Origin of the sequence: Micromonospora sp. NPDC051227, from assembly GCF_044455385.1 — a bacterium.
In the GTDB taxonomy this organism is placed as follows: Bacteria; Actinomycetota; Actinomycetes; order Mycobacteriales; family Micromonosporaceae; genus Micromonospora.
Genome location: NZ_JBITET010000003.1, coordinates 687,484 through 733,645 on the forward strand (window position 1 = coordinate 687,484; position 46,162 = coordinate 733,645).

Here is a 46,162-nt window from a genome sequence, read left to right on the forward strand (position 1 = left end):
GACTGCCATCGCCGCGCCGCTCTGATTAGGAATAGGAAAGTGTTCCTCGTTGAACGATCCATAGTTGTACATGCCAGCCGGCTGGACTCTGTATCTGCTTCTCATCCAGTCCACCAGGTTTCCCGCAGTGCATCGCTCCTCATAGTGGACCGAAGAGGTAACCTTCGGTCTGTAATGCTCAGATGTTGCCGATCCGGTTAGTCTCTCCTGAATTTCCTGCAAAAGCCGGCTTTTGCCGGCATTGTTTGGGCCAACCAGGACAGTCAATCCTTCCGCTATGGATATGGCTTCTCCGGTCATAAGGGACACTGTCTCGATCTGGATGATCTTGGCCCGCTGGCCGCTGAGAACTGGTCCGTTGTCTTGCCGTGGGTTTCCGTCAATGGTCACTCACCTATGATGCGGCAGCAGCGTCCGCAGGTGCAGTTTGGAGCAGTCGCCACGCCGTGCCAACGAGTTTCGCTCATCGAGTCCGTCGAGAGAGTGCTCATGAACGGTGGCCAGCTGGCTGGGCAGCCGCCTGGGGAAGCAGCGAGGTTGGCGGCCGAGGGTCGAGGCCGGGTAGCTCCAAAGTGTCCCATGAGTGTTAGCAGCAAGGTAGGTAGAGCGTGGGCGCGGGAAATCAGCGGCATCAGGCGGTAGGTCAATGCTGTTTTGCCTGGTCAGAGCCGCATGGGCCTAGGTCTTGAAAACCGGTAAGGCAGCGATGTCTTCGTGGGTTCGAATCCCACACCCTCCGCCCACCTTTGATCCACTCGACTTCCCGGAAGTCGGGTTGTTCGGGCCACGCGGATACCGCGATTTCCTGAATGTCGAGTGAATCTGGGGCCGCTCCCGCGCGCTGCGTGACGGTCACTCCGGCGGGTCGGTGGCCCGCCGCTCCCGGCGGATCGTCTCCTCGGCCAGTCGCTCGACAGCGCGTCGGCGGTCGTCGGCGATGGCTCGCTCGTCCCGGCGGCGGAACGCGGTGACAACGGCCACCACGAAGTCCCGCCAGATGCCGGCCACGATGTCCCCCTGCGGAACGTTGCCCGGACTCAAACGTAACTCCGCGAAACCACAGTCGGTCAGCGCGCGCTTCCGGTCGTCGGGAGGGCCGTGGCGGGGTAAGAAGGGGCTGGTATCTCCGCACATCGGAAGGACTCGTCCCCATGACCCTGGAACGACCGATCGCCCCGGACCCGTACGAGCTGCTGCCGACGGTGCCCTCGTTCACGCTGACGAGTGACGACGTGCAGAACGGCGAGCCGATGGACGCCCGGCACGCGCATGGCAGCACCGGGGGCGACAACGTCTCGCCGCAGCTGACCTGGTCGGGTTTCCCTGCCGAGACGAAGAGCTTCACGGTGACCTGCTACGACCCGGACGCGCCGACCGGCAGCGGTTTCTGGCACTGGGTGCTGGTGAACGTGCCGGTCAACGTCACCCAGTTGCCCACCGGGGTTGGTGGCGCGGCGGGCACCGACCTCGGCGGGGCGTTCTCGGTCCGCAACGACTACGCCGAGCAGGGGTACGGCGGGGCGGCTCCGCCGCCCGGCGACCGCCCGCACCGGTACGTCTTCGCGGTGCACGCCCTGGACGTCGACCGCCTGGACCTGACCCCGGACGCCAGCCCCGCCTACGTCGGCTTCAACCTGACGTTCCACACCCTGGCCCGAGCGGTGATCCGCCCCACCTACCAAATCAAGGAGTAACCCCGCCCCCAGCTCCCGCGATCTTGCACTTACTGTCCCGACATCCCTGACATAGCAGACGTAAGGACGACAGGAAGTGCAAGATCGCCGGGGCCGGGGCCGGGGCCGGGGCCGGGGCCGGGGCCGGGGCCGGGGCCGGGGCCGGGGCCGGGGCCGGGGCCGGGGTCAGGCTGGTACGCGGGCTACGGCGAAGACGGACTGGCCGAAGGGCGGGAGGACGAGCTGCTCGGCGGCCTTGGTGGCGGGCAGGACGAGGGTGTCGTACACCTTGACCATCGGGCCCTCCTTCGGCATCAGCCGGAAGACCTTGGTGGCCATGAAGTAGCCGATCAGCCCGAGCGCGTTGGCGTAGTGCATCTTCTCGATGGTCAGACCGGCGTCGGTCATCGCCGCCCCGAGCGTCTTCTTCGTGTAGCGGCGGACGTGCCCGGTGGCGATGTCGGCCGGGCCCATCGCGAACTGGAACGCGGGCACGATGATGATCACGGCGCCGCCGGGTCGGACCAGGTCGCGCATGCTCTGTAGCGCGCCCACGTGGTCCTCGATGTGCTCCAGGACGTTGTAGGAGACGGCGGCGCTGTAGTCGCCCCGGTCGTTGTGCGGCAGCAGCATCTGCCGGACGTCGATGTTAGGACGGTCGGCGAGGCGCTCCTTGAGCTGCACCAGCCGGTCCGGGTCGGCCTCGGTGGCGGTGAACCGCGGCAGCCGCTCGGACCATTCCAGTGCGTAGTCACCGAGACCGCTGCCGATCTCGATCGGGTCGTCGCCGAGATACGGCACGGCCAGTTCGATGAACCAGCGACGGTGGTTGACAGCGGTTGCCAGGCCTTCCAGCACCTCGGACTGCACGCGCTGATCCCCAGTGATTTCTGCCATGCGTCGATTCCTCACGATATGAACTCGACCCGTGCCTGGACCGACAGTGTGAATCATCCACTGGGACGGCGAAAGAATCGGGGCATCGGGGTGGCCGAATTGTGGTCGGGGGGTGGGTTCGTGATCGGCGGTCGGCGAACCCGGCACATAGTACGGCAGTACCCCGAAACATGTCACGGCGGTGCCATACGCTGACTACCCTATGAATTGTCATGACTACTCCTGAACCGGACGTGCCCACCGACAGCGGCGACCCGGCCGCCGCGCCGTCGGCGGAGGGGGCTTCCGGTGCCGTTCGACCGTCCCGCAGGGGGATGTGGGCCGATCTGGTCGCCGTGCTGAGCTTCGTGGTGCTCGGCTTCTGGGTCACCTGTCGACTCTGGCTGGATCCGGGCAGCGATGTTCGGGACAACCAGTCCGATCAGTCGCAGTTCGAATGGATGATGGCCCACGGTGCGCGAGTAGTCACGCACTTTGCGTATCCGTTCCATTCCAATCAGATGAACGTCCCCGACGGCGTCAATCTGATGGCCAATACGTCCGTATTATCCATTTCATTGCCAATGACGCCGATCACCCTGTTGTTCGGGCCCCGAGCGTCATTTCTGATCTTTCTAACTGCCGGCATGATTGCCACCGCCGCGGCCTGGTATTTCGTGCTCTCCCGGGTCCTGATCGGCAGCCGGGGGCCGGCGTGGCTGGGTGCCGGCTTCTGCGCGTTCGCGCCGGCCATGGTGTCGCACGCCAATGGGCACCCGAACATCGTGTCGCAGTTCGTCGTCCCGTTGATCATTTGGCGCACGCTACGACTCGGTGAACCGGGCCGCTGGCTGCGCAACGGGATCCTCCTCGCGCTGGTCATCGTCTGGCAGGCGTTCCTCAACCTGGAGATCCTGCTGATGACCGCGATCGGGCTCGGCGTGACCGTCGGCGTGCTCGCCCTCGGTCGTGCGGACCTGCGGTCGCGGGCCCGATCCTTCCTGGCCGGGCTGGCCGTCGCCGCCGGGGTCGCCGGGCTCCTGCTCGCGTACCCCCTGTACGTCCAGTTCTTCGGACCGGACGCGTACTCCGGGCTGTCCCGCCTGATCCGCGGCTACTCCAGCGACGTGGCCTCGTTCGTCGCGTACTCCCGGGAATCACTCGCCGGTAGCGCGCGCACCGCCGCGGGCCTCGCCAAGAACCCGACCGAGGAGAACAGCTTCTTCGGTTGGGCGCTGGTGGTGCTGGTGATCGCCCTGGTCTGGTGGCTGCGCCGCTCGATCGTGGTGCTCGCGCTGGCCGCGCTCGGGTTGCTCTTCGCGGTGCTCTCGCTGGGTCGGGAGGTCCGCTTCGACAACCGGGGTACGGGTGTGCCGGGCCCCTGGGCGGCGCTGGAGAACCTGCCCATCCTGCACTCGGTGGTGCCGACACGCTGGGCGTTGGCGATCACCCCGATCATCGGGCTGCTGCTCGCCTACGGCGCCGAACGTGCCCGCGAGTTGGCCGAGGCGCACCCGGCCGCTCGGGGGCAGGTCCGCTTCGTCACCGCCACCGTGCTCACGATGGCCCTGTTGCCGATCGTCCCCACCCCGCTGCCCGTGGCACGCCCCGACCCGGTCCCCACCTTCGTGACCAGTGGGGCCTGGCGGCCGTACGTGACCGGTGGGCGCAGTGTGGTGACCCTGCCGTTGCCGGACACCACCTACGCCGAGCCGCTGCGCTGGTCCGCGGCGACCCGGCTGGACATGCCGCTGGCCCGTGGCTACTTCCTCGGCCCGGACACCCGCCCGAACGCCGATCCGCCGAAGGTCGCGTTGTTCGGTGCGACTCCCCGTCCCACAAGCAGCTTCTTCGCCACCATCCGGCGCACCGGGGCGGTGCCGCCGATCACCCCGCAGAGCCGGGTCCGAGCGGTCGACGACCTGCGCTACTGGCGGGCCGGGATGGTCATCCTCGGGCCACACGAACACGAGGCCGCACTGCGCCGGGGCATGACCGAGCTGACCGGGATCCAACCGGTCTTCACCGGCGGCGTGTGGGTTTGGGACGTCCGGTCGTTGACCGACTGACTTGTGCGGCCCAGCGGCCTAGCGGACGCAGCAGCCCTGGCAGACCTTGGGCCGGGGCAAAGTGAAGGCGAGGCAGCAGGTGCGGCGCTGCACTGTCGGCTCACCGGTCGGCCCCGGCACCAGCTCGATCAGGTCGGCCAGGTCGAGTGCGCCGAGCAGGGTGTCGATGCTCTGCACCGTGGAGCCGGGCAGGGCGTCCGCGGCCCGCAGGATGCCGTGCGCGATGCCGGAGGCGACAGAGCCGAGCAGCGTCCGGGTGCCCACCCGGACCTCGGACTGGATCGCCGTGATGAGCGGCGCCAGGTGAGCGTCGAGCAGGGACGCGCGCAACGCGGCCAGCAGCTCCGCCTCGTCGGCGACGACCCGCACCTCCGGCAGCCCGGCCAGCGCCAGCGGATCGTTCGGCAGCACCGCCACTGTGGTGCCCCGGCGCAGGCCCATGGTGAGCAGCTGCCGATGGTCCTCGAAGTGGATCAGCAGGTCGGCCGGATCGAGCAGTGGCACCCGCCGGGCGGAGGCCCAGCCGAGCACTACCGGCAGCGCGGCCCAGTAGCTGTAGGACTTCCAGGCCAGCGCCGCGCAGGCGTGCGGGGTGCCGCCCCAGCGGACGGCGGCGCCGTTCAGCAGCTCCGGCAGTCGGCTGCCGTCGATCAGGGTGGTGGCGGGCGCCCAGCCGAGCTCGTCGTCGACCAGCAGGCCCCGGGCGAGGCCGGGGAGGTCGTCGGTGCCGAACATGGCCCGGAGCGCCGCGGTGACGGGAGCGAGCGGCGTGGTGGCGGCCTCTCGCCGTGGCATCACCGCTGTCACCTGAGTCGTCCCCTGTCTGTGTGACCGAGGAGTGCGCCCCGGCGGACGAACCAGTGCCGTCCTGAGCTAAGGCTAGCCTAACCAAGCCCTGGGCCGTAAGGGAAGCCTCACCTTGGTCACATCCCTGACGCCCAGGTCACCCCCTATCCGACGGGAGTAGCGCTTTGCGTACTACCCGGAGTCAGTGCTGGGAAACGCCGCCGCACAATCGATGGTCATCGGTGAATTGTCAAGCGGTGTGTCGAGAACATGCCAGTTGCGTGTGTGCTCGCGCACGGAACGTGAAACTTATAGCCCCGGCCACGAGGAAGCTGATGACGACCTCACCCCTCGAACGGGCTGCCGACTCCTTCGCGGCCGAACTCGCCCGGCAACGGACCGGGCGCGGGCTGTCCAAGAAGCAACTGGCCGTCCTGATGGGGTTCGACCCGTCCTACGTGAGCCATGTCGAGGGGCGCCGGCACCGCCCAACCGAGGACTTCGCCCGTCGCGCGGAGGCCGTCCTGGAGGCAAGCGGCGCGATCTGGCAGCGCTTCCGGGAGTACGACGACCTACGGCACGCCCGGTCGGGTCAGCCGCACCGCGAGCCGTACCTGCCAGGACAGTGGCTGCCACCCGGCACCGGCCTGGTCGTGGAACGGGAGCTGGCCACCCTCACCCACGCCGACGACGGCTACCGGTGCGTCATCCACCGTGAGCTGTACAACGCCGGCACCGAGCCGGTCACCCGCTACCTGGTCCGAGTCGCCGTCGACCGCTACCCGAACGACCCCGGCCGCTCGAACCGGCACCATCGGGAGCACCCCCTCACCTTCGCCGAGCTGCGGATACAGGCCCGTCGAGACGACGGCGGCGGAGACCCGGAGCCGATGCACTGGCGAGCCAAGCACGATCGGGACGCGTTCAAGGAGATCTGGCTGCTCTTCGAGAACGGGGAGCGACGCTTCCCCCTCTACCCGGGCGACCGGGCCACCATCGAGTACGCGTACAGCGTCGGACACGAGAAGTGGGGCCCCTGGTTCCAGCGAGCCGTCCGACTGCCCACCCGGCAGCTCGCCGTACGCCTGGACCTGCCGGCGGCCCTCGACCCGCAGGTATGGGGCGTGGAGACCTCGCTCAGCGCGGAGGAGGGCCCGCTGCGGACGGCGCCGCAGCGTCACGACGAAGGCGACCGGGTGATCTACGACTGGCAGACCGACGACCCCCCGTTGAACGCCCGCTACCGGATGCAGTGGCGGTTCCGTGCCCGCCCGGACACCGAACCCGACGTCGGCCCCGGTGGCGCCCGGGTCCGACCCAGCGACCGGATGCGCGGCCTCGGCATCGTGCAACGCGGGGACGACCTGCTCCGTCAGCGGGCCCGCCCGTTCGACCTGCCCGGGGAGGAGCACGTCGCCCGGGACGTGGTCGACCGGCTCACCATGGCCCTGGCCCGGCTCGACGAGCTGCACCCGTTCAGCAAGGGAGTGGGCGTCGCCGCCCCGCAGTTCGGCATCGGCCGCGCGGCGGCCGTGGTGCGGCCCCCCGACCGGTCGGCGGAGCCGGTCGTGCTGCTCAACCCCCGGGTGGTCGACGCCGACCCGGAGACCGACGAGCAGTACGAGGGCTGCCTCTCCTTCTTCGACCACCGGGGTCTGGTGCCCCGGCCGCTGCGCCTGGACGTGGAACACGCCCAGTGGGACGGCAGCCGGATAATCACGTCGTTCGAATTCGGTATGGCCCGGCTGGTCGCACACGAGATCGACCACCTGGAGGGCCGGCTCTACGTCGACCGGATGGCACCCGGCGTGCCGTTGGTGCCGGTGGAGGAGTACCGGGAGTCGGGGCACCCCTGGCGCTACTGACCAGGAAGGGACCGGGGCGCGTGCCCCAGGGGGCAGGGGCACGCGCCCCGGTGTGGGGGGAGGAACGTCTAGAGGTCACCGAAGGTGTCGTAGCGGATGTGCGGCGGCGGCACGTTGTCCGCGGCGAGCACCCGCAGGGTGGACCGGACCATCCGGGCGGCACCGGAGACGAAGCAGTCGTGCGTGGTCCACGGGCCGTACCGGGCCACGACCTCCGGGATCTCGCCCTGCTCGCCGTCGAAGTCCGGATCCTCACTGCACGCCGCGGTGACCGACAACCATGGGTGCACGGCCACCAACTCCTGCAACCCGTCCAGGCCGTACAGGTCGGCCGCCTGCCGTGCGCCGTAGAAGACGTGCACCCACCGGGTCCGGTTGAAGGTGGCCAACTCCTCCACCAGCGCCTTGATCGGCGCCAGCCCGACGCCGCCAGCCACGCAGAGGATGTCCCGTTCCGAGGCGCGGTCCAGGGTCATCGACCCCATCGGCGCCGCCAGGCGGAGCAGGTCACCGGGCCGTACCCGCCGCACCAGGGCGCCGGACACCCAGCCGGCCCCCGGAGACCGCACGTGGAACTCCAGCACGTTGTCGTCGTTCGGGGCGTTCGCCACCGAGTAGTTGCGCCACACCCGGGGGTGGTAGCGCGGCACCTCCAGGCTCACGTACTGCCCCGCCTGCCAACGCAGCGGATGCTGCAACGCCCGGCAGGTCAGCACGGCGGTGTCCGGGCCGTACCGCTCGTGGGTCAGCACCTCGGCGTGCCAGAACGGCGGGTCGTCGTCCGAGGCGGCGCCGGCCACCATCAGGGCGGCGATCGCCGCGTACGCCTCCCGCCACGCCTGGTCGTACTCCAGGTTCCAGCCGTCGCCGGCGGTGCTGCGCAGTGCGTCCAGCAGTGCGACGCCCATCGTGGCGTAGTGCCGCTCGTCGACGTGGTACTTGCGATGGTCGCGGCCCAGCGCCCGGAGGAACTCGTCGAAGCTCTCCGGGTCGTCGACAGTGTGGATCGCCGTGATGATCGCTTCGAGTAGGCGGTCGCCCTGGCCGGTCATCTGCACCGGGAAGAGTTGCCGCAGGGCGGGGTCGAGCAGGAACAGCCGAGCGTAGAAGTGACCGCTCAGCCGGACCCGGTCGTCCTCGACCAGGGTCCAGCTCTCCTTCAGCAACCGCGCGAGGTTGTCCACGGACGCTCCTTCTCCAGACGGCAACGGATCGGGCGCCCATAGAATCTCCACGGAGAGTGTCGACCGGTCGCACAGAATGTGCGATCGGCTCATGGTGGCCGGTCGGCCGTGTCCCGGTTGCCGTACGTCGGGCAGAGTGGTGCGGTGACCGTTGAGCTGACCCGCCCGGTGTCCCGCCGACTGCTGGGCACCGAGACGCTGCTGGTCCTCGGCCTCTCCCTCGGCCAGTCCGCGATCTACGCGGCGGTCTCGATCATCGCGAAGTTGACCGCCGACGGTCCGCTCTCCAAGCAGACCGCCTCGCTGAACACCTCGGCGTCGGCCCGCCCCTGGCTGGACCTCACGTACCAGCTGCTCGGCATCGTGTTCGCGCTGCTGCCGGTGCTGCTCGCCGTGCACCTGCTCAGCCGTGACCCCGGCGACCCGGCGCGGACCCTCGGCCTGGACGCCCGGCGGCCCGGTCAGGACGTGGCGCGCGGCGCCGGCCTGGCGGCGCTGATCGGCCTACCCGGGCTGGCGCTGTTCTGGGTGGCGGCCCACCTGGGCCTCAACGCAACGCTGGTGCCGGCCGCGCTGCCGGACGTCTGGTGGACGGTTCCGGTGTTGATCCTCGCAGCCGTGCAGAACGCCGTGCTGGAAGAGGTGATCGTGGTCGTTTACCTGGTCACCCGGCTGCGCCAGCTCCAGTGGCGGCTGGCCGCGATCATCGCGGCCAGCGCGCTGCTGCGCGGCTCGTACCACCTGTACCAGGGCTTCGGCGCGTTCGTCGGCAACGCGATCATGGGCGTCGTGTTCAGCCTCTTCTACCTGCGCACACGGCGGGTGATGCCGCTGATCATCGCGCACACCCTGCTCGACGTGTTCGCCTTCGTCGGCTACGCGCTGCTGCCCCGGGAATGGTTCGACTGGCTCTGACCCGTCAGCGCCGGTCGGGTCGGTAGACGGCCACCGCTCGGGCCGCGAGCCGGTCGGCCGCCGCCGAGTCACCCAACGCCGCCGCGAGCACCGCCGCCCCCGGCAGTAACCGGGCCACCAGCCGCAACGCCACCCAACCACCGGCCTGGGCCGTGAGCGGCGCGGCCAGCCGCCAAGCCGCCTCCGCCGCCCGCGGCCACGCCCCCTCGATCGGGTCACCCGCCGCCTCGGCGGCGGCCAGGGCCGCCGCCGCGCTCGCCCGATCCGGGTGCACCTGGGTCAGCACCAGCAGGTCGACGGCCCGGTCGGGATGCGTCGGATCCTCGCCGTACGCCGCGGCCAGGTGCAGCACCAGCTCCGAGTGCGTCCACAGCACCGCCGCCAACTCGGCCAGCGGCGCGAAGAAGCCGGCCAGCGCGGCGGTGGCCCCACCCGCACCCGCCGAGCGGACGAACCGCCGGGCTGCCAACCGGGCCAGGCCGTCCGCCGAGGCGTCCGGATAACGGGCGCGCAACCCAGCGGCCCACCCGGCCGCGCCGGGCCCGAACGCCCGCACCGCGGCCAGAGCCAACAGCTCCGGTGCGAAGCCAGGGTGGTCGAGCACGCGCGCGGCGACCGCGCGCAGCTCCGATTCCGGGGTACGCGGCAGAGCCGGCTCAGCCTGTTGCACGACGGGTGCTGCCGGTGGCACCTGCCGCTCGGCGGGGGCGGGCTCTGTCGGCGGGGTGCTCCTGGTCGGCGTGGTGCTCTTTCGTGGGGTGGCCGCGCGCTTGGTCGTCTTTGCGGCTTTGGCCGGGGCCGTTGGCGTGATGGTGCTCGCCTCGCCGGTGGTGTTCGCGGCTGTGGTGCTCTGCGCTTCGGAGGTGCTCGCGGCCTTGGTGGGTTTTGCGGCGCGCTTGCGGGGTGCCGGCGTGGCCGGGGTCACCTCGGCGGGCGTGTCGGCCGCCTGCCGAGAGGCAGCCCTGCGAACAGGGGCGGTCCGAGCCTTCGGCGGTGTCGATGCGAGGCCGGTTGCTGGGCTCGGTTGGTCGCCGGTCGGCTGCTCCGCGTGCTCCGGCTGCTCCGCGCTGGTGTCGGTGGTCAGTTCGGCCGATGCGCGCCGAGGCTGTCGAGGCAGGGGGCGATCCGGCTCCGGTGGTTGGAAGAGCACCGCCGGGGCGGCCTTGGCCCGTCGAGGACGCTGGGTCGCCGGGGTGGCTGCCGGCGGTGCCGACGCCTCAGGCTCCACCACCTCGGCGGGCTCCTCGGCCACGATGGGCGGCCGGAAGGTGGCCCGTGGGGAGCGCCGACGCGCTCGTTCAGCAGGCTCTCGACGGGTCGACTCGCTGGGCGGCTGCTCCTGCATATCGATGGAGCGTAGTCCCGATCACGCCGGCGCACAGCGTGGAAACACGGTGGGCGGGCGGGTCGCGTGGGCGTACCCCGGAAGTCGTTTTGCTCCCGGTGGGTGGCGACCTGTATCCTCGGGCGCGGTGGTCTGAGGATCACCAGGGAGACTTCGCCTAGTCTGGTCTATGGCGCCGCACTGCTAATGCGGTTGGGGTCTTAAAGCCCCTCCCGGGTTCGAATCCCGGAGTCTCCGCGCGAAAGCCGGGTGTGTACACTGGCTGAGCACAAGCGCCCGTAGCTCAATGGATAGAGCATCTGACTACGGATCAGAAGGTTAGGGGTTCGAGTCCCTTCGGGCGCACACACTGAGCAGGGAAAATGCCTTCCGGACATCGACCGGAGGGCATTTTCGCGTGCCACTTGGGTGGCACAGCTGACGCTGGTTTTAGTTGATCGTCACGGAGAGTCGCCTACGGGTCCCTCTGGTGAAGGCTTGGCCTGTCGTCCGGCCCTCCAGGTCTGCGCCCTGGTCTTACGGCGACACGCGGCCCATTCTCATCCGTTAGCACTCGACATGGCCTGGCTGGACGCTGTGTCCGGCACGCGGAGCCCTTCGGCCCAACGCCCGATCCCGCCCGGTGGGGTGGCGGGACTAACCTAGGTCAACTTGGCAGTACGACAGGTGGGGACCGAAGCTACGTGATCACCGGTGAGCTGAAGAGCAAGATCGACCGCATCTGGGATGCCTTCTGGTCGGGTGGGATTTCGAACCCGTTGGAGGTGATCGAGCAGATCACCTACCTGCTCTTCATCAAGCGCCTGGACGAGATGGAGTCGCGCGAGAGCAAGAAGGCGGAGCGCTTCCCGAACGCCCCCGTCACGCTGAGGTTCCAGCCGGACCAGCAGGAACTCCGCTGGTCCGAGTTCAAGGACCGGGACCCGGAGACGATGTTCAAGATCGTCGCACATCAGGTGTTTCCGTTCTTGCGGACGCTCGGTGGGGACGGGTCGACGTACTCGCATCACATGCAGGATGCCCGGTTCACCATCCCCAACCCGGCGCTGCTCGCCCGCGTGGTCGACATGCTCGACCACATCCCGATGGAGGATCGGGACACCAAGGGCGACCTCTACGAGTACATGCTCAGCAAGATCGCCACCGCCGGGCACAACGGACAGTTCCGTACGTCACGGCACGTCATCGAGCTGATGGTCGAGATGATGGCGCCGACACCGACCGACGAGATCTGCGATCCCGCATGCGGAACCGCGGGCTTCCTTGTCGAAGCTGGCGAGTACGTCCGCCGAACCCATCCGAACGCGTTGGTCGACCCGGTGCAGCGGAAGCACTTCCACGAGAGCATGTTTCACGGCTTCGACTTCGACAGCACGATGCTGCGGATCGGCAGCATGAACATGTTGCTGCACGGCGTGGAGAACCCAGACATCCGTTACCGCGACTCGCTGGCGGAGAACGTGAGTAGGGAATCGGAGAAGTACTCGCTGATCCTGGCCAACCCGCCGTTCGCCGGCAGCCTCGACTACGAGAGCACGTCCAAGGATCTTCAGCGGGTTGTCAAGACCAAGAAGACCGAGCTGCTCTTCCTCGCCCTCTTCCTCCGGCTGCTCAAACCAGGCGGCCGGGCGGCCGTCATCGTGCCGGAGGGCGTCCTCTTCGGATCGAGCAAGGCGCACAAGGAGCTGCGTCGGATGCTGGTCGAGGACCAGAAGCTCGACGGGGTGGTGAAGCTGCCAAGCGGCACCTTCAAGCCCTACTCGGGCGTCTCCACGGCGATTCTGCTCTTCACCAAGACAAACAGCGGCGGCACCGACAACGTGTGGTTCTACGAGGTGACCGCTGACGGCTGGAGCCTCGACGACAAGCGGACTCCGCTGCTGCCGGCCGAAAAGCTCGGGCCGGTGCCGGACGTGGCGCTGGCCGAGGACGAGCATTCCAGGAACAACCTTCCGGACGCCTTGGCGCGGTGGTTCCGGCGGGACGGCGACGAGTTGCAGCGGGCGCGGACCGAGCAAAGTTTCTGCGTGCCCAAGACCGACATCGTCGAGCAGGGCTACGACCTCAGCCTCAACCGCTACAAGGAGGTCGTCCACGAGGAGGTCGAGCACCAGGCCCCGTTGAAAATCCTGGAAGACCTGGAACGCCTCGAAGCCGAGATCCAGCAGGGCATGTCCGGCCTGAAGGGGATGCTCGCGTGAACAAAGTTCTTCGCAGATTGGACGACGTATGCACCGTGACGATGGGGCAGGCACCGCCGGGGGATGCGTACAACAATGACGGTGAAGGTTGGCCACTGATCGCGGGCGCGGGTGACTTCGCGAACGGTCGCCCTGCCGCGAAGAAGCACACCAGGGAGGCCACCAAGACCTCCGCAACCGGCGACATCATTCTTGGTATCAGGGCGTCCATCGGCGAGAAGGTGCTGTCCGACGGCGAGTACTGCCTGGGACGGGGCGTCGCCGGCTTGCGGCCTTCAACGGAGCTGGACGGTGGGTTCCTGTGGCATTGGCTTACCGTCGCTGCACCAGACCTGGCTGCAAAAGGCCGCGGAGCCACATTCAAGCAGGTCAACAGGCAGGACATCGGCGAGCTGCTGATTTCGGTTCCGGATCTGGAGGAGCAGCGGAGGATTACGGAGGTGCTGGATCGGGTGGACGAGCTGCGCGCCAAGCGCCGCCAATCCCTCGCCCACCTCAACGACCTCACCCAGTCCATCTTCCTCGACCTGATTCAGAGCCGAAAATCCAACGCAGACGACTGGAACGACTCGCTCCATCTAGCCGACGTGGCAGACGTTTCTTCGGGGATCACGAAAGGACGTAAATCTCCCACCGCAGCCCTTCGATCGGTTCCCTACCTCGCGGTGCTGAACGTGCAGGACAAGCGCCTAGACCTCTCGACTGTGAAGCAAATTGAAGCAACCGAAGCAGAGATCGACCGGTATCGGCTCCGCCAGGGCGACCTTCTACTCACGGAGGGCGGGGACCCAGACAAGCTTGGCCGCGGATCGATCTGGAATGGTGAGCTGCCGGAGGCAATTCACCAAAACCATATCTTCCGAGTGCGTGTAACGCGACCAGAGATGGTGAACCCCGTCTACCTCAGCTGGCTTGTATCGTCCAATGAAGGGAAGCGGTACTTTCTGCGGTCAGCCAAGCAGACGACAGGCATAGCTTCAATCAACATGGCCCAGCTCCGTCGGTTCCCCCTCCTGTTGCCGCCCATCGGTGTGCAGCGAGAGTTCATCAGCCGCGTCGAGGCGGTGGAACAACTCAAGGCACCGTACCGGCGGAGCTTAGTGGAGTTGGATGCGCTGTTCGCGTCGTTGCAGGATCGGGCCTTCCGGGGGTTGCTCTGACGTGAGACGATCGAGGGCTGCTGTCGACTGTGGGGAGATGGCGCTCAATGAGCAATTTCGCGTTCCTGCGGGCTGAGTGGCCCGTACTGTTTGGCGAGGCCCTGCGGGCGGAGCGGCTGGCTGTCGCCGACCCGCGGGCTTCGTGCTTCTACGCCCGGCGCACGCTCGAACTCGCCCTCACCTGGCTCTTTGAGGCTGACAGCACGCTCACCAGGCCGTACAAGGACGATCTGTCGGCCATGATCCACGAGCCGTCGCTGCGCAACTTGGTGGGCAACAGCCTCCAGGTCAAGATGAATATCATCCGCAAGCAGGGCAACAAAGCCGTGCACGAGAGCGCCCCGGTGACACCGAGCGAGGCCGTGCCGGTCCTCCGCGAGCTATTCCACATCACGTACTGGATCGCCCGGCACTACATCCGTGACCAGGCGAAGGTCCCGCCGAGCGCGCTCGCCTTCAACCCGGACCTGATCCCCCGGCCGGTCCCCTCGCAGGTCCGGCAACAGACCCAGTCCGATCTCAAGGCACTCGCCGAGAAGCTCGCCACCCAGGACGCGGCGCTGGCCGCCGAGCGCGAAAAGTCCGCCACCCTTGACGCCGAGTTGGCGAAGCTGCGCGCCGAGATCGCCGCCGCGAAGGCCGCCAACGAGGCCCGCCCCGACGACCACGATTACGACGAGGCGCAGACCCGCGACCTCTACATCGACCTCATGCTGCGGGAGGCTGGCTGGCGGCTCGACCGCCCGGAGGACCGAGAGTTCGAGGTCACCGGCATGCCTAACACCACGGGCACCGGGTACGTCGACTACGTCCTGTGGGGTGACGACGGCAAGCCGCTCGCGGTGGTCGAGGCCAAGCGCACCCGGCGGGACGCCACCATTGGCAAGCAGCAGGCCAAGCTGTACGCCGACTGCCTGGAGCAGCGGTACGGCCAGCGCCCGGTCGTCTTTTACACCAACGGCTATGAGACCTGGCTGTGGGACGACACCGCCTATCCTCCGCGCCCGGTGCTGGGCTTCTACACGAAGGACGAGCTCCGGCTCCTGATCCAACGCCGCGAGACCAGCGAGCCGCTTGCGGGGATGCCCATCAAGCGGGAGATCGTCGAGCGGTATTACCAGCACCGGGCGATCCGGGCCATCGGCGAGGCGTTCGAGACGCGACGGCAGCGGGAGGCCCTGGTCGTCATGGCCACCGGCGCCGGCAAAACCCGTACGGTGATCGCCCTGGTCGACCTGCTGATGCGTGCCAACTGGGTCAAGCGGGTGCTCTTCCTCGCCGACCGCAACGCGCTGGTCAACCAGGCGGTCAACGCATTCAAGGCGCACCTGCCTGAGGTGGCCACTGTCAACCTCGTCACCGAAAAGAACACCGAGGGCCGGGTGTACGTCTCGACGTACCCCACCATGATGGGCCTGATCAACGAGACCGCGAGCGGCGAGAGACGTTTCGGCCCCGGCTACTTCGACCTGGTCATCATCGACGAGGCGCACCGCTCGGTCTACCAGAAGTACCGGGCAATCTTCTCCTGGTTCGACAGCCTCCTGGTCGGGCTCACCGCGACCCCGCGCAACGAGATCGACCGCAACACCTACAGCCTGTTTAACCTCGAAGACGGCGTACCCACCGACCACTACGACCTCGACGACGCGGTCAACGAGGGCTATCTCGTCCCGCCGCGGGCGGTTTCCGTACCGCTGAAGTTCCAGCGCGACGGCATCCGCTATGACGACCTCACCGAGGAGGAGAAGGACGCCTGGGACGCCCTCGACTGGGGTGACGACGGGCCGCCGGACAGCGTCGACCCGGACGCGGTCAACAAATGGCTGTTCAACGCCGACACCGTGGATAAGGTCTTGGAGACGGTGATGACCCACGGCCACCACGTCGCGGGCGGCGACCGGATCGGCAAGACCATCATCTTCGCCAAGAACAACGCTCACGCCGACTTTATCCAGAAGCGGTTCGACCTCGCGTACCCGATGCACCGCGGCCACCTCGCCCGGGTCATCACCCACAAGACCGAGTACGCCCAGAGCCTCATCGACGACTTCTCGGAGAAAGAGAAGAACCCGCACATCGCGATCTCGGTGGACATGCTCGACACCGGCATCGACGTGCCCGAGGTCGTCAACCTGGTCTTCTTCAAGATCGTGCGGTCGAAGTCGAAGTTCTGGCAAATGATCGGCCGCGGCACCCGACTCTGCAAGGACCTCTACGGTCCCGGCCAGGACAAGCAAAACTTCTACATCTTCGACTTCTGCCAGAACTTCGAGTACTTCAACCACAACCCGAAGGCGGCAGAGGGCAAACTGGGCGAGTCGCTGACTGAGCGGCTGTTCAAGGCCCAGCTCGAACTCATCTACCGCCTCGACCAGCGCCTTCCCTTCGAAGCCGGCCTTGAGGCGGAGACCGACGGAACGCAGAGCGAGGCGGCGCTGCGCTGGGACCTCGTCCGCAACCTTCACCGCCGGGTGGAGAACATCCACCTCGACAACTTCGTCGTCCGCCCGAAGCGGCGCTTGGTGGAGTACTACGTCGACTTCGAGCACTGGCACCGCCTTACCCCCGAGGCCGTCGACGAAATCGGCGGCAACCTCGCCGGCCTGCCCACCGCCGTCAAGGACGAGGACGAGGCCGCCAAGCGGTTCGACCTGATGGTGCTGCGCCTGCAACTCGGCCAACTCGACGTGGAACCCGCCTACGACCGGCTCCGTCGCCAGGTGCAAGACATTGCCTCCACGCTGCTGGAGCAGACCAGTATCCCGGCGGTCCGCGAGCAGCAGCAGCTCCTCGACGAGGTGGCCGGCGACGAGTGGTGGCCGGACGTCACCCTGCCGATGCTGGAATTGATGCGCCGCCGTATCCGCGGGCTGGTCAAGCTGATCGAAAGGTCCAAGAGGGCCATCGTCTACACCGACTTCACCGACGAACTGGGCGAGATCTCCGTTGTCACGCTGAACGACATCAAGGTCGGCACGGACTTCGAGCGGTTCCGCGCCAAGGTCCGGGTGTACCTACGCGCCCACGAGGACCACTTGGCGTTGCAGAAGCTGCGCCGCAACAAGCAGCTCTCCCCGAGTGACCTCGACGAGTTGGAGCGGATGCTCGCGGCTAGCGGCGGCGGCGCCGACGACATCGACGAGGCCCGCCGTTCGGCGCACGGGCTCGGCTTGTTCATCCGCTCGTTGGTCGGACTCGACAGGGAGGCCGCCACCGAGGCGTTCGGCGAGTTCTTGACTAGCCGCACGTTGAGCGCGAACCAGATCAACTTCGTGAACCTGATCATCGTCCACCTGACTCAGAACGGCGTCATGGAGCCCGAGCGGCTCTACGACTCGCCGTTCAGCGACATTGCACCGCACGGGCCGGACTCGATCTTCCCGTCGGCCGATGTCGACCGCCTTATCACGATCCTCAACTCCGTCCGAGACACCGCCGCCCCTGCGGCCGAGGTCGCCTAGCCAACACGGCAAAACCCAGCTCAACCAGCGGCAGTTGCGAAAGCATGGTGGCTATCGACACACTCGCATGTATGCGTGCCACTCAGGTGGCACCGTGGGGGAGGGAGCTGTCGTCTAGCGTCACTTTCCGTCGACACTGCTACATAACAAACCAGGGCAAACTTGCATACATGCAGGTCAGGGGAGCTCTTTCGTGCCGACTACGGATCAGAAGGTTAGGGGTTCGAGTCCCTTCGGGCGCACAGCAGATGAGGGGTCGTTTCGGGAAACCGAGACGGCCCTTTTTCACGCGGTACAGCAGCAAGGCCGAGCCCTGTGTTCTGACCGAAAATTGCGAGCCGTCCGCCAACGGCATCAAGGCCGGGAAGCGGCGGTCCGGCCGCGCCCGAGCGGCGCTGACGAGCGGTGCCTACGTCGAGCGACAACGGAGATGCTCGACGGCGCGGAATGAGCCTGGCGTCTGGCATCTCCGTCAAGCCTGATGGTCATGCGTCATCGTCATGTCCCGCAGGCATCGCGCTGGTTTCGGCCGGCTTGTTGGTGCTTGACGTGGGCCAGATCAGCGGCAAGAATTTACAGGAATCGCTGTTAGCGTTAACAATCCGTCCCAGTGCTGCGACGGCATCGTCATGCCGATGTGGCAGCGGTCGCGACGGCCTGACTCCTCGGTCAGCACTACCACTGCAGGGGAGAAATCTATGCGAACGAGGGCAAGATGGCTCGCGGCAACCGCCGCACTCGGTGTTGTCCTCGCCGGGGTGCTGACCTCGATCGGCCCGGCCAACGCGGAATCCAACGGCGGGGTGCGGGTGATGCCTCTCGGCGACTCCATCACCGAGGGCACCCAGGTGCCTGGCGGGTACCGCATCGGGCTCTGGCAGCGCCTCGTCAACGGTCGATACACGGTGGACTTCGTCGGGTCGCAGTTCAACGGGCCAGCCAGCCTGGGTGACCACGACCACCAGGGACATCCCGGTTGGCGCATCGACCAGATCGACGCGAACATCGTCGGCTGGCTGAACACCCAGCGGCCGCAGACCGTCCTGCTGCACATCGGGACCAACGACATCCTGCAGAACTACAACGTGAGCACCGCGCCGAACCGGCTCTCCACCCTGATCGACCGAATCACCACCACGGCTCCCACCGCGGAGGTGTTCGTCGCGCAGATCATCCCGCTCTCCAACAGCAACCAGGAGGCGGCCGCACGAACCTTCAACGCGGCGATCCCCGGCATAGTGCAGAGCAAGGTGAACGCCGGCAAGCGGGTGCGCCTGGTCGACATGCACAGCGCTCTCACCACCGCCGACCTGATCGACGGCGTGCACCCCACGTCCGGCGGCTACGACAAGATGGCTGCCCGCTGGTACAGCGCGTTGCAGTCGGTGCCCGGCAGCATCGGCAACCCGGGCAGCGGCACCGGGCAGACCTCTGCGATCGTGGGTGCCCTGTCGGGTCGCTGCGTCGACGTCCCCGGCTCTTCCACCACCAACGGCACCCAGGTGCAGTTGTGGGACTGTCACGGCCGCACCAATCAGCAGTGGACCTACACGAGCAGCAAGACGCTGACCGTGTACGGCAACAAGTGCCTTGACGCAGCCGGCTACGGCACCTCCCCGGGCACTTTGGTCACCATCTACGACTGCCACGGCGGAACGAACCAGCAGTGGAACGTCAACGCCAACGGCACCATCACCGGCGTGCAGTCCGGCCTCTGCCTGGACCCGTACAACGTGGGCACCGGCAACGGGACGAAGCTCGTCCTCTGGACCTGCACCGGCCAGACCAACCAGCAGTGGAGCCGCCGATAGCTCGTACGGTCGCGGCGGGTGGTCGGATCGCAGGTGATCCGACCACCGGCACCTCCGCCAGGTGAATGGTCGTTCAAATCGGGCGTGATTTTGATCGTTCTACGCATGCTGTCCGTGCAGGAGACGAGTGGGCGTAGATGCGCCTGCCTGAAACGGAGGAATCGCATGCTCAGCACGTTTCACTCGCGGGTCCGAGCGGTTGCCGTCGTCGGTATGGCCGGTGTTGTGGCGGCGGTCGGCGCGGTGACCCAGCACGCGTCCGCTGCCGAGGTGGCCGCGCCAACTGCTGTGGGCGCCGACGCACGCCGGGTCGACATTCCGCGCATCGCCTCGACAATCAAGCCACCGGCGGGATCGCGCCCCGTTGGTGCGTACGTCGTCACTCGCGGAACGCAGACCTACACATGTGCTGGCGGCGTGTTCACCGGCGCATCGGTGCCGGAGGCCCAGTTGATCGGCACCGGCGGCCGGGTCCATCACTTCAAGGGCCCGAGCTGGCAGTCCGAGCGGGACGGCTCATTGATCACGGCGAAGAAGACCGCGGAGAGCCCACGGGCGGGGACCATCCCCGAGCTGCTGCTGACGGTGGACACCCGTGCCGGCTCCGGCATTCTCAGCAACGTCGCCTACATCAGCCGTCTGCTGACGTCGGGTGGCGTCGCCCCGGCCGGCGCCTGCACCGACGGCGCGACGGTGGCCGTGCCGTACGGCGCTGTCTATGTCTTCTGGGCCTCCAAGCGGTGATGAACCCGGAGATCGCCCACCGACCGTTCCTCGGGGTCAAGGTCGATTCGGAGGGTGCGCGGCGCTGGTGGGAGCCGACTGCCGGCCAAGGCAAGTTTGTTCGCGATGTACCGAGAGGGCAAGGACGACAAGGGGCGCCCTTGACTCGCACGGGCGGTCGTTGGCTGACCGTCGCCGCGCCGGCGCTCCTGCCGGTCGACCCGTCAAGCTGAGTTCACCGGCGCCACCAGCAAGCCGCCGGCAATGGGCAGCCGTCGATGTTAACGCGCTCGCGAGGCCTCCTCAAGGGCTCGGCGGTGGTCCTCGCCTGGGATCTTGGGCGATGCCTGCGGGAATGCGGTTCAAGAGGTTTCGCCCCAAGATCCGCGGCCCGGCAGTGGCAGATGTTCCCAGCACATTACGTCTTGACGAACGGCATGTTATCGCTCACAGTCGATGCCTAAGGACGACGACACCTCGGCTTTCCGGGCAAGCCCTGCCTCGTCGATCTCGAATCAGGCGTGCGCTACAGCTCGCCGGCGTCTTGTTAACGCTAACTCTCTGACGCCTGCGCGCTCGGCCACGCGTCGCGGCACGCCCATTCTCGGGCAGGCCGTTCGGCTCTTGGTCACTGGAGGAGGATCATGTCTGCCCTCGATAGGTCTCCGTCGATCGCAACGCCGTCGCGGCGGCGTTGGTGGTTGCCCCGCATCCTCGCCGCCAGCGCGGCGGCGTTGATGGTCGGTGGTGCTGCCGTAGCGGTGGTGTCGTCTCCCGCCGCTGCGGCGTCGGTCGACACGAACGCGTGGTACGTGTTGGTCAATCGCAACAGCGGCAAGGCCCTGGACGTCTACAACCTGGCCACGAATGACGGTGCCCGGATCACCCAGTGGGCCCGCAACAACGGCAACCAGCAGCAGTGGCAGTTCGTCGACTCGGGTGGTGGCTACTACCGGGTGAAGTCGCGGCTGTCCGGCAAGGTGCTGGACGTCTCGGGCTTCTCGACCGCCAACGGTGGCAGCATCGTGCAGTGGAGTGACCTCAACGGCACCAACCAGCAGTTCCGGCTGGCCGACTCGGACAGCGGCTACGTCCGGTTGATCAACCGGAACAGCAACAAGGTGATGGAGGTGCAGGGCGCCTCGACCGCCGACGGCGGCAACATCGTGCAGTACGACGACTGGAACGGCACGAACCAGCAGTGGCAGTTCGTCCGCGTCGGCGGTGGTACCGACCCCACCACGCCGCCGCCGACGACTCCGCCGCCGGGCGGCACCTGCGACCTCCCTTCGACGTACCGGTGGTCCTCCACCGGGGTGTTGGCGAACCCGAGGTCGGGCTGGGTGTCGCTGAAGGACTTCACCGTCGCCCCCTACAACGGCCAGCAACTGGTCTACGCCACCACGCACGACTTCGGGTCCAGCTGGGGTTCGATGAACTTCGGCCTCTTCTCGAACTACTCGCAGATGGGTTCGGCCAGCCAGAACGCGATGACCTCCGGCACCGTCGCGCCGTCGCTGTTCTACTTCGCGCCGAAGAACATCTGGGTGCTCGCCTACCAGTGGGGTGGACCGGCGTTCTCCTACCGGACCTCGACCAACCCGACCAACCCGAACGGCTGGTCGTCGCCGCAGACGCTGTTCACCGGAAGCATCACCGGCTCCGGTACCGGTCCGATCGATCAGGCTCTCATCGGTGACGGTACGAACATGTACCTGTTCTTCGCCGGTGACAACGGCAAGATCTACCGGGCCAGCATGCCGATCGGGAACTTCCCGGGCAACTTCGGCAGCAGCTACACGACCATCATGAGCGACACCACCAACAACCTGTTCGAGGCCCCGCAGGTCTACAAGCTGCAGGGTCTGAACAAGTACCTCATGATCGTCGAGGCGATCGGTTCGACGGGCCGCTACTTCCGTTCGTTCACGGCGACCAGCCTGAACGGTTCGTGGACGCCGCAGGCCGCGTCCCAGAGCAACCCGTTCGCGGGCAAGGTCAACAGCGGCGCGACCTGGACCAACGACATCAGCCACGGTGAGCTGCTGCGCACCAACGCCGACCAGACGATGACCGTGGACGCCTGCAACCTGCAACTGCTCTACCAGGGTCGTTCCCCGAGCTCCGACGGCGTCGACTACGGCCTGCTGCCGTACCGGCCGGGTCTGCTGACCCTGCAGCGCTGACCCGATTTGATCAAGCTCGACTGACCCGGAACGGGCGGGCTCGGCGTCACGCCGAGCCCGCCCGGCTCATGTCAACGCTGCGACAGGCCCAGGCCCAGGCTCACTGGATCGGGGTACCGGTGACACAGGTCAGCACCCGGCCCTGACCACGGGTGGCGCTCGATGTGGTCGTGGCGAAACCGTGGGTTTCGAGCAGTAGGTCGGTCGCGGTGAGGTTCGCGGTGGCGTTGGCTTCGGTGGGTCGCTCGCCGAAGACGTAGAGCCGCCCTCCCGGCGCCAGCAGGCTGCGTATCCGAGCGATCTGCTGCGCCGCATCGCCCAACCAGAAGAGGCTGACGTTCACCGCGAAGATCTTGGTGAAATGGCCGGTCGGAAGGTCGGCCGACTCGAACCCTGCTCGCCGGATCTCGGCTCTACCGGCGTCGATGTGGCTCAGGTTCCGTTCGGTCGCGAGCCGCACCATCGTCGCGGCCCGGTCGACGGCGACGATCCGACCGGTGGTGAGTTGGTCGGCGACCAGGGAGACGGCAGTTCCCCGACCGCAGCCGATTTCCAGCACCTGGTCGTCGGGCGCGACAGCCATGATCTGCACCGCCCAGCGCTGCCGATGGGCGGGCGTCACCCGAAGAGGTTCGTTCGCCGAGGGCGTCGTGCCAGCGCTGGACGAAGCCGCATCGCGGCTCGAAAGAGTGGACCTCACGACGTCACCCGCCGGTGCCTTCTCTGCTCACACCCCTGATTCCACCCTCTCAGCGGAGTCGGTGCACCGTGTCCTCGGTCACCGCGTCGGATCGACAGGCGCGACAGCGATCAGTGCCCGGGCACCGGGGTGACGTCCCGAGGGCGTTCGTCGGGGTCGGGACGTGCTTCGGTGCACCGGCGTTCGCCATGGCCAGCACCGATGGCCTGCGGCACGGCCATCGCGTTCCCTCGGCTGGGTGAGGGGCCGGGAGAGCAGCGCGATCAGAAGGTAATTGTTTTATGGAACGATCACCAAAGAATGCGCCGCCGGTTACAGCGCCGCTGTGGGTGATTTAGGGCCGAAATTAGAGGATCGGCTCGCTGAAGCCCGCCTGCCGAGGAGGTGTCGCAACCTGCGGAAGCGCCACCTGTGAGTGTCGTTACTTTGTCGAACGTTCCAGAAAAGGCTAGCGTTCCGTCTCACGAAGAGCCCTGCGGGCCCCGTGGCGGCTCACCAGTCGAAGTGGATGTGAGACGAGATGTCTGGACGGTTGGAAGCAAAGGTGCTGGTCGTGACCGGCGGTACGCAGGGCATGGGCCTGGCGTTCGCCCAGCGGGCGGCCACGGAAGGGGCCCGCGTCGTCATCGGTGCCCGGGACAAGGCCCGGGGCGAGGAGGTCGCCGCGCAGATCAGGAACGCGGGCGGCAGCGCCCTCTTCGTGCCCACCGACGTGACGGTCGAGGAGGACATGGCGCGGCTCGTCGACGCCGCGGTGACGGAGTACGGGCGGCTGGACGGCGCGTTCAACAACGCCGGCGGTGGCCCGATGGCCAGCGTGCGCGAGACCGACAGCGACAACTGGCACCGGTCGCTCGCCCTCAACCTGACGAGCGTCTTCTACGGCCTCAAGTACGAACTCCCGGCGATCATCGCCTCCGGCGGTGGCGCGATCGTCAACAACGCCTCGGTCTCCGGCGTGAAGGGCGACGGGACCCAGGCCGCCTACAACGCGGCGAAGCACGGGGTCATCGGTCTGACGCGCTCGGCGGCACTGGACGTGGCGCGCACCGGTGTGCGGGTCAATGCCCTGGTCACCGGCCTGATCGACACCCCACTCTGGCAGGGCGTGGTCAGCCAGGCCCCGGAGATCGCGGAGCGCTACCTGTCGGCGCAGCCGACCGGACGAGCCGGCACCTCCGACGAGGTCGCCGCGCTCACCGCGTTCCTGCTCGGCGACGAGGCCACCTTCATCAGCGGCGCGTCCATCGCCATCGACGGGGCCTTCACCGCCTGAGGCGCCGAGACACCGAGACACCGAGGCGCCGAGACGCCGAGGTCCGGTCCGGGGCGGCGGCTCCAGCAGCCGCCCCGAACCGGGCATGCGTCACGCGATCCGATAGGCCCGCTGGATCGTCTGCGTGACCGTGTTGCCGGCGGTGTCGGTGGCGGTCAGTCGCAGCGAGACGAATCCGGCCCGTCGTGGATGACTGATCAGCGCGACGTTTCGGATCACCGGCGAGGCGACCCAGGTCCGGCCGTCGTCGAACGACGCGGACACGGCGAGCGTCCGGTTGGGCGCGGCCTTCGAGCCGGCCTGCCGGTCCAGCGCCACCGGGATCGTCATGATCCGGCCGGCCCGTGCCGTGTTGGTGTCGTCGAGCATGGGCGTCGGGCGAGCCGTGGTCAGAGGCAACCGCTCCGGCGACGTGGTGTGCGCCGAGGTGAAGGTCCAGGCCACCGAGACCGACGTCGACAGGGTGTCCGGTGCGCCTCGGGTGGCGGTCGCCTCCAGCCGGTAGGTGGCCTTCCCGGCAGGCACCGCGAACTCGGCCCACGGGCTGTCCGAGGTGCCGATCTCCTTACCGTCGCGCAGCAGCCGGAACCGCACCGGCTGGTCGTCGCGGCTGGCGGGGCGGCCGGTCGCGTCGCCGAACAGGGGCACCGACGCGATCGAGATGGTGTCGCCGTCGCGGCCCACGTACCCCAGGGGTGACAGGGTCGGCGCCTGGGTCACGGTGGGTCCGAAGGGCGCGGCGTTCCAGGTCTGGGTGTACGTACGCCCCGACCTGAAGGTCGAGTCCTGCGTCGTGAGGTTGTCCCCCTCGACGAACGTGGAGGTCCAGACGATGCCGCCGTCGGTGTTGTAGTACTCGGTGCCCTTGAACGGCAGGTCGACAGGCGTGCGCGACCCGATCGGGCCCGCGCCTCCGGGCGCGGACGCGCGGTGGAACCGGGTGGCCGTCGCCGTCGTGGACTGGCTGCGGTAGGTCGTCGTGACCGTGGCGAGGTTCTTCGACGACAGCTTCCTGGTCAGGCCGGTGAACATGTCGCCCTTGCCGACGTACGCCAGGTCGTAGGTGTAGGGGCTGTTCCGGAAGGTGCCGTCCCTGCCCGGCCGGGCGAGCCCGACGCCCAGCGTCGCGGTGAACTCGGGCGCCGCGACGGCGGGTCCGAGTCGGCCGAAGAAGACGTCAGTGAAGGACACTCCGCTGAGCTGGACGCCCGGGTAGCGCAGGCCGTCGTCCCAGTTGGCGCTCACGTTGATCGAGATTGGCGCGGCGTCGTGCTGCGGCACTGTCAACGCGACAGGCTTGGCGGTGCGGGCGTCGACCGCCTCGGTGACCGGGCCGCGTACGTCCAGGACCGGCTGCGCGAGCAGGGTCGACACGGCACCCTCGTTGATGGTGCTGTACAACGCGTACCGACCCTTGGGCAGCCGCAGGACGCCGCCGCCCGGTGTCGCGGGGAGGGTGCTGAACTCGCCGGTGGCCAGGTTCGCCGCCACTGTCGTGTACTCGGTGGCCGGCTCGCCGTCGCGTCCGGTGTGGTTGAGCCGTACGTCGTAGCTCTCGATCTCACGGTTCAACACGAAGGGCGTCCGTACCCGCAGGTCGCCGGCGCCGGTCGCGGTCAGCGCGCCCTGGTAGACGCCGTCCGGGGCGTCCACCCGGGTGTCCACAGTGATCGTCGCCTCGGCGCGGCCACCGGCCGGCACCACCAGCGTGGCCGGGCTGACGGTGAGCATGCCCGCCGGGGCCGGAGCGATGGCCAGTGTCACTGTGACCGGCGCGGTGCCCGTGTTGCGGTAGCCGACGACCTGGGTGATCGGGCTGTCGTCGGCGTGCGGCCAGCGCTGCACCGGAAAGTCGATGGCGGCGATGTCGGTGGCGACCGGCTGGGCGACAGCGCGGGCGATGTCCACCCGGCCGGCGCCCTGCTCGTAGATGGTGTCCTGGCCGGTCGGCTTGGCCGAGTCCATCAGGGCGGCCTTGAGTTGCGGGCCGGTCCAGTCCGGGTGCTGGCCGGCGAGAATCGCGGCGGTCCCGGCCACGTGCGGGGTCGCCATCGACGTACCCGACATGGTGGCGTAGTCGCCGCCGGGAGCGGCGGCCACGATGTCGACGCCCGGCGCGCTGATCTCAGGCTTGATGTGGTTGTCGCCGACGCGCGGACCCCGGCTGGAGAAGTAGGCCCGCTGGTCGTCGGCGTCCACGGCGGCGACGGCGAGAGCGTCGTCGGCGGAGGCTGGCGACGAGACCGACTTCGGCTTCCCCTCGTTGCCGGCCGCGACCACGAAGAGGGTGCCGTACTGGTGACTCAGCTCCTGGACCGCGGTCTCGAGCGGGTCGAGGCCGAGTGCGTCGTCGCCGCCCACGCTCAGGTTGACCACCCGGGTCTGCGGCGCGAGCCACTGCATGCCGGTGATGATGTCCGAGTCCTGGCATTCGGTGGTGGCGCAGACCTTGCCGACGAGCAGCTTCGCCCCCGGCGCGACCCCGCGATACCTGCCGCCGGAGGCGGCGCCGCTACCGACGATCGTCGATGCCACGTGGGTGCCGTGGCCGACCGAGTCGCTCGGGTCGTTGCCGCCGGTGAAGTCCCGGACCTCGGTGAGGTGGCCGGCGAAGTCGGGGTGGCCGGCGTCGATCCCGGTGTCCAGCACGCCGACGGTGACGCCGGTGCCGTCGAAACCGGCCTGCCACGCCGCCGGGGCACCGATCTGCGGCACGCTGCGATCGAGGGAGACCGTGCGCTTGCCGTCCAGCCAGATGTGGGTGACCCCGGCGGTGAGAGTGCGCGCGGACGGCGTACCGCGGGTGAGCGACGCCCAGAGCGTCACCCGGTCGTCCCGGTCCGCCCGGACCGCGAGCGCGTGCGCGGCCGGGAGGTCGGCCCGCACCCGACCGGCACCCCCGGTGGTCGCGGTCCGTGCCCGCGCCGCCATGTTCTCGGGGTACGCGACCAGCAGCGGTAATTCGGCTGCCCGGTCGTCGTAGCCGAACTCGCCGAGCGTGGTGAGGTCGAACAGGCGTCGGTCCAGCCGCCCGTCCCGCACCAGCGGCATCGCGTCCACCGGGATGACGTACTGGTGACCGTCTTCTCGACTGCTCACGAACCGCATGGCGGCCCGACCCGGCCCGCGCTGGATCTGCGGGCGACCCGCCGCGTCCAGCGACACCCGGTCCCCGGTGATCAGGGTGAAGGTGCCGGGGGCCGTGGCCGTCGGCTTCTCCTGCGCATTCGCCGGTTGGGCGGTCAGGCCCGCCGCCACCAGCGCGGTCGCGAGTACGCCGGCTGTCAGGGCGCGTCGTTGCCGTCGTCGCACATCGTCCTCTCCGCCACGGGCATCTCCCGGGTCGGCACGATGACGCCTGACCAGGTCGTTAGGTTGATCACTGCGGTGTGACGGAGGCCACAATCGCGCCCCGCGCCGACGTGACCGGTCCACCCTGGCGAGTTCCATGCGGCGGTGACCAGGGGACGAGGCATGGGAGGGCACCGGTCGGATGCGTGACGCCGAAGAGTTCGACGCCCTCTACGCGGCCTGTGCGGGTCGGGTCGTGGGTCACGTGTACGCGCTCACCGGCAACCGCGCCGAGGCGGAGGACGCCGTCGCCGAGGCGTTCATGCGGGCCTGGCAACGATGGGCGACGGTGCGGGAGACGGACAGTCCGGAGGCGTGGGTCCGCCGGGTGGCCTCCCGGATCGCGGTGAGCAGCTGGCGCAAGGCGTTCAACCGGGTACGCGCACACCGTCGGGCTGCCGTCGATCAGGGTGTGCCCGGGCTGAACGAGGACCACGTCGCGCTGTTGCAGGCGCTGCAACGGTTGAGCGCCAACGAGCGGCGGGCGGTCGTGCTGCACCATCTCAACGACCTCAGCGTCGCGGAGGTGGCAGCCGAGATGCAGGCCCCCGTCGGAACCGTGAAGACGTACCTCGCCCGTGGTCGGAGAGCGATGGCCGGGTTGCTGACCGATGCGCACCAGGAGGAGACCTCCCATGGCTGATCCGCGCGACGATCTCACCGCGATCGTGGACGAGGTCCGGCGAGTCACCATCCTGCCGGGGGCAGAGACGTTGCGGCACCGCAGCGACCGGCGTCGGCGGCGTCGGGCCGCCGTCGGCGCAACGGGGCTGGCCGTGGTGGCCCTCGCCGCTGGCACCGTCCTGGTGCAGGTGCGGAACAACGTCGAGGCGCCCGGTGTCGGTCCGGCCACCCCGGTCGCACCGCCAGTGGTCCCGTCCGCGACCGCCTCGGCGGGACCGCAGGAGCTCCTCGGCGGCCGGCGGCAGGTCCAGATCGTGCTGCCCGGCATGCGCGGGGCCACTCTGGCGATCGACCGCGACGGCGATCAGGTGCGGGCCACCACCGAGCAGGGCATCGACGATCGGGCGCTGTGGGTGCTGCGCCCCGAGGGCGACAGGTACCGGATCCTCCTGGCGTCCGGTGCCGACGCGATCTGCATGACCGTCGTGCACGACGCCGCGCCGGGCAGCGTACGCGGCCGGGCGTGTGCTGCCGCCGCCTCGACGCAGCTCTTCCGGATCGATCAGGTGCCTGACGGCAGCTACTCGATCTTCCAGGGCAAGCGCTACGTCCAGGTGGTGGACGGCACCAACGCCCTGGTCCCCGACCTGCCCGAGGGCCTGACCACCACGTACGAGTTCCTGGACCGCGGGCCGAGGTGAGCGGCCGCGACGGCGGGCCACGATCGTGCCGGGGGTGCTCGGCGCGGACGTGATGCCGGTCGTCGAGCCGGACGCCGGCGTCGAAAGGTTTCGCCAAGTGGGGCCGAAACTTTCGGTAAAACATTGACACCCTGCGATGGGCAGGCTCAGGCTTGACGTGGCTGGCAATCGTGATCATCGATCTCGCTTCGTCCCTTCCTGTAACCACCACCTCGGAAGGAGACCTATAGTGACCATCCCCTCGGGCCGTTCCAGGACCCGATTCTCGGTCGTAGTGCTGGCGCTGGCAGCGCTCACGGTCGCCGGATCGGTATCGGTAGTGACACGTACGACGAACGCTCAAGCCGCCGTAGGCACGCTGGCCGCGGCAGTGGAGGACGAGGGCGTCGACTGCGCCGTGCCCGGTCTGCCTGACCTGGGCTCGCTGCCGACCAACGCCAAGCTTCCCGATCCCTTCAAGAAACTGAACGGGACGACCATCACCGCCAGGTCCGACTGGCGCTGCCGGCGGGCGGAGATCAAGGAGCTTGCCGAGAAGTTCGTCTTCGGCGAAAAGCCTGCCAAGCCCGCGACGGTCACGGGGACGGTGTCCAACAGCAGCATCACCGTCAACGTGGCACACAACGGCAGGAGTTCCACCTTCTCGGCGCGGGTCGAGCTGCCCAGCGGCACCGGTCCCTTCCCGGCCGTCGTGGTGGTCGGCGGGTTCGGCGCGGACACGGCCACCATCAAGGCCGCCGGCGCTGCCGTGATCAGTTACGACCCATTGGCAGTCGGCCGCGAGGGCACTCCCCGGAACAACAAGCAGGGCGCCTTCTACAGCATCTACGGCTCATCGAGCAGCACCGGGCTGCTCGCCGCCTGGAGCTGGGGCGTCAGCCGGATCATCGACGTCATCGAGCAGTCCGACGGCAGGATCCTCAAGGCGGACGCGATGGGCGTCACGGGTTGCTCCCGTTACGGCAAGGGCGCCTTCGCGATCGGTGTGTTCGACCAGCGCATCGCCCTGACCATGCCGATCGAGTCGGGCAGCGCGGGCGTCCCCATCTTCCGGGGCATCCCGGGTGAGGGCGCGCAGAGCCTGAGCAGCGCGTACGGGGAGCAACCCTGGCTGGGTGACGCGTTCGGGTCCTTCACCGGCAGCCCGAACCGGCTCCCGGTGGACACCCACGAGATGGTCGCCATGGTGGCACCGCGCGGACTGTTCATCATGGACAACCCGCACATCGCCAACCTCGGCCCCCGGTCGGCGAGCGTCGCGGCCCTGGGTGGCGCCGAGGTCTACAAGGCACTCGGCGCCGGCGACAACATCACCTACTGGTCCGACGTGCAGGACGGCAGCCACTGCGCCAACCGCCCCGAGTGGCGTACCCCGTTGCAGAACAACATCCGCAAGTTCCTGCTGAAGACGGGCAACGAGCCGGGCGTGATCCGGATTTCCAGCAGGGCGCTCGGCCGGTTGGCCGACTGGCGGGACTGGCCGACCCCGGTCCTGGCTGACGGCCCGACCACGCCGCCGCCGACCACGCCGCCGCCGACCACGCCGCCGCCGACCACGCCGCCGCCGACCACGCCGCCGCCGACCACGCCGCCGCCGACCACGCCGCCTCCGACCGGTGGTGGCTGCGCGGCGACGGTGTCGGTCAACCAGTGGACGGGCGGTTTCGTCGCCACGGTGCGGGTGAGCGCTGGCACCGCGCCGGTCAACGGTTGGACGGTCACCATGACTCTGCCGTCGGGTGCCAGCATCACCAGCATCTGGAGCGCCAACCGGAGCGGCAGCACCGGGACCGTTCAGTTCACCAATGTCGCCTACAACGGCGCCATCGCGGCCGGGCAGTCGACCGAGTTCGGTTACCAGGGCAGCGGCACCGGTGCGGGGATGACTCCCACCTGTTCCGCCGGGTGACCCGCGGGCCCGGTGCGGAGGTGCACAGCCTCCGCGCCGGGTCGCGCGGCTGCGCGGGGGAGCCCGAGCGTCAGAGCCAGACCACGAGCCCGGTCAGGTCGTTGAGGACGGCGGCCACGCCCGCCCGGATGGCCGCCGCGCACCGGTCCGCGGTGAACGAGTTCGGGTCGTACGTCGAGGACATCCCGAGCCCCTCGCCACGGAACGACGCGCCGTCCCAGTCGACAGCGGTGACGTTGTGGGTGGGCTCGGCGAGTTCCGCACCGACCACGAGGAACTTCTCGTCCAGGTGGTTCGGGGTGACCAGCGCGAGCCCGTCGATGAGGTCGTTGCCCGCGCTGACGATGAGGTCCGGGCCCATCTCCATCGCCTTGGCGATGCTGGGAACGGTGTCGTGCGCATTGCCGACGACGATCGTCCTCAGGTCGACGTGCTCGTCGTCGGCCCACTCCTTCACCGCCGTCACGAGGGCCTTGGTCGGGTTGTCCGCACCGCTGGACAACAGAACGACCCGGTAGTCCTTCGGCGGGTGGACGCCGGCCCACGAGCCGGGCTGCGGGGTGATGGTCGCCTCCGGCGCGGGCTTCGTGGAGGGGTCGACGAACCCGGGGCCGAGAGTGCCGATGGCGCTGGGCGCCGGACGTGGCTCGGACCAGTCGTCGCTGGAGTTGCAGGCGGTGACCAGCGCGGCGGTCGCGGCCAGCATGGCAACGGCCCGAAGCGGGGGGCGCAAGGTGATCGTCCTCCGGGTGGTGGCGGAAAGTGCGCGTACTTCTTCGTATTCCTATCTCAATTCCGGTCACCGGTGATCGGTGGGTGGTCGTTCGGGGAAGTTGTTCTCCGGCGGTTCGTCGGTGCGCGGGTTGGTGTTCACCCACGGCATGCAACGTGCACTGGCCAACCGAGGGAGCCGAATGTCAGGCCGTATCCGCCGTACCGTTATCGTCGCCGCTGTCGGGTTCGCCGCAGCGGTGGTTCCGTTTCTGGGAGCCGAACCGGCGTCCGCGCACGGCTTCTCGTCGACCGTGTACGCGAAAATTGCAGCGGGAGATGAGGGTCACATTCGAACCGAGGTGGAGCTCGAATACGACCTCCTCGTCGTGTCCGCCGCGGATGCCGGCGACGACGACCCGCTCTTCCAGGCGGGAACCGCCGCGTTCGAGGCGGGCGACACCGCCGCCCAGGCCGCCGCCCTGAAGGGTCACGCGTCGGCGGTTCTCGGGTACGTCTCCGACCGGTTCTCGGTGGGTTCCCGGGGTGCGGCCTGCCGGCCGACCCAGGTGGGTGACGCGACGATCGGCGAGCGCGAGGGTGTGCCGTACGCGGACCTGCTGCTCGACTGGACCTGCCCGGAGCGGGTCGACGAGCACGTGGTGCGCAGCGGCCTCTTCCCTGATGGTGAGGGTTACGTCAAGGGTACGAAGACGATCGTCACCTACGAGATCGACGGCCGTTCGGGCAGCGCGGCGCTCGACGCCGCCAACCCGTCCTTCTCGACCGCGCAGGCGTGGTACGAGCGGTTCGGCGAGTTCTTCCTCCTGGGCGCCGAGCATCTGTTGACCGGGATCGACCACATCCTGTTCCTGCTGGCGCTCATCGCCGGGTCTCGGCGGCTTCGGGAGATCGTGCTCGCGGCCACCAGCTTCACCCTCGCGCACTCGGTGACGTTCATGCTCGCCGCGCTCGGCCTGGTCGAGGTGCCGGGGGTGATCGTGGAGCCGATCATCGCGTTGTCGATCGCCGTCGTCGCCGGTTGGCACCTGTGGGGGATCTGGCGGCGTGGTGAGCACGCGGCCGACCTGGAGACGGCCGGGCGCGGCCACTTCAGCCTGGATCGGGCCGGCTGGATCCGCCTCGGCGTGGTGTTCTGCTTCGGCCTTGTGCACGGCCTCGGCTTCGCGGGCGCGCTGGGTATCGACGAGGCGTGGTCGTGGACCCTGCTGTGGTCGCTGCTGGTGTTCAACGTCGGCATCGAGGTCGTTCAGTTGACGATTATCGCTGCCGTCTTCCCGCTGCTGTTCGTGCTGCGCCGTCGTGCGCCGAAAGCCGGCCTCTGGGCGACCGGGGCTGTTTCCGCAGCCGTGTCCATTATGGGGTTGATCTGGTTTGTGCAGCGCATTTCTGGTTCATGAGTAGGGCTAAGTAGTTCGTGAAGTGCAGTCTTTCGCAAGATCACGTTCATGACCGGTTCATCGGGCGGCGAAAGCGTGGAATTGCTTCCCCAGCGTCGGGTGAAGGCACAATCCATTTCTCTATTTGAAAAGGGAACAATGTCGATGACATTGAGCACCTCGACACGGGCCTCCGCGCTCGTGCGGCGGCGCCTGGTCGCCGGGGTCGCAGCCGGGTTCCTCGGTCTGGGCGCGGCCCTCGGCAGTGGCCTGATGGCCACCGCGAGCGCGGCCGAATCCACCACGATCACCGGTGTGGTCCTCGGCGTCGGCGCCAACGAGACCCAGCGCATCGTGAGCTGGTACTCCTCCGCCGACACCGCGCAGAAGATCCAGCTCGCCCCGACCGCCGAGATCGTCAACGGCGAGTTCCCGGCCGGCGCGGTCAGCTTCGACGCCGTTGGTGCGGCGAACACCTCCACCACCGGCTTCAACCGGCACGCCACGATCAGCAACCTGCGTGAGAAGACGGCGTACTCGTACCGGGTCGGCGCCGAGGGCAGCTGGTCCCCGGCGTACGCCTTCAAGACGCAGGACTTCGAGGGCGACTACGACTTCCTGTTCTTCGGCGACCCGCAGATCGGCTCCTCCGGTGACCGGCTGAAGGACCAGGCCGGCTGGGAGGACACCCTGAAGGTCGCCACCGCGGCCAACCCGAACGCCGAGCTGCTGGTCTCCGCCGGCGACCACGTCGAGAGCGCCAACGACGAGGGTCAGTGGACCTCGTTCCTGGCCCCCGAGCAGCTGCGTCAGATCCCCCTCGTCGCCACCATCGGTAACCACGACGTCGGCGGGAAGTCCTACGAGCAGCACCACTTCACCCCGAACACCGACCGCTCGTCTGCGTACTACAACGGGGACCAGGCGACCCGGTCCGGCGGCGACTACTGGTTCATCCACAAGGATGTGCTGTTCATCGACCTGAACAGCAACAGCTACGCCAACCCGGCGGACGGCTCCGCCGGCGGCGACGCGGCGCACGTCGCGTACGTCACCGACGTCATCAACAAGCACGGCTCCGAGGCCAAGTGGAAGGTGCTGGTCTACCACCACTCCATCTACTCGCCGGCCAGCCACGCGACCGACACCGACAACAAGCAGCGGCGGGAAGACTTCACCACCGCGTTCTCCAACCTCGGCGTCGACATGGTCCTGCAGGGCCACGACCACAGCTACACCCGCAGCTACTCCATCAAGAACGGCCAGAAGGAGAACCCGGCTGAGAAGCCGGGTGCTGCCGACGTGTTCCCCGGCCCGGGCGGCGTCATCTACGTGACGGCCAACTCGGCCTCCGGCTCGAAGTACTACGACATCAAGAAGCCGGACGCCACCGGCACCGGCATCCGTGGCAACGGCCCGGACCCGCTGGACCCGAACAAGTACTGGTACAACTCCGTGCAGAACCAGGAGCACGTGCGCAGCTACGTCAAGGTGCAGGTTCGCGGCGACAAGCTGGTTCTCGCGAACGTTCGCAGCGGCACCTGCGCGGCGCCGAACGCGGCCGTCGAGAAGGGCCTCTCCTGCGTCAACACGCCGGACGGTCAGCCGGTCGGCTCGATCGTCGACAACGTGACAGTGCACCCGTTCCACGGTGACGGCCAGGCCATCCAGGTCAACGTGCCGAACCCGGCTCCGGGCGAGTTCGGCTGGACGATCGACGGCTACAACGGTCTGGTCGACCTGGGTACCGCGCAGGAGCGCAACGGCACCTACTTCCAGGCCAACGGCAAGATCAACCCGATCCTCGTGTCGGACAGCCGCCGGTCGCTCGCCCCGTGGTCGATCTCGGCCAACGTCGGCGACTTCTCCGACGCCGACAAGAAGTTCTCCGGCTCCTACCTCGGTTGGAACCCGTACGTGCTCGACGCCGGCGCGGGCGCCGAAGCCGGTGCCCCGGTCCTGTCGTCCCTCGACGACCAGGGCAAGGGCCTCTCGGTCTCCAGCGGGCTCGCCGCGGCCGCGCAGGGTCACCCGCGTGGTGGCGCCAAGCTCGGCGCTGACCTGGACCTGAAGATCCCGGACAGCATCGCGAAGGGCAGCTACCGCACCACCCTCACGATCACCGCACTGAGCAGCTGACCGGGCTGTTCCATCCGGCGGGGTAGGCACCTTCGGGGCCTACCCCGCCACCGGTTCACCCACTACCAAGATCACCACAAGGACTTGAGATGCAACCGTCCGTAACTCGCTGGAAGACCACGACCGCCGCACGCCTCCGTACGACCGCACTGTCCCTGCTCGCCGTCGTCGCGGCCGTCGGTGTCGGTGCCGGTCCCGCCCTGGCGGCGGACGGTAACGTCGCCTGGACGGTCCGGACGGCCTCCAACGGCTACGGCGAGGCCCGGTCCAGCTACAGCTACAACGTCAATCCGGGCGGTGCCGTCGAGGACGCCATGGTCGTGGCCAACCGCGGCCCGGCACCGCTGACCCTCTCCGTGTACGCCGCCGACGGCTTCACCACCGACGCCGGCCAGCTCGACCTGCTCACCAAGGACAAGACGTCGATCGCGATCGGCGCCTGGGTGAAGCCGAACGCCGGCAGCGTCGTGATCCAGCCCGGAAAGACCGCCCAGGTTCCCTTCAAGGTCAGCGTTCCGGAGAACGCCACGCCAGGGGACTACGTCGGTGGCATCCTCACCACGCTGACCCAGGCCAATCAGGCTGAGGGGATCAACGTCGACCGGCGCCTCGGTATCCGGATCAAGTTGCGGGTGGGCGGCGAGCTGAAGCCGAACCTCGCGATCGAGAACCTGCACGTCACGTACGCCGGACCGACCAACCCGTTCAGCAAGGGTGACGCAACCATCTCCTACAAGGTCCACAACGTCGGCAACGCGGCCCTGTCCGGTAAGCAGGCGGTCACCGTCTCGGGCCCGTTCGGCCTGCTGCGGGTGCGGGCCGAGGATGTCGCCGCGCCGCCGGAGCTGCTTCCGGGTGAGAGCTGGGACGTGACGGTGTCCGTACACGGGGTGGCTCCCGCCATCTCGCTGGCCGCGACCGCGACAGTGACACCCCTGCTCACCGATGCCTCCGGCTCCACCACCTCGCTCAAGCCGGTCCAGGTCACCGCGCACGGCTGGGCCCTGCCCTGGATGCTGGTGCTGGTGCTCGTCGTGCTGATCGCCGTGCTCGTCGGGGCGTTCCTCTACCGACGCCGCAACCGGGCGCGGAGCAAGGCACGCGAGGAGGCCCGCGTACGCGACGCCGTCGAGCAGGCGCTTCGTGGCCCGGAGCCACAGACCTCCTGATCGCGGCTCCAGTCAACTCGGCTGGCTTCGGCCGGCGGCGGTTCTCGCCCGCTGGGTCAGGCCGATCGCGAACGCGATCACGGCGACCACCAGCACCGCCGCCGGCACGGATGCCCAGGCCGGGGCCGTACGCAGCACCACAGTGCCGAGCACGGCGCCGACCACCAGCCCCGCCAGCCGGCCGACACCACCCACGTCGGCGAAGCGGTGCGGGTCGACGACGCGACGCCGGACCAACTCGGTCAGCGAGCCGGTCAGGTAGGTGGTCGACGCACCCCGTACCCCGGCGGCCACGGTGATCACGCTCTGGATGCCGCTCGACACGGCCGCCATCGCCAGCAGCACGAGCCCGAAGCCGTACCCGGGACGTGCCGAGCAGGCCATCCAGCCCACCGTGAAGCCGAGCAGCAGCACCGCCTCGGCCGACGTCACCACAGCGGTACGGCGGTTCCAACCCGGCGGGGTGTGGCGCAACGGCACCGTGGCAGCGGCCACGCCCACCGCGTACCCGCCGACCGCCACCACCGCCCCGGCGAGCGAGCGGGTGTCGGCAGTGGCGAGCGCGTGGCCGAAGTGCACCAGGTTGCCGGTGATCACGCTGGCGAAGTAGCCGTTGAGCTTGATCAGACAGATCACGTCGAGGCAGCCGGAGGCCGTGGCCAGTGCCACCAGGAGCCAGGCCGTGGCCCGCGTCGACGGAGCGTGCACGATGCCCCTTCCGTCGGTCCCTGGGGCCAGCGCGACGCGCCCGGTCCACCACGTCGAACGCGCCCGCCCTCGCGCCCGGCGCGGTACGCGGACATTCCCGTGCCCGCCCCGGCTACGCCCGGCGAGGCACACCGAGCGCGGGCGTTCGCCCTTGTGGGTGAACGACCCTCGGCTCCGGGCCGCGCCCGTTCCCGAGCCGGCATGCTGCGACGGTGACGCCGGCACGGAGAGGGAATCCACATGGTTGACGGGGATGTGCCAGAGCGGATGCAGGCCGCGGCCTTCGACGAGTTCGGCGGACCGGAGGTGATCACCCTGCGGAAGCTGCCGATCCCGCAGGTCGCCGACGACGAGGTGCTGATCAAGGTCCTGAGCGCCGGTGTCGGGGTGTGGGACGCGTACGAGCGCGAGGGTGTGCTGGTGCCGGAGGGCTCGGCGCTCCCGATCGTGCCCGGCTCCGACGGCGCCGGAACCGTCATCGCGGCCGGCAGCAAGGTGACCAGCCTGGCGGTGGGCGACCTGGTCTACGTCTCCGCCACCACGCGGCCGAAGGGCGGCTTCTACGCCGAGTACGCGTCGGTCAAGGCGGAGTACACCGCGAAGGTGCCCGACGGTGTGCCCGCCGAGCACGCCGGTGCCATGCCCACCGACGCGCTGACCGCGCTGGCCGGGCTCGACACGATCAGCCTGTCGGCTGGCGCCTGGTTGCTGATCTTCGGTGCGAGCGGCGGTCAGGGCCACCTGGCCGTGCAGTTGGCGAAGCGGCAGGGGCTGAACGTGATCGCCGTGGCGTCCGGGGCGGACGGCGTCGCGCTGGTGACCCGGCTCGGCGCCGACGTGTCCCTCGACGGCCACGGCGACATGGCCGACGTGCTGGCCCGGATCCGGGACGCGGCGCCGGGCGGGGTGAACGCCATCCTGGCGATGGCCGGTGGCGCGACGTTGGACCGGCTCACCGAGGCGCTAACCGACGGCGGGGTGGTCGCGTTCGCCCACGGGGTGCGGCCGGAGCCGCAGGAACGGCCGGGCGTCATGGTCCGCGCGTACGACGGCGAATCGAGCCCTCGACAGTTGCAGCGCCTCAACGAACTCATCGAGGCCGGGCCGTTCGTGGTGCACGTCGCGGAGAAGTTCCCGCTGGGCAAGGTGCGGGACGCGCACCAGCGCCTACAGGCGTCCTACGCCGGCAAGCTCCTGCTGACAGTCGCCTGAGACGTCAGGGCGTGCGCTGTTGCGGCACGCGTACCGAAGCCATGCCGGCCGCCGTCGCGGCCTGGATGCCCAGGTCGGTGTCCTCGAAGACCAGGCAGGACTCCGGGGGTACGCCGAGCTGCTCCGCCGCGAGCAGGAACGCCTCCGGGTCGGGCTTGGCCCGGGTGTAGTCGTCGGCGCAGACCAGCACGTCGAACCGGTCCAACAGGCCGAGCGCCTCCAGGGAGGCGGTGACCGACGCGCGGGTGCTGCCGGAGACGACGGCGAACGGGACCCGCCGGTGCGCGTCGTGGATGTGCGCCAGCACCTCGGGCACGGCGGCGAGCTGCGGTAGCAACTCCTGGTAGTAGCTCTCCCGGCGCTCGACGACGGCCGCCACCGGCATGGCCAGACCCTGCTGCTCGTTCAGCGCGACGATGATGTCGGCGGTGGGCCGCCCACCCCAGGCGTAGAAGAGGTCCTCGGGGAACTCGCATCCCCACTCCTCAAGGGCCCGCTGCCAGGCCAGGTAGTGCAGCGGCATCGAGTCGACGATGGTGCCGTCGCAGTCGAACAGGTACGCGGCGAACGGCCCGGGAGGCAGAGGCAGACTCACCCGGGAAGGGTACAGCTCACTCGGTCGTGACGGCTCCCAGCTGGCTGAGCAGGTACGCGCGCTCCGGTTCGGTGCCGACCAGCGTCAACGCGCTGCGGTACGCGGCTGCGGCCTCGTCGTACCGGCCGAGCCGGCGCAGCAGGTCGGCCCGCGCCGCCGGATAGGGGTGGTGGCCGCGCAGCCGAGGCTCGTCGGCCAAATCGTCGAGCAGCGCGAGCCCCGCCGCCGGCCCGTCCCGCATGGCGACCGCGGCGGCCCGGTTGAGCGCCACGATCGGTGAGGGCACCAGGCCGAGCAGCACGTCGTAGAGGGCCACCACCTGCGGCCAGTCGGTGCTGGCCACGTCGGCGGCCTCGTCGTGCAGCGCGGCGATCGCGGCCTGCACGCCGTACGGGCCGGGCGCTCGGCCGGTCAGCGCGACCACCACCAGGCCGCGCCCCTCCTCGATCATGGGACGGTCCCAGCGTCCACGGTCCTGGTCTTCAAGAAGGATCATGGCGCCGCCCGGCCCGGTACGCGCGTCCCGTCGGGCGTGGACCAGCAGCATCAGGCCGAGCAGCCCGGCGACCTCCCGCTCGGCCGGCAGCAGCCGACGCAGGATCCGGCCCAGCCGGATGGCCTCCTCGGCCAGGTCGATCCGTTGCAGATCCGGGCCGGAGCTGGCTGCGTATCCCTCGGTGAAGACCGAGTAGACGGCCTGGAGCACAGTGGGCAGACGACCGGGCAGCTCGTCGGGTCCCGGCACCCGGAACGGGATGCGTGCGTCGCGGATCTTGCGTTTGGCGCGGACGATTCGTTGGGCCATGGTGGCGGGCGGCACCAGGAAGGCCCGTGCGACCTCGGTGGTCGTGAGGCCGGCCAGGAACCGCAGGGTGAGCGCGCCACGATCCTGCGCGGCCAGCGCCGGGTGCGCACAGGTGAAGAAGAGCGCCAACCGGTCGTCGGGCAGGTCGCGGTCCGCGTCGGCGGGCGGCGCGTGGTCGGCCCGGTCGGCCTCCGCTTGCAGTACGGCGAGCCGGGTCGCCAGCACCCGGTCCCGACGCAGCCGGTCCACGGCCCGACGCCGAGCCGTGGTGAGCAGCCAGGCGCCCGGCCGGCTCGGAACGCCGTCGGTCGGCCAGTGCGTCAGCGCCGCCTCGATGGCCTCGGAAGTGACCTCCTCGGCCAGGTCGAGGTCGCCGAAGCGGCGCACCAGCGAGGCGAGCAGCCGGCCGCGTTCCTCGCGGAACACCGCCTCCACCGACGACCCGACGGCTGCCCCCTCACCCCGCATGGTCAGACCTGCACGTCGATCTCGAAGATCGGACGGACCTGGACCGATCCGGTGCCGATGGCTCCGGGGCTGCGGGCCGCCCAGTCCAGCGCGGCGTCGAGGTCCGGCACGTCGATGACGTCGTACCCGCCGAGCAGCTCGCGGGTCTCGGCGAACGGCCCGTCGGTGATCGTGCGCTCGCCGTCCGGCCCGACCTGCACCGTGGTGCAGGTGGTCAGGTCCTGCAAGGGGTGCCCGGAGACCCAGACCCCGGCGTCCTTCATCTCCCGGTCGTAGCGGATCCAGTCCTCGAAGCTGCACCCGTTGTCGACGACCTCCCCGTCAACCATGGGGCTCATGAACAGCAGCATGTACTTCACGTTTCGGCTCCTCTCGGTGCGGCGGGTCGCCGTACAGCATGACGACGAACGCGGGCCGGGAATATCGACACGGCGCGGCAGATCTTTCTGGTCGGGCTGCACCGAAGGCGCGGCGCTGCTCAGGACAGGTCCGGCTGTGCCAACGCGGGTCGTTCGTCGCGTCGGTCCAGCCGTCGCTCGAACCAGGTCACCCCGATCAGGAGAGCGGTCAGCAGGGTGAGCGCGGCCAGTGCCGGCAGGGATCGGCCGATCGGCAGCAGGGCCAGCGGCAGCAGCGCGGCGATGACCTGCGTCGGGTACACCGCGCCAACGGTCAGCCGGCGGAAGACCAACCTGCTGAGCAGGTAGAGGGCGGCACCGCCGTACAGCGCGACCGCGGCCTCCCAGCCCAACCGGCCGGGGTGCGCCGACTCCTCGGTGAGCTGGGCGATCACCTCCTCGATGCCGAGCGCGACGTAGATGGCGCCGATGATCAACGCGGAGTGCCCGAGGCCGTACGCGTCGCCGGCAACGCTGGCCCGTCGCTCACCCGGCACATTGCTGATCGCCTCCCGGGCGGCGGCCGCCAGCCGATCGAAGTAGAGCCACCACAGGCACACCGTGCAGGTAAGGCCGAGCAGTGCGGCCAGTAGGGCGGAGCCGACCGGTGCCATCGCCCTCGGACCTGCGCCGGCAGAGATCAGGGACTCACCCAGCGCGATGATGAGCACCAGGCCGAACCGCTCGCTGAAGTGGTCCACGCTGCGCAGTTGCCACGGCCGGAAGGTGGACGCGATTCGGGCGCCGCCGATGTTCAGCAGAAACGCGACCGTCCAGAGCGCCGTCTGGGCCGCACCGCCGAGCAGGGCACCGATGATCAGCGGGACCCAGCCCAGCACCACCGGCACGGTGAAGAACCGCAGCGTCGAGCGCAGTGGCGGGTTCGTCGCGCTCGCCCAGAAGAGGATCACCAGCTGCACGGCCCGGCCGACCACATAGGCCAGGGCGAGAGTCAACGGCGCGTCGAACAGTTTCGGGCTCTGCTGCCAGGCGTCCGGCAACACCAGCGCGGCCACGAAGATCGCCGCCATCGCGACCAGGGTGACCGCGCGGACCGGGCCGACGTCCGGCCGGACCAGGTTTCCCACCCAGATGTACGGCGACCAGGAGTACAGCAGCAGGAGCAGCAGGAGGAGTCCCTGAGCCAGGGTGAGCGCGCTGGCCGACCCCGCCATGAACGTGATGACCCGGGTGAGCGCGAAGACGAAGACCAGATCGAAGAAAATCTCGAACATCGTGGTCCGGTGCGTCAGCCCCGCCGGCACCGGACGAATGTCGAGAATCCTCCTCACCCTCGCATTCTGCGCCCTAGGGGTCGACGGTTCATCCGGTCTACTCGCCCGGCGTCGCTCCGAAGAGCAGGAAGAACCGCTCGGCCGCTCCGATGTCGCCGTGCACCTCGATCTCGCCCGTCGAGACCGCGGACCGCAGCGGTGTGCCGCCGAACATCAGGTCCCGCATTGCTCTGACCGTGCCGGTGACCGTGACGTCGACCTCGCCTGACCGGCCACGGACCACGCTGATTTCATTCGGAGACACCCCCACCTCGAAGGCGTCGGTGCCCACCTGCAACCGGAGTCGAGCGGTCACCGGCGCGCTGGTCGGTGGCCGGTAGAGGGCCTTGAGCAACAGCATGAACGCGTCAGTGCTCATCTCGACGTCCGGCTCCGCGGGCAGGCCGGCGCCCCACCGCGACAGCTCGATCAGTGTCGGCTCCAGTTGCTGACCGCGTTCGGTCAGCTCGTACGCGTGCACGCTGGCCGGCGGCCCGAGATGCACCCGCCGGACGATGCCGGACTGCTCCAGCTCCCGCAGTCGCTGGCTGAGCACGTTCTGGCTGGCCTTCGGCAGGCCGGCCCGCAGATCGCCGAAACGCTTCGGACCGAACACCAGCTCTCGGACGATCAACAGAGCCCAGCGCTCGCCGACGATGTCCATCGTGCGCGCCGCCCCGCAGGCGTCCTGGTAAGTCCGCTGAGTCACATCGCCATCGTAGTCGGCGTCCACCGACCAGTGCTAATGTCGGACCATCTAGTCCTAGCTTAGGAGTAAGTAATGGATGCACTGCTCGCCAAGGTGATCGAGCGTCACGGCGGCCTCGATCGCTGGAACACCGCGTCGACCCTCACCACTCGGCTCACCTACGGCGGCCCGTTCTGGGCGTTCAAGGGCCGACCCGACTTCGACAGCACCGAACTGGTCGAGGCCGACCTGCACCGGGAACGGATCCGCCACGTCCAGGAGGGCACCGGCCAGGTCACCGAGTACGACCGCGACACCGACCGGGTCACCGTCACCGCGGCCGACGGCAGCCTGATCGACGAGCTGGCGAACCCCCGGGCCAGCTTTGCCGGCTACACCCAGGAGAGCCAGTGGACGCTCGCCCAGGCGGCCTACTTCCGTGGCTACGCCACCTGGCACTACCTCGTCGAACCGTTCCTGTTCACCTGGCCGGGCGTCGAGGCGCACGAGGTCGAGCCGTGGACGGAGGACGGCGAGTCGTGGCGCGTACTGCGCGTCACGTTCCCCGAGAGCGTGCACACCCACACCGACACCCAGCTGTACTACTTCGACGACGGCGGGCTGCTACGGCGCATGGACTACCAGCCGGTGGTCAACGGCTCCTCCCCGGTCGCGCACTACGTCAGCGGAGACACCGAGGTCGACGGGCTGGTCGTGCCCACGCGACGCCGGATCCACATCCGCCAGGAGGACCGGACCCCGGATCTCTCCTGGACGCCGATCACCCTGGACCTGGCGGACGTCCGGATCCGCTGAGACCTCGACGGTGTCGCAGCGGACCCGGCGTCACGCCGCCGGACGGACGCCCCGGCCTTCAGGTCGAGGCGTCCGTCCGGCGGCGGCTCCGCTCAGCCCGCCGCCGCACCTGCTGGTACGCGCCGGTCAGCCCCATCGCCCGGCGCACCTCGAGCACCGTCTGGCGTACCTCCTGGCGGGTCCGCTCCGTGCCCTCGACGATCAGTCGGTCGACCAGGCCCCGGTCGGCTTCGATCTCGGCCCGGCGCTGCCGGATCGGCGCCAGGAACCCCTCCAGCGCGACGATCAGTCGTTCCTTGACCTCCACGTCACCCACCCGCCCGGCCCGGTATCGCCGGGCCAGGTCGGTCACCTCGTCGCGGTCCGGGTTGAAGACCTCGTGGTACGCGAAGACCGGGTTGCCTTCCACCGTGCCCGGCACGTCGGCCCGCACCCGGTTCGGGTCGGTGTACATGCCGAGCACCTTGCGACGCACCGTCGCCGCGTCGTCAGAGAGCGCGATCGCGTTGCCCCGGCTCTTGCTCATCTTGGCGGCGCCGTCGATCCCCACCAGGCTCGGTGTGTCCGCCGGGATCAACTCGGGCACCGGGAAGACCGGGCCGTACAGGTGGTTGAACCGCCGGGCGGTCTCCCTGGTCACCTCGACGTGTGCGGCGTTGTCCCGGCCGACCGGAACCACCTCCCCCTTCACGCAGAGGATGTCCGCGGCCTGGAGCACCGGATAACCCAGCAGCCCGTACGGCATCTCCTCCTTGCCGGCGTCGCGGGCCATGTCCTTGAGCGAGGGCACGCGTTCCAGCCGAGGGACGGTCACCAGGTTCTGGAGGAGAGTGTTGAGGTCGCCGACCTCGGGGAGGGCCGACTGGAGGTAGAACGTGGCCCGGTCCGGGTCGACGCCGGCGGCGAGGATGTCGGTCACCATCTCGCGGGCGTTGCCGGAGACCTGGTCGATGTCCTCCCGGCGGTTGCGGGTGGTGAGCATGTGCAGGTCGGCGATGATGAAGAAGCTCTCGTAGCGCCGGTGCAGCCGTACCCGGTTGGCGATGCTGCCGACGTAGTGGCCGAGGTGCAGGCGGCCGGTGGGCCGGTCGCCGGTGAGCATTCGTGCGACGGACATGGTGGTGCCTCTCGTATCCGAAGGTGGGTCACGCGTGGGCGCGCGCCGAGCAGGGCTGGCTCAGCCCTGCTCGGTCAGCGGGATCGACTCAGCGAGTCGCCCGCCATCGCGCGCCGGCGCGAAACCGCAGACCACCGGCACGGAGGACGTTCAGAAGTTGCTCACGGCCATCGCCGGAGCTGGTCGGGATCCCGGGCACGGCACCGAGGAAGCGGCCGTCGACCAGGTCGACCGCCTCGGATGCGCAGTTGCCCGTCCGGACCACGGCCTCAGATTACCCGCGGGATGGCACCGGGAGGGGGGAGGTAGCTGTCGGCGTAGTAGGCGCCGACGCGCTCCCGGTACTCCTGGTCGGCCGAGTCCGGATCGAACGGTGGCGCGTCCTTGATCTGCTGACGGGTCCGGTCGACGTACACGACGCGTTCCTGGTGATCCACGCGGTCGACCGTTCCGGCCGGCAGCAGCACCTTCTGGCCGAAGATCCACGGCCCGGTGTCCACCACCAGGTGCCCAGCGTCGGCCTCGTCGCTCGTCTCGTCGATGGTGCCGATGCGCCCATCGCTCGCCTGTACCTGATATCCCACCAGGTCGACGGGGGTGCCCGGCCCGGGGGCATCCGGGCCGTCGTGCCCACCTTCCTGACCCTCCGGAGGGGTGACCGAGGGGGTGGTCTGGGAAAACCCGCCGGCCAAGGCGGACGGATCACGCCAGGCCCAGGGGTTGAAAATCGAGGGTTGCATGGGGCACCTCCAAGGGGCGGTCCTCAGCTGTCCCCCTTCGCAGTGCCCATCCTGCTGACGCCGGAAACAGCTGCGCTCCGTACGGCGGTGCTGCTGCCCAGGTGTGGCAGGGCGTTCGGGTCCGCGTCGCCGGCCCGCTGAACAGGTGCGCTGGCATACTCGGCTGCCATGGTGCTGTCGCGAGGGTGGAGTCTCTTCCTGGTCGGAGTCGGCGTCTGGACCTGGGTGATCTGGCCGAGGTTCGCGGTGGCCATCTGGCAGGACCCGCGGTCCTGGGCGTCCGGCACGGTGGCCGATGGCGCAGCCACCAGCTTCCTGTGGGTGCACGCGCTGCTGATCGCCGCGTCGCTGGCAATCGGCACCACCGCCGGCGTCCTCGGCGTCCGGGCCTGGCTCGCCGCCCGGCGGCGGCAGCCGTCCTGATTGCCGCCGCTCCTGGGGATCAGACCGGTCGGCGCCCGAACCGCTGTCAGCCGCCGATCCGGTGCTGCCGGGTGGGCCAGACCGAGCCCGGTTGTTGCCGGACAGGCCTGACCTGGGGAAACCGTTCGGACGGGCGAATGTGACGCGCGCCGCTACCCGTGGATTTGACGATCAAACCCGCAGACGCGTAACTTTCTCTCTGCCAGCGCGGAACGGGGCAAACGGGACGAAGGTCCTGGAGCACCGAAACGGGATGGCAACCGGGTCAAGCAGGGGTTCGCTCCTGCAGGACGCGGACCGGGCGGGGCTTGCCGGATTGGCCGCGAGGCGGATTTGGTGCGGCGAAGCCGACCGGGTAAGGTTCACGACTGGCAGGGAACCGGGCGAGACTGTGGGAGACCGCAGCGGCCGGCCTGTCGAATCCGACGACCTGACGCAGCGGTTTGCTGCTGCGTGAGTGCGCCGGCGCTGATCCGTACGAAGCATGACAGACCGGGACACACGGTTTGACACGGCGAAGACGGTGAGGTAACGTAGTAAAAGTGCCCGGCGCGAGAGCGGCGGGGACGCGGTACGAAAAGCCCCGGTTGGGGTTCCACTGAGTGTGGGGCTTCTGGTCGGTGTGTGGTTGTTCTTTGAGAACTCAACAGGGTGCTTGTAAAGCCAGTGCCAATTATGAT

37 protein-coding genes and 2 tRNA genes (1 of these 39 cut by a window edge) are annotated in these 46,162 nt (G+C 68.8%); 22 read left to right on the forward strand and 17 right to left on the reverse strand.

Translation table 11 applies throughout. The features are described 5' to 3' along the window. Positions 1–390: the start of an ATP-dependent nuclease gene (locus tag ACIA47_RS11235; protein WP_396707258.1), read on the reverse strand. 1,461 nt of this gene lie to the left of the window's left edge; only the first 390 of its 1,851 coding nucleotides appear in the window; it begins with the start codon at positions 388–390; its stop codon lies off the left edge, out of view. A 462-nt stretch (positions 391–852) separates the two neighbouring features. Beyond that, positions 853–1,041, reverse strand: coding sequence for a hypothetical protein (locus ACIA47_RS11240; protein ID WP_396707260.1), 189 nt, complete (start codon positions 1,039–1,041; stop codon positions 853–855). Positions 1,042–1,151: 110 nt separating this feature from the next. Here ACIA47_RS11240 and ACIA47_RS11245 point away from each other — a divergent pair, with 110 nt between their 5' ends. Next, complete coding sequence (locus ACIA47_RS11245; RefSeq protein WP_203119075.1) at positions 1,152–1,694, forward strand: YbhB/YbcL family Raf kinase inhibitor-like protein; 543 nt, start codon at positions 1,152–1,154, stop codon at positions 1,692–1,694. Between the two features lie 165 nt (positions 1,695–1,859). Here ACIA47_RS11245 and ACIA47_RS11250 read toward each other — a convergent pair whose 3' ends face one another. Next, positions 1,860–2,570 carry a class I SAM-dependent methyltransferase gene (locus ACIA47_RS11250; RefSeq protein WP_091396944.1) on the reverse strand — a complete coding sequence of 237 codons (711 nt, stop codon included), beginning with the start codon at positions 2,568–2,570 and terminating at the stop codon, positions 1,860–1,862. Positions 2,571–2,782: 212 nt separating this feature from the next. Between ACIA47_RS11250 and ACIA47_RS11255 the strand changes: the two genes are divergently transcribed. Beyond that, complete coding sequence (locus ACIA47_RS11255) at positions 2,783–4,618, forward strand: hypothetical protein (RefSeq protein ID WP_396707262.1); 1,836 nt, start codon at positions 2,783–2,785, stop codon at positions 4,616–4,618. Positions 4,619–4,636: 18 nt separating this feature from the next. Here ACIA47_RS11255 and ACIA47_RS11260 read toward each other — a convergent pair whose 3' ends face one another. Next, positions 4,637–5,413 (reverse strand): hypothetical protein, encoded by a 777-nt coding sequence (locus ACIA47_RS11260; protein WP_396707264.1) that lies wholly within the window; start codon positions 5,411–5,413, stop codon positions 4,637–4,639. 326 nt (positions 5,414–5,739) lie between these two features. On the opposite strand from ACIA47_RS11260, the gene ACIA47_RS11265 reads away from it, so the two are divergent. Then, entirely contained in the window at positions 5,740–7,269 is a 1,530-nt protein-coding gene (locus ACIA47_RS11265) for a peptide deformylase (RefSeq protein WP_396707266.1), read from the forward strand. A gap of 68 nt (positions 7,270–7,337) precedes the next feature. On the opposite strand, the gene ACIA47_RS11270 is transcribed toward ACIA47_RS11265, so the two are convergent. Next, positions 7,338–8,453 (reverse strand): globin domain-containing protein, encoded by a 1,116-nt coding sequence (locus ACIA47_RS11270; protein WP_396707268.1) that lies wholly within the window; start codon positions 8,451–8,453, stop codon positions 7,338–7,340. A 144-nt stretch (positions 8,454–8,597) separates the two neighbouring features. Here ACIA47_RS11270 and ACIA47_RS11275 point away from each other — a divergent pair, with 144 nt between their 5' ends. Next, on the forward strand, positions 8,598–9,368 hold the full coding sequence (locus tag ACIA47_RS11275) for a CPBP family intramembrane glutamic endopeptidase (RefSeq protein WP_396707270.1): 771 nt from the start codon (positions 8,598–8,600) through the stop codon (positions 9,366–9,368). Between the two features lie 4 nt (positions 9,369–9,372). Here ACIA47_RS11275 and ACIA47_RS11280 read toward each other — a convergent pair whose 3' ends face one another. Beyond that, positions 9,373–10,713, reverse strand: coding sequence for a hypothetical protein (locus ACIA47_RS11280; RefSeq protein ID WP_396707272.1), 1,341 nt, complete (start codon positions 10,711–10,713; stop codon positions 9,373–9,375). A 146-nt stretch (positions 10,714–10,859) separates the two neighbouring features. Here ACIA47_RS11280 and ACIA47_RS11285 point away from each other — a divergent pair. The 8 genes from ACIA47_RS11285 (at position 10,860) to ACIA47_RS11320 (ending at position 22,258) form a co-directional block, all read left to right on the forward strand. Further along, positions 10,860–10,950: transfer RNA gene (locus ACIA47_RS11285), tRNA-Ser, on the forward strand. Between the two features lie 35 nt (positions 10,951–10,985). Continuing rightward, positions 10,986–11,058 (forward strand) — tRNA-Arg (locus ACIA47_RS11290). Between the two features lie 338 nt (positions 11,059–11,396). Beyond that, a complete protein-coding gene (locus ACIA47_RS11295) occupies positions 11,397–12,914 on the forward strand; it encodes an N-6 DNA methylase (protein ID WP_396707274.1) in 1,518 nt (505 codons plus the stop codon). Further along, positions 12,911–14,074, forward strand: coding sequence for a restriction endonuclease subunit S (locus tag ACIA47_RS11300; RefSeq protein ID WP_396707276.1), 1,164 nt, complete (start codon positions 12,911–12,913; stop codon positions 14,072–14,074). The genes ACIA47_RS11295 and ACIA47_RS11300 overlap by 4 nt, the downstream gene beginning before the upstream one ends. 47 nt (positions 14,075–14,121) lie before the next feature. After that, a complete protein-coding gene (locus ACIA47_RS11305) occupies positions 14,122–17,538 on the forward strand; it encodes a DEAD/DEAH box helicase family protein (RefSeq protein ID WP_396707278.1) in 3,417 nt (1,138 codons plus the stop codon). A gap of 698 nt (positions 17,539–18,236) precedes the next feature. Continuing rightward, positions 18,237–19,349, forward strand: a complete 1,113-nt coding sequence (locus tag ACIA47_RS11310; protein ID WP_396707280.1) for a ricin-type beta-trefoil lectin domain protein — start codon at positions 18,237–18,239, stop codon at positions 19,347–19,349. A gap of 18 nt (positions 19,350–19,367) precedes the next feature. Beyond that, complete coding sequence (locus ACIA47_RS11315) at positions 19,368–20,093, forward strand: DUF3455 domain-containing protein (protein WP_396707282.1); 726 nt, start codon at positions 19,368–19,370, stop codon at positions 20,091–20,093. 623 nt (positions 20,094–20,716) lie between these two features. Next, a complete protein-coding gene (locus tag ACIA47_RS11320; protein WP_203120696.1) occupies positions 20,717–22,258 on the forward strand; it encodes a non-reducing end alpha-L-arabinofuranosidase family hydrolase in 1,542 nt (513 codons plus the stop codon). Between the two features lie 100 nt (positions 22,259–22,358). Here the strand turns inward: ACIA47_RS11320 and ACIA47_RS11325 are convergent, their stop codons facing one another. Then, positions 22,359–22,880, reverse strand: a complete 522-nt coding sequence (locus tag ACIA47_RS11325) for a class I SAM-dependent methyltransferase (protein WP_396707284.1) — start codon at positions 22,878–22,880, stop codon at positions 22,359–22,361. 631 nt (positions 22,881–23,511) lie between these two features. Here ACIA47_RS11325 and ACIA47_RS11330 point away from each other — a divergent pair. After that, complete coding sequence (locus ACIA47_RS11330; RefSeq protein ID WP_396707286.1) at positions 23,512–24,234, forward strand: SDR family NAD(P)-dependent oxidoreductase; 723 nt, start codon at positions 23,512–23,514, stop codon at positions 24,232–24,234. A 90-nt stretch (positions 24,235–24,324) separates the two neighbouring features. On the opposite strand, the gene ACIA47_RS11335 is transcribed toward ACIA47_RS11330, so the two are convergent. Beyond that, a complete protein-coding gene (locus ACIA47_RS11335; protein ID WP_396707288.1) occupies positions 24,325–27,546 on the reverse strand; it encodes a S8 family peptidase in 3,222 nt (1,073 codons plus the stop codon). 181 nt (positions 27,547–27,727) lie between these two features. On the opposite strand from ACIA47_RS11335, the gene ACIA47_RS11340 reads away from it, so the two are divergent. From ACIA47_RS11340 to ACIA47_RS11350, 3 genes are all read left to right on the forward strand, one after another. Next, on the forward strand, positions 27,728–28,228 hold the full coding sequence (locus tag ACIA47_RS11340; protein WP_091396991.1) for a sigma-70 family RNA polymerase sigma factor: 501 nt from the start codon (positions 27,728–27,730) through the stop codon (positions 28,226–28,228). Beyond that, a complete protein-coding gene (locus ACIA47_RS11345) occupies positions 28,221–28,910 on the forward strand; it encodes a hypothetical protein (RefSeq protein ID WP_396707291.1) in 690 nt (229 codons plus the stop codon). The genes ACIA47_RS11340 and ACIA47_RS11345 overlap by 8 nt, the downstream gene beginning before the upstream one ends. A gap of 319 nt (positions 28,911–29,229) precedes the next feature. Further along, complete coding sequence (locus ACIA47_RS11350) at positions 29,230–30,819, forward strand: cellulose binding domain-containing protein (RefSeq protein ID WP_396707293.1); 1,590 nt, start codon at positions 29,230–29,232, stop codon at positions 30,817–30,819. Positions 30,820–30,889: 70 nt separating this feature from the next. Here the strand turns inward: ACIA47_RS11350 and ACIA47_RS11355 are convergent, their stop codons facing one another. Next, positions 30,890–31,552 (reverse strand): hypothetical protein, encoded by a 663-nt coding sequence (locus ACIA47_RS11355; RefSeq protein WP_396707295.1) that lies wholly within the window; start codon positions 31,550–31,552, stop codon positions 30,890–30,892. Between the two features lie 340 nt (positions 31,553–31,892). Between ACIA47_RS11355 and ACIA47_RS11360 the strand changes: the two genes are divergently transcribed. The 3 genes from ACIA47_RS11360 (at position 31,893) to ACIA47_RS11370 (ending at position 36,238) form a co-directional block, all read left to right on the forward strand. Then, entirely contained in the window at positions 31,893–32,951 is a 1,059-nt protein-coding gene (locus tag ACIA47_RS11360; protein WP_396707297.1) for a HupE/UreJ family protein, read from the forward strand. 144 nt (positions 32,952–33,095) lie between these two features. Beyond that, positions 33,096–35,069, forward strand: coding sequence for a metallophosphoesterase family protein (locus ACIA47_RS11365; RefSeq protein ID WP_203120689.1), 1,974 nt, complete (start codon positions 33,096–33,098; stop codon positions 35,067–35,069). A gap of 89 nt (positions 35,070–35,158) precedes the next feature. Then, on the forward strand, positions 35,159–36,238 hold the full coding sequence (locus ACIA47_RS11370; protein ID WP_203120688.1) for a WxL protein peptidoglycan domain-containing protein: 1,080 nt from the start codon (positions 35,159–35,161) through the stop codon (positions 36,236–36,238). Between the two features lie 12 nt (positions 36,239–36,250). Here ACIA47_RS11370 and ACIA47_RS11375 read toward each other — a convergent pair whose 3' ends face one another. Continuing rightward, a complete protein-coding gene (locus tag ACIA47_RS11375; protein WP_396707300.1) occupies positions 36,251–36,946 on the reverse strand; it encodes a YoaK family protein in 696 nt (231 codons plus the stop codon). Between the two features lie 240 nt (positions 36,947–37,186). On the opposite strand from ACIA47_RS11375, the gene ACIA47_RS11380 reads away from it, so the two are divergent. Further along, the gene (locus ACIA47_RS11380; RefSeq protein WP_396707302.1) at positions 37,187–38,158 is read left to right on the forward strand and encodes a zinc-binding alcohol dehydrogenase family protein; all 972 of its coding nucleotides are present in this window, start codon (positions 37,187–37,189) and stop codon (positions 38,156–38,158) included. A 4-nt stretch (positions 38,159–38,162) separates the two neighbouring features. Here the strand turns inward: ACIA47_RS11380 and ACIA47_RS11385 are convergent, their stop codons facing one another. The 5 genes from ACIA47_RS11385 to ACIA47_RS11405 all read right to left on the reverse strand — a co-directional run bounded on the left by ACIA47_RS11385 (position 38,163) and on the right by ACIA47_RS11405 (position 42,407). Continuing rightward, complete coding sequence (locus ACIA47_RS11385) at positions 38,163–38,753, reverse strand: HAD family phosphatase (RefSeq protein ID WP_112585927.1); 591 nt, start codon at positions 38,751–38,753, stop codon at positions 38,163–38,165. Positions 38,754–38,769: 16 nt separating this feature from the next. Next, entirely contained in the window at positions 38,770–40,026 is a 1,257-nt protein-coding gene (locus ACIA47_RS11390) for an RNA polymerase sigma factor (protein ID WP_396707304.1), read from the reverse strand. A gap of 2 nt (positions 40,027–40,028) precedes the next feature. Next, positions 40,029–40,376, reverse strand: coding sequence for a YciI family protein (locus tag ACIA47_RS11395; protein ID WP_203120704.1), 348 nt, complete (start codon positions 40,374–40,376; stop codon positions 40,029–40,031). Positions 40,377–40,504: 128 nt separating this feature from the next. Continuing rightward, entirely contained in the window at positions 40,505–41,716 is a 1,212-nt protein-coding gene (locus ACIA47_RS11400) for a low temperature requirement protein A (protein WP_396707306.1), read from the reverse strand. A gap of 40 nt (positions 41,717–41,756) precedes the next feature. Further along, complete coding sequence (locus ACIA47_RS11405) at positions 41,757–42,407, reverse strand: winged helix-turn-helix transcriptional regulator (protein ID WP_396707308.1); 651 nt, start codon at positions 42,405–42,407, stop codon at positions 41,757–41,759. 72 nt (positions 42,408–42,479) lie between these two features. Here ACIA47_RS11405 and ACIA47_RS11410 point away from each other — a divergent pair, with 72 nt between their 5' ends. Further along, positions 42,480–43,202 carry a hypothetical protein gene (locus tag ACIA47_RS11410; RefSeq protein ID WP_396707310.1) on the forward strand — a complete coding sequence of 241 codons (723 nt, stop codon included), beginning with the start codon at positions 42,480–42,482 and terminating at the stop codon, positions 43,200–43,202. A 58-nt stretch (positions 43,203–43,260) separates the two neighbouring features. Here ACIA47_RS11410 and trpS read toward each other — a convergent pair whose 3' ends face one another. Further along, positions 43,261–44,319, reverse strand: coding sequence for a tryptophan--tRNA ligase (gene trpS / locus ACIA47_RS11415; RefSeq protein ID WP_396707312.1), 1,059 nt, complete (start codon positions 44,317–44,319; stop codon positions 43,261–43,263). A gap of 269 nt (positions 44,320–44,588) precedes the next feature. Continuing rightward, positions 44,589–45,059, reverse strand: a complete 471-nt coding sequence (locus tag ACIA47_RS11420) for a PRC-barrel domain-containing protein (protein WP_396707314.1) — start codon at positions 45,057–45,059, stop codon at positions 44,589–44,591. Between the two features lie 168 nt (positions 45,060–45,227). Here ACIA47_RS11420 and ACIA47_RS11425 point away from each other — a divergent pair, with 168 nt between their 5' ends. Then, entirely contained in the window at positions 45,228–45,482 is a 255-nt protein-coding gene (locus ACIA47_RS11425; RefSeq protein WP_091397045.1) for an SCO4848 family membrane protein, read from the forward strand. Positions 45,483–46,162: the final 680 nt, after the last annotated feature.

Coding starts and splice junctions, on each gene's coding strand:
- ACIA47_RS11245 (WP_203119075.1), top strand. CDS start 1,152: ATGACCCTGGAACGACCGATCGCCCCGGACCCGTACGAGCTGCTGCCG.
- ACIA47_RS11250 (WP_091396944.1), bottom strand. CDS start 2,570: ATGGCAGAAATCACTGGGGATCAGCGCGTGCAGTCCGAGGTGCTGGAA.
- ACIA47_RS11255 (WP_396707262.1), top strand. CDS start 2,783: ATGACTACTCCTGAACCGGACGTGCCCACCGACAGCGGCGACCCGGCC.
- ACIA47_RS11260 (WP_396707264.1), bottom strand. CDS start 5,413: ATGCCACGGCGAGAGGCCGCCACCACGCCGCTCGCTCCCGTCACCGCG.
- ACIA47_RS11265 (WP_396707266.1), top strand. CDS start 5,740: ATGACGACCTCACCCCTCGAACGGGCTGCCGACTCCTTCGCGGCCGAA.
- ACIA47_RS11280 (WP_396707272.1), bottom strand. CDS start 10,713: ATGCAGGAGCAGCCGCCCAGCGAGTCGACCCGTCGAGAGCCTGCTGAA.
- ACIA47_RS11305 (WP_396707278.1), top strand. CDS start 14,122: ATGAGCAATTTCGCGTTCCTGCGGGCTGAGTGGCCCGTACTGTTTGGC.
- ACIA47_RS11310 (WP_396707280.1), top strand. CDS start 18,237: ATGCGAACGAGGGCAAGATGGCTCGCGGCAACCGCCGCACTCGGTGTT.
- ACIA47_RS11320 (WP_203120696.1), top strand. CDS start 20,717: ATGTCTGCCCTCGATAGGTCTCCGTCGATCGCAACGCCGTCGCGGCGG.
- ACIA47_RS11340 (WP_091396991.1), top strand. CDS start 27,728: ATGCGTGACGCCGAAGAGTTCGACGCCCTCTACGCGGCCTGTGCGGGT.
- ACIA47_RS11345 (WP_396707291.1), top strand. CDS start 28,221: ATGGCTGATCCGCGCGACGATCTCACCGCGATCGTGGACGAGGTCCGG.
- ACIA47_RS11365 (WP_203120689.1), top strand. CDS start 33,096: ATGACATTGAGCACCTCGACACGGGCCTCCGCGCTCGTGCGGCGGCGC.
- ACIA47_RS11370 (WP_203120688.1), top strand. CDS start 35,159: ATGCAACCGTCCGTAACTCGCTGGAAGACCACGACCGCCGCACGCCTC.
- ACIA47_RS11380 (WP_396707302.1), top strand. CDS start 37,187: ATGGTTGACGGGGATGTGCCAGAGCGGATGCAGGCCGCGGCCTTCGAC.
- ACIA47_RS11390 (WP_396707304.1), bottom strand. CDS start 40,026: ATGCGGGGTGAGGGGGCAGCCGTCGGGTCGTCGGTGGAGGCGGTGTTC.
- ACIA47_RS11395 (WP_203120704.1), bottom strand. CDS start 40,376: ATGCTGCTGTTCATGAGCCCCATGGTTGACGGGGAGGTCGTCGACAAC.
- ACIA47_RS11410 (WP_396707310.1), top strand. CDS start 42,480: ATGGATGCACTGCTCGCCAAGGTGATCGAGCGTCACGGCGGCCTCGAT.
- trpS (WP_396707312.1), bottom strand. CDS start 44,319: ATGTCCGTCGCACGAATGCTCACCGGCGACCGGCCCACCGGCCGCCTG.
- ACIA47_RS11420 (WP_396707314.1), bottom strand. CDS start 45,059: ATGCAACCCTCGATTTTCAACCCCTGGGCCTGGCGTGATCCGTCCGCC.
- ACIA47_RS11425 (WP_091397045.1), top strand. CDS start 45,228: ATGGTGCTGTCGCGAGGGTGGAGTCTCTTCCTGGTCGGAGTCGGCGTC.